This is a genomic window from Pseudomonas sp. RL_5y_Pfl2_69 (assembly GCF_963970465.1).
Taxonomy (GTDB): Bacteria; Pseudomonadota; Gammaproteobacteria; order Pseudomonadales; family Pseudomonadaceae; genus Aquipseudomonas.
Window position 1 is genome coordinate 115343 of the sequence record NZ_CAXAOU010000005.1, and the last position, 57671, is coordinate 173013.

A 57671-nucleotide genomic window follows, 5' to 3' on the forward strand; every position below is an offset into this window, starting at 1 on the left:
TGAAGTAAAAGTCGGCGAGGTCACTTGCCTGCTGGGCCGCAATGGCGTGGGCAAAACCACATTGCTCAAATGCCTGATGGGCTTGCTGCCGGTCAAGGAAGGCGATGTGCAGTGGGAAGGTAAAACCATCACCACGCTCAAAACCCACCAGCGGGTCCACTCCGGTATCGCTTACGTGCCCCAGGGCCGGGAGATTTTCGGGCGCCTGACGGTCGAGGAAAACCTGCTCATGGGCCTCTCGCGATTCCCCGGTTCCGAGGCCGGGGAGGTTCCGGCGTTTATCTACGAGCTGTTCCCGGTATTGCTGCAAATGAAGCATCGACGCGGCGGCGATTTGTCCGGTGGCCAGCAGCAACAATTGGCCATTGGCCGCGCGCTGGCCAGCCGTCCGCGCTTGCTGATCCTCGATGAGCCGACTGAAGGCATCCAGCCTTCGGTGATCAAGGAGATCGGGGCCGTGATCAAAATGCTCGCCGCACGGGGGGATATGGCGATTTTGCTGGTGGAGCAGTTTTATGATTTTGCCGAGGAACTGGCTGACCAGTATCTGGTGATGTCACGGGGCGAAATCGTGCAGCAAGGTCGTGGCGAAAATATGCAAACAGAAGGTGTACGCGGGCTGGTAACGATTTAATCTGCGTCTCTATTTAGTGAAAAGTCCTACATATGAACCTGCCTGCCAACGCTCCATTGTTCACCCCCAGCTGGCACGCCGAGCTGGAGCTGGGCTATGGCCGTTTTGGCGATAGCACGCGCCCTACCCTGCGTCGTCATGTCGGCCCGTTGCGGGTGCAAAAGCACCTGTACGCCGAAGGGCCGCAGGTTTGCCAGCACATCATCGTCCATCCACCGGGCGGGATTGCCGGTGGCGATCAACTCAACATCAGTGCCAGCGTCGGCCCGGATGCCTGGGCACAACTGACCAGCCCCGGTGCGGCCAAATGGTATCGCGCTGCCGGGCCGGCCTGTCAGAACCTGACCTTGAAGGTCGCACCCGGCGCGACCCTGGAATGGCTGCCACAAGAAACCATCGTCTTCAGCGCGGCCCAGGCCGAACTCTCGACCCGTATCGAACTTGAGGGCGACGCCCGGTTGTTTTACTGGGACATGGTGGCGCTGGGTCGACTGGCCAGTGGCGAGCGTTTCGAGCACGGGCACTTCCAGTCGCGGCTGGATCTGCGCCGCGACGGTCAACTGCTCTGGCATGAGCGCCAGCGCATTGTGGGCGGCGACGGGCTGCTGGATTCGCCCATTGGCCTGGACGGCAACCCGGTGTTTGCCACGTTGCTGGTGACGGGCGAGATCAGCGCCCAATTACTGGAAACCTGTCGCTCGCTGCCCAACCCGGTGCGCGGCGACTTGACCCAGTTACCGGGCTTGCTGGTAGCCCGCTGCCTGGCGGGTGAAGCCTTGCAGGCACGGGCCTGGCTGATTGATTTATGGCGTCTGTTGCGTCCGGCGCTGCTGGGGCGAGAAGCGCTGGCACCCAGAATCTGGAGTACTTGAATAACCCTGTGAGAGCGGGCTTGCTCGCGATGCAGACGCCCCGGTCTGCCAGTGAGTTCGCGGTGATGCCATCGCGAGCAAGCCCGCTCCCACACTCAACATTTTTAAACTGCCGAACACGGACCCGATCATGGACCTGACCCCTCGCGAAAAAGACAAGATGCTGATCTTCACCGCCGGCCTGCTGGCGGAACGTCGACTGGCCCGCGGTGTGATGCTCAATTACCCGGAAACCATCGCCTATATCTCGGCCGCCCTGCTCGAAGGCGCCCGCGATGGCCGCACCGTGGCCGAACTGATGCACTACGGCACCACCCTGCTGACCCGCGATCAGGTGATGGAAGGCATCCCGGAAATGATCCCCGACATCCAGGTCGAGGCCACCTTCCCGGATGGCACCAAACTGGTCACTGTCCACCAACCCATCGCCTGAGGCCGCGCCATGTCTTACGTCATTCGTGATGCTGTCGCGGCGGACCTGCCGGCGATTCGCGATATCTACAACGATGCGGTGCTCAACACGCTCGCCATCTGGAATGAGCAGACGGTCGATCTGGACAACCGCCAGCAATGGTTCAACGCCCGCCAGGCCCAGGGCTATCCGATTCTGGTGATCGTCGACGACGCCAACATCGCCCTGGGCTATGCCTCGTTTGGCGACTGGCGTCCGTTTGAAGGGTTCCGCCACACGGTGGAGCATTCGGTGTATGTCCATCCAGAGCAACGGGGCAAACGCCTGGGCCCGCAGTTGCTGGCGGAATTGATCAAACGTGCCCGGGCCTGCGACAAGCACGTCATGGTGGCGGCCATCGAAAGCGCCAATGCGGCTTCGATCCACGTGCACAAACAACTGGGTTTTGTCACCAGCGGGCGCATGCCGCAGGTGGGGATTAAGTTCGGCCGCTGGCTCGACCTGACGTTTATGCAACTGATGCTCAACCCCGGCGCACTGCCCCCCAAGGAACCCGCACAATGAAGACCGAACAACTGGTGCGCGTCACGGCGCAGAATTTTGCCCACTACCGTGAAGACTTGATTGTGCTGCTGCTCGACGCCGTCAAACACGGCGCATCGGTGGGGTTCATGAACGACCTCGACCTGCCCCAGGCCAGCCGCTACTTCAATGAAGTTCACGCCCAACTGGAGCAAGGCAATCTGCTGTTGTGGGTACTGGTTGAAGACCAGCGCGTGCTGGCCAGCGTGCAACTGATCCTGTGCCAAAAGGCCAACGGCCTGAACCGCGCCGAAGTCCAAAAGTTGCTGGTGCTCAACGAAGTTCGGCGCCGCGGGCTGGGCCAGGTGCTGATCCACGCGCTGGAACAAGGCGCACGGGAACTCAAGCGTGGCTTGCTGCACCTGGACACCGAAGCGGGCTCACCGGCCGAGAACTTCTACAGTGCCCTGGGTTATACCCGCGTGGGCGAACTGCCCAACTACTGCCAAAGCCCCAGCGGCCATTACAGCCCGACGGCCATCTACTTCAAAACCTTGAGTGAGCCGCAATGATTCCGGGCCAATACCACATCGAGGCGGGCGAGATCGAACTGAACGTGGGTCGGCGCACCCTGAGCCTGAGCGTGTCAAACCGTGGCGACCGGCCGATCCAGGTGGGTTCGCACTATCACTTTTTCGAAACCAACGACGCCCTGATCTTTGACCGGGGTGACAGCCGCGGCATGCGCCTGAACATCCCGGCGGGCACGGCGGTGCGATTCGAGCCGGGGCAAACCCGTGAAGTGGAACTGGTGGAACTGGCCGGGCTGCGCCGGGTGTTCGGCTTTGCCGGGCGGGTGATGGGCAATCTGGACAACGCCACGCTGTAGTCGCTGCCGCAGGCTGCGAAGGGTTGCACCGCAACCCGTTTCCCCGACCCCTTACATATCTGCTCGCAGCCTTCGGCAGCGACTACAAAGTGAATCACACACAGGAACCGACCATGAAAATATCCCGTCAGGCCTACGCCGACATGTTCGGCCCCACCGTGGGTGACAAGGTTCGTTTGGCCGATACCGAGCTGTGGGTCGAGGTCGAGCAGGACTTCACCACCTATGGCGAAGAAGTGAAGTTTGGCGGCGGCAAAGTGATTCGCGACGGTATGGGCCAAAGCCAGTTGCTCGCCAGCGAGGTGGTCGACACCCTGATCACCAACGCACTGATCATCGATCACTGGGGCATCGTCAAGGCCGATGTCGGCCTCAAGAACGGTCGCATCCACGCCATCGGCAAAGCCGGCAACCCGGATATCCAGCCCAATGTGACCATTGCCATCGGCGCCAGCACCGAAGTGATCGCGGGCGAAGGCATGATCCTCACCGCAGGCGGTATCGACACCCATATCCACTTCATCTGCCCGCAGCAGATCGAAGAAGCGCTCAACAGCGGCGTCACCACCATGATCGGCGGCGGCACCGGCCCGGCCACCGGCACCAATGCCACCACCTGCACCCCGGGCCCCTGGCATATGGCGCGCATGCTCCAGGCCGCCGATTCGTTCCCGATGAACATGGGCTTTACCGGCAAGGGCAACGCCAGCCTGCCGCAACCGCTGATCGAACAGGTCGAGGCCGGGGCCATCGGCCTCAAGCTGCACGAAGACTGGGGCACCACCCCCGCGTCCATCGACAACTGCCTGAATGTCGCCGACCTGTATGACGTGCAAGTGGCGATTCACAGCGACACCCTGAACGAGTCGGGCTTTGTCGAAACCACCCTCGCCGCCTTCAAGGGCCGCACCATCCACACCTATCACACCGAAGGGGCCGGTGGCGGCCATGCGCCGGACATCATCAAGGCCTGCGGCCTGGTCAATGTGCTGCCCAGCTCCACCAACCCGACCCGGCCCTTTACCCGCAACACCATCGACGAACACCTCGACATGTTGATGGTGTGCCATCACCTCGACCCGAGCATCGCCGAGGACGTGGCTTTCGCCGAAAGCCGTATTCGCCGCGAAACCATTGCCGCCGAGGACATCCTCCATGACCTGGGCGCGTTCTCGATGATCAGCTCCGACAGCCAGGCGATGGGCCGGGTGGGCGAAGTCATCACGCGCACCTGGCAGACCGCCGACAAAATGAAGAAGCAGCGCGGCCCATTGCCCGAAGATGCCGTGGGCAACGATAACTTCCGCGCCAAACGCTACATCGCCAAGTACACCATCAACCCGGCCATCACCCACGGCGTGAGCCATGAAGTGGGGTCGATCGAGGTGGGCAAGTGGGCTGATCTGGTGCTGTGGCGCCCGGCGTTTTTTGGGGTCAAGCCCACGCTGATCCTCAAGGGTGGCGCCATTGCCGCAAGCCTGATGGGTGATCCCAACGCCTCCATCCCCACCCCGCAACCCGTGCATTACCGCCCGATGTTCGCCAGCTACGGCGGCTCGCGCCATGCCACCTGCCTGACCTTTATCAGCCAGGCCGCGTTCGACGCAGGCGTACCCGCCGCGCTGGGTTTGCAAAAGCAAATCGCGGTGGTCAAGGGCTGCCGTGATGTGCAAAAAACCGACCTGATTCACAACGGTTATTTGCCCAACATCGAAGTCGACCCCCAGACCTATCAGGTCAAGGCCGACGGTGTGTTGCTGTGGTGTGAACCGGCTGATGTGTTGCCGATGGCACAGCGCTACTTTCTGTTCTGATGCCCTGCGTTTGCAGGGGATTGGCGGTTGTATTGAAAAGCTGCTTTTGGCGTTAAGATGCGTCACCTTTCAATACAGCCGCTCTTGCAGCAAGGTTTGTGGCCATGCGCCTATCTGAATTCATCGTCCACAATGTTGATCGTATCGTCGATGAATGGGAGCAATTTGCCGAAACCATCACACCGGCTGCCGACTCCATGACCAGCCTGGCGTTGCGCGACCATGCCAAAGAGATCCTGCTGGCCGCATCCCGGGACATGAACACTGCGCAAACGGCCAGCGAACAGCAGGCCAAGGCCGAGGGCGAAGGCCCCGAGACCAGCCCTGCCCTGGATGAAGCCGCCGCCAGCCACGGCGAACTGCGCCATACCGTGGGGTTTGATCTGGTACAGATGACCTCGGAGTTCCGCCATTTGCGCGCCTGCGTGATCCGCCTGTGGGTCGCCAGCATCGACGCTCCGGCCCTTTCACACATGCAGGACATGATCCGTTTCAACGAGGCCATCGATCAGGCCCTGGCCGAGTCAACGGCGGCCTACGCCGAACAGGTCAGTCGTTCGCGGGATATCTTCCTCGCCATCCTCGGCCATGACCTGCGCGCACCGTTGCAGGCGGTGAGCATGTCCACTGAAATGCTGGAGCGCAAAGCCCGGCTCGACGCCGATGCGTTGACGTATGTGCTGGCCATCAAGAATGGTGCCCGCCATATGGGGACGATGGTCAATGACCTGCTGGAGTTTGTGCGCAGCCGACTGGGCAGCAACCTGCCGATCGAACCCAAGCCCATGGATCTGGCCGTCGCCTGCCAGGCAGCGCTGGACGAAGCCTGTGCCGGGCAACCCGACCGCGCCCCGAGCCTGCAGGTTGAAGGCGATGTGCAAGGCCATTGGGATCCGCGCAGGCTGGGGCAGCTGCTTCAGAACCTGATCGGCAATGCGCTGCAGCACGGCGCCCGCAAAGGCCAAGTGACGTTGAGCCTGAGCGGGGACGCGAGCGACGTGACCTTGCGCGTCCACAACCTTGGCCTGCCCATTGCCCAGGACGCCATTGCCACCCTGTTCGACCCGCTGGTACGCAGCCCGAGCGAAGACATCACCCAGCCGGGCACGTCGACCAGCCTGGGGCTTGGCCTGTTTATCATCAAGGAAGTGGTGGACGCCCATAAGGGCAGCATCGACGTGACCTCGACCGAAGCCGAGGGCACGACGTTTACCGTGGTGTTGCCTAGAAACACCTGAGCCCTCTGTGGGAGCGGGCTTGCTCGCGATTCAGTCGCCGCGGTTCAACAGGAACATCGCGCCGATACCATCGCAGGCAAGCCAGCGCCCACAAAGCCTGTGGGCATGCTTCTATTGCGTCACAAAGCGCCCCAACTGCTGCTTGAGCCGCTGGTTTTCGGCCCGCAACTGCTGCACTTCTTCGAGCAGGTCCAGCGCCAGGGCGACGCCTTCCCACTCTATTTGCAGATCATCACGCAGCTTGGCCGCACGCCTGGCGATGACCAATTCGTAGTCTTCAAAACGCCACACGTCAGGCGTGCGGCCCTGAGGTTCGATAATTCCGTGTTCGACAATCTCTATCACGTAAGTGGCCGGGATATTGGCCTCTTCGCAGAACCTTTCCATGTCCAGCTGAACGATCAGGGTGCTGCTCATGATCAGTTACTCCATTGTTCTCTCGGGTCAAATGCAGCTTTGTCGGCGAGTTCTTGCCACAGTGCTTTGGTGGCCTCGTCGGTCTGTTTGGGCATGACCACTTTCAATTGGGCATACAAGTCACCGCGCTGGCCTTGCTTGTCCGCCAGGCCGTGGCCCTTGATGCGCATGCGCTGACCGCTCTGGCTGTCAGGGCGAATGGTCATCATCACCTTGCTGGTCAGGGTCGGTATCGCCACCTTGGTGCCCAGCGCAGCTTCCCACGGGGCCAATGGCACCGTGATGACCAGGTCGTGGCCTTCGACATCGAATTTAGGGTGCGGCGCAAAACGGATGATCAGGTACAGATCACCGTTGGCTCCGCCGCCCATGCCCGGTGCGCCCTGCCCTTTAAGGCGGATGCGCTCGCCGTCGGTCACACCGGCAGGAATTTTCACGCTCAGGGTCTTGCTGGTATCGCCGATCTGGAAGCTGATCTGCTTCGACTCACCAGACAGGGTTTCTTCAAGAAAAATCGGCAATTCCATTTCTACATCCTGCCCGCGACGGCCCGCACTGCGGCCCGATTGCCCACCAAATCCATTACCGCGCGAACCGAAGATCGAGCTGAAAAAGTCTGAAAAATCGCCGTTGTTCTCGAAACCACCACTGGAATGACCCTGCCAGCCCGGCGGCCCCTGGAAGGGCTGGCCATGCTGGCCGTACTTACGAATCTCATCGTATTCGGCGCGTTTTTCGGCACTTTTCAGTGCTTCATACGCTTCGTTGACGTCCTTGAACTTGCTCTCGGCGTCCTTTTCCTTGCTGACATCCGGGTGATATTTGCGCGCCAGCTTGCGATAGGCGGTCTTGATCGCCTTGTCGTCAGCCGTGGGCTCGACACCCAGGATCTTGTAATAGTCTTTGAAGTCCATGTAAGGATCACCATCCGTTATCAATATCGCGCCGTTCCAGGTCACCCAGAATGCTCTGGCTGACCGGCCTGTCGATTGACCGGTCTCAATCATGTGACGGAACGCCGCTGCAAAAGTTTATCGGCAGCCTACGGGCTTCACTCAATCGCCTGACAACTACCAAGCCAATGTCTGGAAGTTTGGGGGTGAAGGATAGTCTTTCAAGTGGATTAAAACCTACGAATTAGCGAATCGTCGCCCTTCGATTCTTCAGCGGTCTGACATACACTGCGCGGCCGTTTTTTAACCGGAACATGAAAGACATGAAAAGCGCCTCTCCAGCACGTGCCTGCGGTATCGACTTCGGCACGTCCAACTCCACCGTCGGCTGGCTTCGCCCAGGCGTGGAAACCCTCATCGCGCTGGAGGACGACAAGATCACCCTGCCCTCAGTGGTGTTCTTCAATATTGAAGAACGCCGCCCGGTGTATGGCCGTCTGGCGCTGCATGAGTACCTGGAAGGCTACGAAGGCCGCCTGATGCGCTCGCTCAAGAGCCTGCTGGGTTCCAAGCTGATCAAGCACGACACCAGCGTTCTGGGCACGGCGATGCCGTTCAAGGACTTGCTGGGGCTGTTTATCGCCCAGCTTAAAAAACGCGCCGAAGCGACCGCCGGTCGAGAATTTGAAGAAGTGGTGTTGGGACGCCCGGTTTTTTTCGTCGATGACGATCCCCTGGCCGACCAGGAAGCCGAAAACACCCTGACCGACGTGGCCCGTGCCATCGGGTTCAAGGAAGTGTCCTTCCAGTACGAACCGATCGCGGCGGCATTCGACTATGAGTCCACTATCGAACGCGAAGAGCTGGTACTGATCGTCGACATCGGTGGCGGTACTTCCGACTTCTCGCTGGTGCGTCTGTCGCCCGAGCGTCGTGGCATGGACAACCGCCAGGACGATATCCTCGCCACCGGCGGTGTTCACGTGGGCGGGACCGACTTCGACAAACAACTGAGCCTGCAAGGCGTGATGCCGTTGTTCGGCTACGGCAGCCGCATGAAAAGCGGGGCCTACATGCCCACCAGCCACCACATGAACCTGGCGACCTGGCACACCATCAACTCGGTGTACTCGCAAAAATCCCAGTTGGCCCTGGGCAGCATGCGCTACGACATTGAAGACACCGGTGGCATCGACCGTCTGTTCAAGCTGATCGAGCAGCGTGCCGGTCACTGGCTGGCGATGGAAATCGAAGAAACCAAGATCCAGTTGACCCACAACGACAGCCGTCACTTGCCGCTGGATCGGGTTGAAGCGGGACTGAGCGTGGACTTGAGCCGCGGGATGTTCGAAGCCGCCATCGACAATCAGCTGGAGCGCATCCGCAACAGCGTGACCAACCTGCTCACCAGTGCAGGCGTGGGTGTCGAGCAGGTGGATACAGTGTTCTTCACCGGGGGTTCGAGTGGCATTCCGGCATTGCGCCAGAGCGTAGCGGCCATGCTGCCCAATGCCCGACACGTTGAAGGCAACATCTTCGGCAGCATCGGCAGCGGTTTGGCGATTGAAGCTAAAAAGCGTTACGGCTAATACCCTCACCCCAACCCTCTCCCACCGGGAGAGGGTCAGGGTAAGCTGTTAAACCAGCCCCACCTGCTTCAACTCACTCTTCAGGTACGCATAATAAATCGGCCCGGCTACCACTCCCGGCAGGCCGAAGGCTGCCTCGAATACCAGCATCGCCAGCAGCAATTCCCACGATTTGGCGCTGATCTGCCCGCCCACAATTCTGGCGTTGAGAAAGTACTCCAGCTTGTGGATAACAATCAGGTAGCCCAACGCACCCACCGCCACCCAGATCGACAGCGACAAGCCGACTATGGTGATCAGCGTGTTGGAGATCAGGTTGCCGATCACCGGCAGCAAGCCCAGCAGGAAGGTCAGCACGATCAGGGTTTTGGTCAGCGGCAAGTGAACGCCAAGCAGCGGCAGGATCACGGCCAGAAAGACCCCGGTAAACGCGGTGTTGAGCAGCGCAATCTTGATCTGCGCGAACACGATATTGCGAAACGCCTGTACCAGCAGGTGCAGACGCTCGAACAGCGCGGCAGACAGCGGCTTGCGACGGCTGATATCGGGAATGGTCTGCAAGGCCATGATGGCCCCCAGCACCATGCCGATCAGCAGGGTCACGAACATGTGTGCCGCGTCTTTGCCCACCAGTTGCAGATCGCTGAGGTGCTTGTTCATCCACTGCCCGATGGCAATCCGAAACTCGGCAGCGCTGGCAGGCAGGTAACTGTCCAGAAACGGCGGCAATTGACCCCGAGCCCGGTCAACCACGACCATGAATTTGTTGAGTGAGGCCCCAGGGTTTTCGGCTTCATGCAGCAAAAAGCTGATGGCCCCGGCAAAAATCAGCGCCAGCACACTGACAATCAGCGTGCCCAGCAACGCCACTGCCAGCCACCGCGCACGACGCCCGGCAATCAGGCGCTGCAGTTGGGGGGTGAGCATGTTGACCAGTTCGAACACCAACAACCCTGCCAGCAGGCTGGGCAACAAACGCAACGGAAAGACCAGTAGCAGGCCGCCAGCAATGATGATGTAGCTGGCCAACACGATGTGACGCTGAGAAAACGATGGCATACAGCCTCAAAACTGACAGCGTGAAAGGAAAGGCAGTCTGCCAGCCTTCGGCGGGGAGCACTAGAATTTACACACCCCTTGTAGCCGCTGAGGAGCGGAGCGAGGCTGCGATCGGCGACGTAGTCGTCGTAAATGCAGCCACTCTGCTTTTCTGACTTGCCGAGTTTTCCGGGTTTACGAGGACTACGTCCTCGATCGCAGCCTCGCTCCGCTCCTCAGCGACTACACAGGCAGGCTTTATTTTTTCTTCAGGCAATCGCTCATGAAGGCTTTGCGCGCATCGCCCTTGAGGTCCTGGGTACCGGCGGTGGCGTTGCAGGTTTTCATTTTGTCTTGCTGCGTGGCCGGTTTGGCTTTGAGGCAGGTGCTCATGAAGGCTTTGCGCTCATCCCCCTTGAGGGCTTTGGCACTGGCGTCAGCGTTACAGGTGGTCATTTTGTTCTGCTGGGCAGTGGCCGCAAAACCCTGGGAGCACAGCAGCAGACCGATCAGCAGCAGAGGAACACGCAACATCTTCATGGAGTTTTCTCCTTGTTGACGCGCCAAGTGGCAGCGCAATTCTCTGAAGTGTAGACAAACTCTGTTACATCGTTATCCGTTGCACCCTCTGGCGCTCAAACATCGCGACTTGCTGGCTGACAGTGGATAATCGCCACTTATTAATCGTGTGGTTGTCCTGATGCAATACGCTTACCCGCTACTGGCCATTTTTATCTGGGCCGGCAATACCGTGATTAACAAGTTGGCAGTGGGCGCAATCTTCCCCTCCGAAATCGGCTTTTACCGCTGGCTGCTGGCCGGCCTGCTGTTCACGCCCTTTATGCTCAAACCGGTCATGGCCAACTGGCCTGTCATCCGTGCGAACCTGGGCAAGATCTTCGTACTCGGCGTGCTTGGCATGGCGATTTACCAAAGCCTGGCCTACTACGCGGCAGCCCGGACCTCGGCCACCAATATGGGCATTATCCTGTCGCTGATGCCATTGATGGTGCTTGCGATGTCGATCATCAGCCTGGGCCAGCGCCTGACGGCCGGAGCATTGGTGGGCGCCATTGTGTCGTTTGTCGGGGTACTGGTGGTGGTGTCGAGCGGCAGTCTCGCGGCCTTGCTCGATCATGGCCTGAACCTGGGCGACGCGATGATGCTGGTCGCCACCCTGGCCTACGCGATTTACAGCACGCTGCTGAAAAAATGGCAGCTGCGCCTGCCACCACTGCAAATGCTGTACATGCAGGTGCTCGTGGCGATTGTCGTGCTGTTCCCGCTGTACCTGGCCTCCCCCAAGGTCGGCCCGACCGTTCACAACATGGGACTGGTGCTCTACGCCTGTGTGCTGGCGTCGATGATCGCACCCTTGGCCTGGATGAAAGCCGTCGCCACCCTGGGCCCGAGTCGCACCACGCTGTTTTTCAATCTGTTGCCGTTGATTACGGCACTGATTGCTGCCGTGGTGTTGAAAGAGCAATTGCATGCCTACCACCTGATTGGCGGCGCACTGACCCTGGGCGGTGTGATTCTGTCGGAACGGTGGACTACGCCACTTCGCAAAGCCTGACCGCTCTGTCTCAACCTGTGGCCGCTGCCGCAGGCTGCGATGGGCAGCGCAGCGGCCCTCTTTGGCATTCAAGGCAAAGGCCTTGCGGTGGCAGCGGCTACATCCGTTCTGCAGGGCTTATTTCACCGTTTTCGGCACTTTGCCCTGCTGCATTTGCTGCAGCAGTGGCGCGCACTGGTTGGGTTCGCCGCCACTTGGCGCAACCAATGCCAGCAACCCTGCCGCCGGGCCTGCAATCACGCCCAGCGCCACCATGCCGGCACCGCGCAACAGCAACGGTACGGCTTGCACACCCGCCGAAGGGTTGGCGAAGGTGCCGCGCACATACAGCGGTGAACGCAGCGAAAACAAGCGCAGGCCCTTGGACTCAGGGGTGATTTTCAAGTCGAGCTGTTCGGTGGCGAAGTTGACCGTACCGTCGATGTAGATAATCGCGTTCTCGGTATCGAACACAAACAGCCGGGAGCTGGCCAGACCGCTCTTGATCCCGAAGTCCGCTGCCGCGCAGTTGATTTTGACGTCTTCGTCGCCAAAAATCTTGCCCACCACGTAGTTGCCCACGTTCAAGCCAGCTATCTCCATCAGGCTGCGACTGATGGCGCCATCATTGATGATCATTTTCAAATCACCATTGGCAGTGCCCAACAACTTGGCCACCGAGTTGCCGGTCCCGGCAATCGTGGCATCGCCATTGAGTTCACCGAAGCTGGTTTTCATCGGTTCAAACGTGGGAAACAGCTGCTTGAGCTTGAAGTTGCGCGCCGTCAATTTGGCGCTGCCTTTCAACGGCGTCGCACGACCATTGAGGCGGATCTGCGCATCCAGTTTGCCGCCCGCCACGCCAAAGCGCAGCGGCTCAAGGCTCAGCTCACCGTCATTGAGTACCAGATGGGTGAACAGGTCGGTAAACGGCAACTCGGCGCTCTGCACGATGCGCTTGCCGGTGAGTTCAACGTCGGCGTCCATGTCGCGCCAGCGCTCGGTGCGGAACTCTTCGACCGGTAGCACTTTACCCGCTGGCTGCTTGCTTTCACCGCCCCGGGCCTTTTGCTGGGTGTTGGAGTCGGCGCCGATCAAAGGGGCCAGGTCAGCCATCAGCAGTTGGTTGGACACCAGCTTGCCAGACAGCTTTGGCCGCGGCTGGCTGGCCACGTATTTCAGGTCGCCGTGAATATCACTGCTACCGATTTTGCCGTTGAAGTTTTCATAGCTGAAGGTGGCTCCACCGGGCTCACGCAATTGGGCGATCAAATGCCCGTCGGTCGAGTAAGGCGGTGAATCCGGCAAGGTCACGCCGGTCAACGGATAGAGGTTGCTCAGGCTGGTACCGGCCAGCTTCAGGCGCAGGTTCAGCGCCCCCAGATTCAGCGGATCGGTCAAGGTCCCGGCCAGCGCCACCTGTGTATCGGCAATGCTGACCTGGGCTTGCAGCGGGAAAGGCCTGGTCGCGTCCTGCAAGGCCAGCAGGCCGCCAATCTTGCCCGTACCGTTGAGTTTCTGGTCGTGGTACTGGCCTTTGACCTTGAGAGCGAAGGCATAGTCTTGCGCCTGGCCACCTTTCTCCAGGGCCTTTTTCGCGTCCGCTTCGCCGACGATTTCCCTGAAGGGAATAGGCTTGCCCAGTGGGTCGATCAGCACATCCAGTCGGGCTTTGAGGGTTTGGTCATTTAACGTGACGTGGCCCTTGTCGAAGCCGATGGCGCCTATATCAACGGTCCACGCTGACGGCTCGGCGTTCGGGTCCTTGGGGTCGAACGTGAAGTTCCAGTTCGCCCGGCCACCGGCCAGACGCTCAAGGTTGGCGCTGGGCTCGGTCAGGTTGATGCGCGGGATATCCACCGTTTGGGTCAGCAGTGCCAGCGGCGACAGGCGCAGCTCGACTTTCTTGAGGCTGGCCATTTGCGCCGTTTTCGACCATTCGGGGTTGCCCAGGGTCAGGTCTTGGGCAATCACATGGGGCCAGGGCACCCAGGCGCGCCACCCGCCCTCGTCCTCTTCGCGCTGCCAGCGCACGGCCAGATCACCGTTGATGGCAAACGGGCGATGAAGGATTTCGGACACTTTGGTGTTGAGGGTCGGCTTGATGCGGTTCCAGTCGAAGGTAGCGAGGATCACCACCAGCACAGCCACCAACAGCACGAGAATACCGCCTGTCCAGGCAAGGGTTTTACGGGTGCGCGTCATGTCGCGGCTCCTTGAATTCGACTCAACGTCCCAGTTACGACGCCTCTGAATGTACGACTGGCAAAGACGTCTGAAGGTTTAACCCCGGTACGACTTTCGTGTAAAAAACCTCGGAAGCCTCAGGCTAGAGCCCCCGAATCTGAACAATCAATTCTGTCGATTATCACCATTGCCCGTATGAACTTTGATATCCGGTAGCCAAGCGTAGCATTGCCTCAACACCTACTTAGTTGCACTGCTACGGAGCACACACCATGAAACGCCCATTACTGCTTGGCCTTACCCTTTCACTTTTTGCCGTCAACGCTTTTGCCCTGCCAGCCGACGACGAGCCAACCCCAATGGTACAACCTGCATCGAGCACGTTGAGCCAACCCCTCAACCCGGTGGCTGAAGATGGCGCGCAACGTACCCTGGATCAGCAAAATCGCGTCGCTGAAGATGGCTACGATCGCACCCCAAGCAATCAGTTTGTCGCCGAAGGTGGCGCTGATCGTCTGGCCGAGCGCAATCAACGTGCGAGCTAAGCCTTTCGTAGCAGTTGCCGCAGGCTGCGTTCGGTTGCGTAGCAATCGTAAATCCTGAGAAACGGGTTTACCTGAAACACCGTAGAACCTGATTTTGCGACGGCTACGCCATCGAACGCAGCTTGCGGCAGCTGCTAAGAGAAGATTGAAGCCTTCACCGTTCGACGCCATCAAAGCCGATTTGCTAGAGTGCGCCGCTGTACTTGTCTGGAATACCAGCCCCGATGCTGCCCCGCGCCGAACAGAAGCAACAAACCCGCCTTGCGCTGATGGATGCTGCCCGCCACTTGATGGAATCGGGTCGCGGCTTTGGCAGCCTGAGCCTGCGCGAAGTCGCAAAAACGGCGGGCATCGTGCCTACCGGTTTTTATCGTCACTTCAGCGACATGGACCAGTTGGGCCTGGCACTGGTCAGTGAAGTCGGCCAGACCTTTCGCGAAACCATTCGCCTGGTGCGCCACAACGAACTGTTCATGGGCGGCGTGATCAACGCGTCGGTGCGCATCTTTCTCGACGTGGTGGAGGCCAATCGCTCGCAGTTTCTGTTTTTGGCCCGCGAGCAGTACGGCGGTTCCCAACCGGTTCGCCAGGCCATTGGCGCACTGCGTGAAGACATCACGTCGGACCTGGCAGCAGACCTTGGCTCCAAACCCAAGTTGCAGCACCTGGACCATGCCGGCCTGACCGTGATCGCCGATCTGGTGGTCAAAAGCGTGTTTGCCGCCCTGCCCGACGTGATTGATCCGCCTGCGGACACCCTGCCCGATCACCTGCAACCCCAGGCCAAAATCAGCCAGCAGCTGCGATTTATCTTCATCGGGCTCAAGCACTGGAAAGGTTTGGGCAGCACGGAGTAATCGTAGGCGCACTGTGTTGGTGCGCCTTCGTACCCCCTGCGCACCCGTTTGGAACACCCTCATCGTCCTGCACCCTTTTTGGGCCTGTATTTGCACCCGTCACCCGGGTTGGCAAGCCCCTTGCTCTGGCTTGGGTAATGTCAATTGCAGGATGCCTTCCGATGTTGGTGATTCATCGCAGAATCCAGCCCCACCCCGTGTGGAGCGCCGAGCTACACCTCAACTTCGAAGCCCGGAGCAAAAGCCGCCTGCGCTGTTTCAGCAGCAGTGGCGAAGACGTGGGACTGTTCCTTGACCGCGGCCAGGCGCCCTTGAATGACGGCGAATTTCTCCAGGCCCAGGACGGACGAATCGTACGCGTGTGCGCCAGCCCGGAAAAACTGCTGCATGTCACCTGCCGCGATGCCTTTGAACTGACCCGTGCGGCTTATCACCTGGGCAACCGCCATGTTGCCCTGCAAGTGGGTGATGGCTGGTTGCGCCTGCTCGATGACTATGTGCTCAAGGCCATGCTGGAGCAATTGGGTGCACACACCGAGGCCATTGAAGCGCCATTTCAACCGGAACACGGCGCCTATGGCGGCGGCCATCATCACTCCCGTGCGGGTGAAGAAGACTTCAACTACGCGCCGCGCCTGCATCAATTTGGCGTTCGCCTGTGAATCCGGCCTGGGCGCTGTTGCGCTTGGCCAGCCCGCAACTGCCCATCGGTGGCTACAGCTATTCCCAGGGGCTGGAAATGGCCGTCGAGAATGGCCGTGTCACTGATCCTGTGACGGCCGCGCGCTGGATCAGCGATCAATTGCTGCTCAATCTGGCCCGCTTCGAAGCGCCGTTGCTGCTCGCCCATTGCCAGGCGGCGGCCGACCAGGACTGGAACACCTTGCAGCGGCTGTGCGATGAACAGCGCGCCAGCCGTGAAACCCGCGAACTGCATCAGGAAAGCCGGCAAATGGGCTATTCCTTGCAACAGTTGCTCACCGGTTTGCCGGAACTGGACGAGCCCGCACGGTTGTTTCTCGCACAACAGCGTGAGCCACATCTGGCCCTTGGCTGGGCATTGGCTGCACGCGCCTGGGGCATCAGTCCTGCAGACGCGCTGGCCGCCTGGCTCTGGAGCTGGCTGGAAAACCAACTGGCGGTACTGATGAAAACCCTGCCACTGGGCCAGCAAGCGGCCCAACGCATGACCAGTGAGTTGTCGCCCGCCCTGCAACAGGCACAGCAACACGCCAGCACCCTCGACTCATCCCACTTGGGCAGCGCCGCTTTCGGCCTGTCGTTGGCGAGCATGGCCCACGAGCGCCAGTACAGCCGCCTGTTTCGTTCCTAGGAGAATGTAATGAACACACAGCCTTTGCGTGTTGGCATCGGTGGCCCGGTGGGCTCCGGCAAAACCGCGCTCACCCTGGCCCTGTGCCTGGCGTTGCGTGAAAAGTACAACCTGGCCGTCGTCACCAACGATATCTATACCCGTGAAGATGCCGACTTTCTGGTGCGCAATGAGGCGCTGGCCCCGGAGCGCATTATCGGGGTTGAAACCGGTGGCTGCCCGCACACGGCGATTCGTGAAGATGCGTCGATCAACCTGGAAGCCGTGGATCAGTTGAACCGCCGTTTTCCGGGGCTGGACCTGATTCTGGTGGAATCGGGTGGGGATAACTTGTCGGCCACCTTCAGCCCGGAACTGTCCGACCTGACGATCTACGTGATCGACGTGTCCGCCGGGGACAAATTGCCACGCAAGGGGGGACCGGGGATCTGTAAATCCGACTTGCTGGTGATTAACAAGATCGACCTGGCGCCGCTGGTGGGCGCCTCGCTGGAACTGATGGACAGCGACACGCGGCGCATGCGCGGCGAAAAGCCGTTTGTGTTCAGCAACCAAAAGACCGGGCTTGGCCTGGATGCCATCGTGGCGTTTATCGAGCGTCAGGGTTTATTGGTTTGACTCGTGGGAGCGGGCTTACTCGCGATGGCATCGCGAGCAAGCCCGCTCCCACATTTACACTCGCGTATTCAGAGTTGAGATCATCCAGGGAATCACGGTGTATCATGTCGCGCAAACGCCCCAGCCGTGACGACGCCCGCCGATGCCTGATGTAGCCAGCTCCGACTTCCCGCTAGAACTGACCGCCACGTTTGCGGCCGTTCAGCAGCATTTTCGCCAGGTCATTGTGCCGCTCTGGCAAGGCCCCGGCTGGAATGCCGAACTAGCGCTGCCCTACGAGGCACTCAGCCCTGAACATCGGCCGCTGCCCCCCCAGCGCTATCGCGCCATGGCCTGTGCGCGGCAACTGTACCTGTTCGCCAGCCTGATCGATGACCCGGCGTTCCCCGACGCCACTGAGCGCGCCGCGGCGCTGTTCCGCTCGCTGCACCAGCATTTTCACGACGCCGAACACGGTGGCTGGTTCTACAGCATCGACCCTGACGGCGCGCCGCTGGATCAACGCAAAGACCTCTACACCCACGCCTTTATCATCTTCGCGTGCGCCCATTACTGGGCCAAAGTACGCGAGCCGCTGGTGGAGTCGGCGCTCAATGGGGCGCTGGAGGTGGTGGCCGAACGCTTCAGTGATGGCAACGGCCTGTACGAAGCCAGCCTGGATCGCGACTGGACTTCACTGAACACCGGCCCCCTGCAAAACCCGTTGATGCACTTGGCTGAAGCCTTTCTGGCCACCCTGTCGGTGCGCGAGGATGCGCCGGTGCATGGCGCACTGCTCGCACTGGCCGAGGCCATGCAGCAGCGCTTTATCGAGCCTGTGCATAACGTCATGCTCGAAAAACCGCGCGGGGCTGTGGATAACTGGTTTGAGCCGGGCCATCAGTTTGAGTGGTTCTTTTTGCTGCAGTCTTCACCACTGCTACGCCAGACACCGCTGCACGGGTCACTGGATCGTGCTTTCGGCTTTGCCGAGCAGGTGGGCGTCGACCCACAGAGTGGCGCGGTCTGCGGCATGCTGGCCCCCGATGGCAGCCTGCGTGATGGCACCCAGCGCATCTGGGCGCAAGCCGAATACCTGCGTGCCCTGACCTTGCGCTCCGACAGCCAGCCACGTCTGCAACGCCAGTTGCTGGCGCTGCAACAGCACTTTTTACATGCCGGTGGCTGGTACGAATGCCGGGATGGCGCAGGGCATGTCAGCCGCGAAGACATGCCGTCGACCACGCCGTATCACCTGGCGACGTGCTACAGCGGGTTGGCGCAGTACTTTAATAACTGACGCCTCCCACAAAAAGTCACTGGCCTTGGGTTACGCAATCCACTTGCGATCCCCGGTAAAGCTGATGGTCAGCCAGCGGGCACTGTCAGCAGCCCCCAGTAGTTCGGATATTTCTTCGCGCAACGCATCGAGTGTCTTCACGCTGGTCAGTGGATAACCCGCTGGCAGCACGATATGAATCTCGATAAATCGCGCCCGTCCATGCTTCTGCACGTAGGTTTTGTAGCCTTCAAACCCATGGCGTGCCGACATGTCTTCGAGCACGTCGCGTACCTTGTCGTCGAGTCTGTCCGGGGCTATCCCCAGGACGTCACGCAAGGCCGGCTTGAGGATCTTGAACGCCGGGGCCAGCATGCTCAGGGCCAGCAAAATCAGGATCGCCGGGTCAACGTAGGCCGCCCACTGTGCATAACCCTGCTGCTTGAGCACCAGCGCCGTGACGAAACTTATCAACAGCCCCACCGACAGCATGGCGTCCACCAGCCAGCTGATGTTGTCGAACTGGATCAGGGTGGACTTGAGCTTGCGGTTTTTGCGCCGCACCCAGAAGTAGTACGCAAATTCGATCACGGTAAACACCGCTGCGTAGACAATCACCATCCCCAGCTCGATGTCGCGCCCGCCATTGATGATGCCGAACACACCGTTCAGAAAGGCATAGATCGCAATCAACAGCAGGAAGCTGCCTTCGATCAGCAGCACCATGGGCTCCAGGTGCCAGAAGCCGAACTGGAAACGCTGGTTGCTTTCCTTGGCGATCAGCTGCGCCGTAATCAGCATCAGTACTTTGATAAAGGTGGCGATCAAAGAGAAGAATCCATCGAACATGATGGATTCAGAACCCGAAATAAAACCCGTCGCAATGCCCGCAATGGCCACCGCGAACATTAATACAGTCGATTGTTTGAGCAGTTTCTGCTCACCACGGTTACTCACAAAAACTCCTTTTCAGCCCGATTGAATGCGACCCCCTCAGGAGGTCGCAGGTGGGCTGCCAGGCGTGAGTTTACTACTTGGCGTGGCGCTCGATGGCAAAACCGCTCCAGGACTGCGTGACGGGCATCAGCTCAAGGCGGTTGATGTTGATGTGGGCCGGGGTGTTGAGCACCCAGAAAATGGTCTCGGCGATGTCTTGGGGCTGAATCGGCTCAGCACCCTGGTAGGTCGCATCGTAACGTTCCTTGTCGCCACCGAAGCGCACCATGGAGAACTCGCTCTCGCACAGGCCTGGCTCTACGTTGCTGACCCGCACACCCGTGCCCTGCAAGTCGCAACGCAGGTTCAGGGAGAACTGTTTGACGAAGGCCTTAGTGCCGCCATACACGTGGCTGCCAGGGTACGGATAGCTGCCGGCGATGGAACCCAGGTTGACGATCCCGGCACCGCGGCCGTAGGCGATCAGTCGTGGCAGCAGCAGGCGGGTGGTGTAGAGCAGGCCCTTGATGTTGGTGTCGACCATGGTTTCCCAGTCGTCGAGGTCACACTTGGGCGCCGGGTCAGTGCCCAGGGCCAGGCCCGCATTGTTGATAAGCCCGCGCAACTTGCTGAACGAAGGCGGCAGACCGGCAATCGCGGCCTCCATCGCGACACGGTCACGCACGTCCACCACCAGGCCGTGGACCTCGGTCTGCTTGGACAACTCTTCGCACAGGGCTTTCAATCGATCTTCGCGCCGACCCGTCAGCACCAGTTTCCAGCCTGCTTGTGCAAACTTGCGCGCACACGCCTCACCAAATCCGGAAGTCGCGCCCGTAATAAACAGGGTGGAAGTCATCGTGTTCTCCTTGGCTGGCGGGCATCGGCCGCCGTTGAATTGGACGTTGAGCAGAATGCCCCGGCTGACGTTCAGCGGCAACCCGTCGTGCATCCAGGTCGAAGCTGTACAAAAAACGATCAGCCGCCGGTAAGCCACTGTGCATAAGGGCTGGAGCCATATGCACTCACCTTATCCACAGGCCCGTCCACAGTCTTTGGGTGTAAGTCGAAAATACTCAAAGCCACAGTCCACAAGGGATAGAGCACAGGAAAAGGTGTTTTTGACTTGACCTGGACACGCCCCACATGCAGGCGCCCCAAAAAGGTGCAACCCAGGGAAACCCTGCAGATAGCCAGAGGCCAGTAATTACACCGCCTAGCGCATTCTTTCCAGAGTTTAACCACAGACTTATCCACAGGTTAGTCATTATTTCCGGTCGCTCTTTATAACCAAACAAACCTGTTGACAAATCACCTGGGGAGCCAGGTAAAAAGCACTGATCAAAAAACAACCACATCTCCACAGGCCTTGTAAATAAAGGCCTGCAGCCAACTACTCCCACGTTACCCACAGCCACCTCCACAGCAAACGGGGACAAGTCAAAATGATGACAAAACAGGGGATTACAGCGGCTTTATGTCGCGGTTTCACAGAGTTGAAATATTGTTTTCCACAATTTGGGGCGGGGGTTGTGCGGGAAGAAAATTGTCTGACAAAAGACATGTGGGAGCGGGCTTGCTCGCGATGGCCTCGACGCGGTACTTCAGAAAAACCGCAGCGCTACCATCGCGGGCAAGCCCGCTCCCACAGAGAGGTGTGAAATGCCTGTTAATGCCCGCCCAAATAAGCGTTACGCACCTCCTCGTTACTCAGCAGCTCCTTGCCGGTGCCGGTCAGGCGGATTTCACCGTTGACCATTACATAGGCGCGATCGGACAAACGCAAAGCGTGGTTGGCGTTCTGCTCGACCAGGAAGATGGTCATACCCGTTGTGGCCAGTTCGCGCAGGGTGGCAAAAATCTGTTTCACCACGATGGGCGCCAACCCCAGGCTGGGCTCATCCAGTAATAACAACTTGGGACGGCTCATCAATGCCCGGGCGATCGCAAGCATTTGCTGCTCGCCGCCCGACATGGTCATGGCCCGCTGGTTACGCCGCTCCTTGAGCCTGGGAAACAACTCGAACATGCGCTGCATGTCTTCGTCGGCATGCTTGTCGCCAATGGGGATGGTGCCCATCAGCAGGTTTTCTTCCACAGACATGTCCGGAAACACGCGACGGCCTTCGGGCGACTGGGCGATGCCGTTGGAGGCAATGTAGTGCGAGGACTTGTGAGTGATGTCCACGCCCTGGTAGATGATTTGCCCGCCGCTGGCACGGGGCTGGCCAAAAATCGACATCAGCAGCGTGGATTTGCCCGCGCCGTTGGAGCCAATCAGGCTCACGGTCTCGCCCTCTTCAATATGCATCGACACTTTTTTCAACGCCTGGATCGGCCCGTAGTGAACATCCAGTTCCTTGAGTTCGAGGATCGTGCTCGTCATATCAGCTCCTCTTCGTCTGCGCCGAGGTAGGCAGCAATCACTTTCGGGTCGTTACGAATAGCGTCAGGCCCGCCCTCGGCAATCACGTTCCCGTGGTCGAGCACCACGATGTGATCGGAAATACTCATGACCATGCCCATGTCGTGCTCGATCAGCACCACGGTCAGGTCGTGTTCGTCGCGCAACAGGCGAATCATCGCGCTCAACGCTTCGGTTTCCTGCGGGTTGAGGCCAGCCGCCGGTTCATCGAGACAGATGATTTGCGGGCGGGTACACATGGCCCGCGCAATCTCCAGCCGCCGCTGCTGACCGTAGGACAACTCGCCAGCCAAACGGTTGGCGCAGTCCACCAGATCGACCACCTCCAGCCAGTAGAACGCGTGGTCCAGCGCATCGCTTTCGGCCTTGCGGTAGCCCTTGGTGTTGAGGATACCGGCGAGCATGTTGCGGTTGACCCACATGTGCTGGGCCACCAGCAGGTTTTCCAGCACCGACATTTCCTTGAACAGGCGAATGTTCTGAAAGGTGCGGGCCAGGCCTGAGCGGTTGACCAGATGAGTACCACCGAACATTTTGTAGTACAGACGACTGGCGAACGCCTTGGGCGATACGAAGTCAGTCAACTTGAACGGCTCGCCCAACAACTTGATGACGTTGGTGCGTGTGCCTCGCGCATTGAGTTCGATCTTGCCGCCACTGGCCTTGTAGAACCCGGTCAGGCAGTTGAACACGGTGGTTTTACCGGCACCGTTGGGGCCAATCAGGGCAAAGATCGAGTTGCGTTTGACCTTGAGGCTGACATCGCTCAGGGCCTTGATCCCGCCAAAGTGCATCATCAGTTTATCGACCGAGAGCACCACGTCGTCATTCAGAGTGGGTTCGTTCATGGCGCAACCCCCTTGCGTGGTGTGACCCCGACACGGCTGATGCGGATCAGGCCCCGCGGTCGCCAGATCATCATCAACACCATCAATACACCAAACAGCAGCACCCTGTATTCGGCAAAGCTGCGCAGCAGTTCAGGGGCCACGGTCAGCACGAACGCAGCGATCACCACGCCCACCGTCGAACCCATGCCGCCGAGCACCACAATGGCGAGGATCAGTGCCGACTCGAAAAAGGTAAACGAGGACGGGTTTACAAAACCCTGATAACTGGCAAAGAACACCCCGGCCAGACCTGCAGTGGAAGCACCGATGGTGAACGCCGAGAGTTTGACCAGCACGTGGTTCAGGCCCATGGAGCGACAGGCGATTTCGTCTTCGCGCAGCGCTTCCCAGGCGCGGCCAATCGGCATGCGTGTCAGGCGGTGCTTGATGTACAGCACCAGCAGCACCACCAGAAACAGCACGATGTAGATAAACAGGAATTTGATATTGGGGTTGTAGTCCAGGCCGAAAAACTGGTGGAACGGCACCCCGCCCTCTTTGGCTACGCGGCCAAATTCCAGCCCGAGAAACGTCGGTGAAGGCACCGGCATGCCGTTGGGCCCACCGGTAAACGACAGCCAGTTATTGAGGATCAGACGAATGATTTCACCAAAGCCCAAGGTCACGATGGCCAGGTAATCCCCATGCATTCGCAATACCGGAAACCCGAGAATGCACCCCGCCATCGCCGCCGCAATGGCCGCCAGCGGCAGCACCGACCAGAAACCCAGCCCAAGGTACTGATAACCCAGCGCCAGGCCATAAGCACCGATGGCGTAGAAGGCCACGTACCCCAGGTCAAGCAAGCCCGCCAACCCGACCACGATGTTCAGCCCAAGGCCGAGCAGCACGTAGATCAGGCCGAGGATGACCACGGTCAGGATGTACTTGTTGGCAAAAAACGGGAACACGATGGCAATCACGATCAGCAGTGGCACGATCCAGCGCAGCCGCGATTTGTAATCGGGAGGCAGCACGTGTACACCAGAACCGCTGGACTCAAAGCTCTGAAGGATCTTCAAACCCTTGGACGTTTGCAGGAACAGGCTCAGGACAAACCGCCCCACCATCACAATCGCCACCAGCCAGCCAACACGCGCTGGCTGCAGGTTAAAGCTATAGCCGTCGAGCACAACCCCCACGATCGGCCCGAACACAATCAATGAAATCAACCCGGCAAGGATCGAATCGATAACGCTTTTTTTGATATCAATCGGTTTGTTAATGGCTGCAGACATACTTACACCTTCGCCACGAGAGGACGACCCAGCAGGCCTTGGGGACGGAAAATCAGAATCAGCACCAGCAGTGAGAAACTGAACACGTCCTTGTAATCCGAGTTAACCAACCCGGCAAAAAGTGACTCGGAAATACCCAGGATGATCCCGCCGAGCATGGCGCCAGGCAATGATCCAATCCCGCCGAGCACGGCAGCGGTAAACGCCTTGATGCCGATAATGAAGCCGGCATAAAAGTCGAACGTGCCGTAGTTCATGGTGATCAGCACACCGGCCAGCGCGGCCATGGCAGCACCGATCACAAACACGTAGGAAATCACCCGGTCGGTGTTAATCCCCAGGATCGACGCCATCTTGCGGTCTTGCTGGGTGGCGCGGCACATGCGGCCCAGCTTGGTGTACTTGATGATGTAGGTCAGCAGGCCCATCCCCACGAAGGCCGCGATCAGAATGAAGACTTTGGTGTAGGTGAGTTGTACAAAACCGGTGCCAATGTCCACGCGCCAGGAGCCGCTCAGCAGGGTTGGAACCCCTTGTTGGCGTGAACCCTGGGCAATTTGCACGTAGTTTTGCAGGATCAGGGAAATACCGATGGCGCTGATCAGCGGCGCCAGCCGTGTGGAGTTTCTCAGAGGTTTGTAAGCCACGCGTTCGATGACCCAGCCATACACGCCAGTCACCACAACGGTGAAAATCAAGGTACCCAACATCAGCAGCGGGAAGGATTCAATACCGAAGTATGCCAACAGAGCCAGACTGATCGCCGCGAGGTAAGCAGAGATCATGTACACCTCGCCGTGGGCGAAGTTGATCATGCCGATGATGCCGTAGACCATTGTGTAGCCGATGGCGATCAGGCCGTACACAGACCCGAGGGTCAGGCCGTTCAGCAGTTGCTGTAGGAAAATACCATCCATAACGCAATCTCACGCACTGGAGCCTTTGCGCAGACGCAAGCCATCCACGCCGTCAGAGGACAGCTTGGGTGGCAGGGTGTGTGCGACTCCTGGAAAAGAAGACAGGTGGTGCAGATACATTCCCACCTGATGCCCGCCGAAGCTGACATCAGGTGAGTGATTCATCTCACTTCTGTTTTTCCAGCTGGTGATATTTGCCGTCTTTGTCCCACTGATAAACCACGTAGTCAGAGACTTTCAGGTCGCCTTTACCGTCCCAGGTTTTTTCACCCATCACGGTTTTAACCGGGTTGGCCTTGAGCCACTTGGCGGCGTCTTCGCCTTTGTTGGATTTGGCGCCATTGAAGGCGTCAGCCAGGGCCTGGATCGAAGCGTAGGCATACAGGGTGTAGCCTTCAGGCTCGGTGCCCGCTTTGCGGAACTCTTCAACGACCGCCTTGCTGTCCGGCAGCAGGCGCGGGTCGGCGCCGAAGGTCATGTACACGCCATCGACATACTGCGGGCCACCGGCAGTGGCAACCAGTTCGTCGGTCACGATGCCATCGTCCGACATGAATTTCACATCCTTGAGACCCGCTTCACGCAGTTGGCGGACCAGAGGACCGGCTTCTGGATGCAGACCGCCGAAGTACACGACATCGGCACCGGCGCCGCGGATTTTTGTGACCAGCGCGCTGAAGTCTTTTTCACCCCGGGTCAGGCCTTCTTCCAGGATGGGTTTCACGCCGCGCTTGGTCAGCTGTGCACTGGTGGCATCGGCCAGACCTTTACCGTAGGTGTCCTTGTCGTTGATGACCGCTACTTTCTTGCCCTTGAGCACGTCGACAATGTAGTCGCCTGCAACGATGCCTTGCTGGTCATCTCGTCCGCACATACGGAACACCGCATCCAGCCCGCGCTCAGTGACCTGCGGGTTGGTCGAGCCTGGGGTGATCATGATCACACCCGCATCGGCATACACCTCGGAAGCAGGAATCGTATTCGAGGAGCAGAAGTGACCGACCACACCGATCACTTTGTCCTGATCGACCAGGCGGTTGGCCACGGCTACGGCCTGCTTGGGTTCGCAGGCATCGTCGCCGGCAACCAGCTTGATCTTCTCGCCGTTGATCCCGCCCGCCTTGTTGATTGCATCCGCAGCCGCCTGCGCACCCTTCATGTACTGCTCGCCAAATGCCGCGTTAGCGCCCGTCATGGGGCCCGCCACACCGATTTTAAGATCCGCCTGAACAAACGAAGAGACACCCAGCGCTGCTGCCACGGCGAGGGCCAGAAAACCTTTTTTGTAGAACGTCTGCGACATGAGGTGGTGCTCCTGAGGTTTTATTAGATGGCACTTCGACTTCACTTAAAGCTCAGAGCAAGCCGCGTGCCATTGGCTTTTTATTCTTGGAAAAGTCGTTCTTTTGTTGTTTTATCGACTGTTTCGAGCCCATTTTCATTGGGCGTGCAACCGTCTAAACCGAGGAAGGTGAAACCGTTAAGTTTTTGCAGGCGCAACCATTCACGACAAACGTTGCAACCGGGTTGCCCTGCATTGTGCAACCGACCTGTAACCACTTGCGTCACCGAACTGCACACTCTCGGTGCATGACTGCTACAGGCCGCACCACTAAAGGCTAGCTGCTGCGCGGCGAAACGTTGTGCCGTCCGAAAAAAAACCCGTCAGATCACAATTCTCAAACATTGGCCCGCGTGATACAGCGAGAAACCCGCTTCGTACAAACAGCTGCGCAACCCCGTTCCAGAGAGCGGCCGCATCGGCGCAAAAGGAATCGGCAAGGCCTTCGCATCGCCATTGCACAGGTAGTCGGCAAACGCTTTTCCCACCACGCTGCCCGTGGTCACGCCACGGCCGTTGTAACCCGTGACTGCCACCAAACCGGGCGCGGGCTCGAATAAACGCATCAGGTGATCGGGAGTAAACGCGATACACCCGGTCCAGGTGCACTCCCACTCCACACCCTTGAGGTACGGAAAGTAATGCTGTTGAACGCGGTCGGCCCAGGCTTTGAGAAACCACGCAGGCTTTTGATTGCCATTACCCAGGCTGCCCAACAATAAACGGCCGTCAGCATCGCGGCGGATGCTGCTCAATACCTGGCGGGTGTCCCACGAGCCCTGGCCGCCGGGCAGGATGCGTTCGGCGGTGGCATCGGTCAGCGGTTTGGAGGCGACTTGATAGTAATAACCAGGGAAAAAGTTACGTCGCAGGTCAGTCCATTCGCCTTCGGTGTAGGCATTGGACGCCAGGACCACCTGCTCAGCATTGACCGCACCCTGAGCCGTCTGCACTGACCAGCGTGTGCCCTGGCGCTCTAACCCGGTGACTGGAGAATGGTCAAACAGGCGCCCGCCCAGATCACTCGCAGCCTTGGCCAGGCCCGAGGTGTAAGCCATCGGGTTGAGTGTCCCAGCGCGCCGGTCGAGCAAGGCAGCGGCGATTTTCGGGGTGCCGGTAGCGGCTTCACAAGCAGCCCCGGTGAGCAGTTCAACCGGGGCTCCACGACGCTTCCATTGCGCTTCGCGGCTGCGCAGATCGGCTTCGCCCCGAGCGTTATGGGCCATGTGCAACGTGCCTTCGCGCCGCAGTTGGCAGTCGATCCGGTACTTGTCGATAAGGCTGAACACCAGCGCGGGCGCAGCACCGAGCATTCGATTGAGCTGACTGCCCACGGCTTCGCCGAAACCGGCTTCGATATCATCCGGAGGGATCCACATCCCGGCGTTAACCAGCCCCACGTTGCGCCCCGAACCACCGTGCCCGGTGCGATGCGCTTCGAGTACACAGACGCTTTTGCCTTGTTCAAGCAAATGGATGGCGGCGGACAGTCCGGTGATGCCAGCCCCGATCACACACACATCAACATTCAGTTCGCCCTTGAAAGTGGGCGCCTGGGGACGTTGTGGGGTGAGGTTTTCCCACAAACACTGTTCGAGTAAAGGCATTGCCAAGCTCCAGAAATGAAACCTAACGGTGATGCAATCATGGGCGCAACGGGTGTGGGAGCGGGCTTGCTCGCGATGCAGACAACCCGGTCTGGCTGGCAGACCGTAGCGATGCTATCGCGAGCAAGCCCGCTCCCACCGTATCCTCCCACCACAGGTGACTCAGGGCTTACCTCAATCGAAGGTAATCCCCTGCGCCAACGGCAGTTCCAGCGAGTAATTCACGGTATTGGTCTGGCGCCGCATGTAGCCGCGCCACGCATCCGAGCCCGACTCCCGGCCGCCACCGGTTTCTTTCTCGCCACCAAAGGCACCGCCAATCTCCGCACCGCTTGGGCCAATGTTGACGTTGGCAATCCCGCAGTCACTGCCAGTGGCCGACATGAATTGCTCGGCTTCACGCACATCGGTGGTGAAAATGCATGACGACAGGCCCTGAGGCACGGCGTTGTTCAGGCGCAAAGCCTCGGCAAAGTCGCTGTAACCGACGACGTACAGAATCGGGGCGAAGGTTTCGTCACATACCACATCGCTCTGCTCCGGCATTTCAACAATCGCCGGGGCCACGTAATAAGCACCGGGATACTGGCCAGCCAGCTGACGCTCACCCCCAAACACCCGCCCGCCTTCGCTCAAGGCCTGCTCCAGTGCGTCCTGCATGTTTTCAAAGCTGTGCTTGTCGATCAGCGGCCCCACCAGGTTGCCTTGCAGCGGGTGGCCGATTCGGACTTTGGAATAGGCGGCCTTGAGCCGGGTGACGATTTCTTCCTTGACCGATTCATGGGCGATCAGCCGGCGCAGGCTGGTGCAACGCTGACCGGCGGTGCCGACGGCGCTGAACAAAATGGCGCGTACGGCCATGTCCAGATCGGCGCTCGGGGCCAGGATCATTGCGTTGTTGCCGCCCAGCTCCAGAATGCTGCGGGCAAAGCGGGCTGCGACTACGGGTGCCACTTCACGCCCCATGCGCGTGCTGCCAGTAGCGCTGATCAGTGCTACGCGCGGGTCTTCAACCAGTGCCTGGCCCGCATCACGACCGCCGATAATCACTTGGGCCAGGTACTTGGGGGCGTCGGTAAATGAATTCAGGACCCGATCAAACAACGCCTGGCAAGCCAGCGCGGTGAGCGGGGTTTTCTCGGACGGCTTCCAGATCACGGCGTTGCCGCACACCAGCGCCAGCGTGGTATTCCACGCCCAGACGGCCACCGGGAAGTTGAATGCGCTGATCACCCCAACCACACCCAACGGATGCCAGGACTCACGCATATGGTGGCCCGGACGCTCGGAGGCGATGGTCAAACCGTACAGCTGGCGCGACAGACCGACGGCGAAGTCGCAGATGTCGATCATTTCCTGCACTTCGCCCAGGCCTTCCTGGGTGATTTTGCCCGCTTCCCACGACACCAGCTCGCCGAGGTCAGCCTTGTACTCACGCAGCAAATCGCCGAACTGGCGCACCAGCTCACCACGGCGCGGGGCCGGCACCTTGCGCCAGGCCTCGAAGGCGTGCTCGGCGCGGGTCACGTGCTGCTCGGTTTCGGCACCACCTTCCCAGTGAACGGCACCTATCTGGCTGCCATCAATCGGCGTGTAAACCGGCTGATTGCCCTGTTGGTACAGCGCGGGGTTTACACCCAGACGATCCAGTAATGCAGCGACCATTGAAGGCACTCCTTGAACGTGAAAAAGATAATTCGCAGGCCAGTAGTTGTAGCTGGGTCCCATGAAGGCAACAAACGACCTTTAAGCGAGATATCATTCCGAAAATTCATGCTGGGTTGGTAACCTTGCCTGACAACAAGAATTAGGGGCCTTTCATGCTCAACAAGCGCCATCTACCCTCGATCACGGCCTTGCAGTGTTTTGAGGCCGTCACGCGCCATCTGAGCTTCACCCGCGCCGCCGAAGAACTGAACCTGACCCAGAGCGCGGTCAGCAAGCAGGTCGCGCAGTTGGAGGAGCTGCTGCAGCACCTGCTGTTTCGCCGGGTGCGACGCCGTTTGCAACTGACGCCCGCAGGTGATTTGTATCTGGTAGAAGTCCGAAAAATCCTGACCCAGATCGAAATGTCGACCCATACCCTGCGCTCCTATGGTGGCGAAACGGAGGTCTTGCGGGTCTCGACGCCATCAACCTTTGGTGCCCGCTGGCTGGTGCCACGACTCAAGGGCTGGGGCATACGCCATCCGCACATCCATCTGGACCTGTGCAACGAGCAGCAAGGCGACGATCTGCTTCAAGGGCGCAGCGATCTGGCGTTTTATTTCGGCCAGGGTTCACGGCCTGGCACCGAAAGCCTGAAGCTGTTTGGTGAAGAACTGGTCGCCGTGTGTGCGCCCGCGAGCCTGCCGAGCACTGCCCTCACCGATCCGACCCAACTGACCGATCTGGTGCTGCTGCAGAACGCCTCTCGGCCCCAGGCCTGGCACGAATGGTTTGAGCATCAGGGCTTTTGCACCGACCACAGCTATCACGGGCCGCGCTTTGACACCTTTTATATGTGCATCCGTGCGGCGCAAGTAGGGTGTGGCGTAGCCTTGCTACCCAGATTTCTGGTGGAAGAGGAATTGGCCGACGGCAAACTGGTCATCGCCTGGCAGCACCTGATGCCGAGTCGCGACTCGTATTACCTGGCGTATCCTGAGCATTCGGCAGGCGTGCCCAAGGTGCGCGAGTTTGTGAGCTGGATGATGGAGCAACTGAATGACCCGTAATCCTGTAGTCGCTGCCGCAGGCTGCGATAATGGCTGCAAGCCCTTTAAAAACCAGGGTAGCTGCGCAACCCATCGCAGCCTGCGGCAGCGACTACAGAGATCCACCTCGTTTCATTCTTAAAAACCGCTGGCAAAACCGCCCGCGGATATGCGCCACTAGCGCCATTCATTGAAAAAGCTGAACACCGTGGCAAAAAGGCACGGGCAGCATGGAGATTGCCGCTATGAGCGAGAGTGTATTTGCCGATCGCATCGTGCAGAACCTGCTCGACACCGACTTCTACAAATTGACCATGATGCAGGCGGTGCTGCACAACTACCCCAACGTTGAAGTCGAATGGGAATTCCGCTGCCGCAACAGTGAGGATTTACGCCCGTACCTCAACGAAATTCGCCACCAGATCGAACGCCTGGGCGAGCTGAGCATGACTCAGGACCAGTTGGGGTTCCTGGAGCGAATCACGTTTATGAAGCCCGACTTCATACGCTTTCTGGGCCTGTTTCGCTTCAATATGCGCTACGTACACACCGGCATCGAAAACGGCGAGCTGGTTATCCGCCTGCGTGGGCCGTGGCTGCATGTGATTTTGTTTGAAGTGCCGATGCTGGCGATTGTCAGTGAAGTCCGTAACCGCTCGCGTTATGCAGGCACCGTGCTGTCCCAGGCTCGCGAGCAGCTGTATCGCAAGTTCGACTGGCTGCAGGCCAACGCCAGTACCGAAGAATTGTCTGAGTTGCAGGTCGCCGATTTCGGTACTCGTCGACGTTTCTCGTACCGAGTGCAGGAAGAAGTCGTCAACGTGCTCAAGCATGACTTCCCCGGGCGCTTTGTTGGTACCAGCAACGTCAACTTGTCCCGCGAGCTGGGCATGAAGCCCCTGGGCACCATGGCCCACGAGTGGATCATGGCCCATCAGCAACTGGGTCCACGGCTGATCGACAGCCAAAGCGCAGCGCTCGATTGCTGGGTGCGCGAGTACCGCGGGCTACTGGGCATTGCCCTGACGGACTGCATCACCACCGATGCCTTTCTGAAAGATTTTGATCTGTACTTCGCCAAGCTGTTCGACGGCTTGCGCCACGACTCGGGCGACCCGGTGGTGTGGGCCGAAAAATGCATAGCCCACTACCACAAGCTGGGCATTGATCCGATGAGCAAGACCCTGGTGTTCTCCGACAGCCTGACCCTGCCCCGCGCGCTGGAGATTTTCCGGGCACTGCGCGGCAGGATCAACGTCAGCTTCGGTATCGGCACCAACCTGACCTGCGACATTCCGGGTGTTGAGCCGATGAGCATCGTGCTTAAAATGACCGCCTGTAATGGCTCGCCAGTGGCCAAGATCTCGGATGAGCCGGGCAAGACCCATTGCTCGGACCCAAACTTCGCCGCCTATTTGCGCCACGTTTTCCAAGTTCCTGAACAGTCTTCCAAGGAGTGAATCATGCAGGCCGTACAGCGTCAGATTGCTGAAGACCTCAAGGTCCAGCCGCCGTTTAAAGACCTCTCGGCCCTTGAGGCCGAGGTCGCCCGACGCATCACTTTTATTCAGTGCTGCCTGCACAATGCCAGGCTCAAGACCCTGGTGCTGGGCATCAGCGGCGGGGTCGATTCACTGACCGCAGGGCTGATGGCACAACGGGCAGTCCAGCAGTTGCGCGAGCAGACCGGCGACCCGTCCTATCGATTCATTGCCGTGCGCTTGCCTTACGGCGTGCAGCACGACGAAGTCGACGCCACGGCGGCTGTGGACTTCATCAATCCGGACGAGCGCCAGACCGTCAACATCGGCCCTGCGGTCAAAGCCCTGGCGGCTGAAGTCACGGCCTTTGAAGGCAAGCCCCCGGCCACCGTTGATTTTGTGCTGGGCAATACCAAGGCGCGGATGCGCATGGTGGCGCAGTACACCATCGCCGGCGCAACGGGCGGGCTGGTGATCGGCACTGACCATGCAGCGGAAGCGGTGATGGGTTTCTTCACCAAATTCGGTGATGGTTCCTGCGATCTGGCGCCGCTCAGCGGGCTGGTCAAGCATCAGGTGCGGGCTATTGCCCGGCATTTTGGAGCCCCGGAATCGCTGGTCGAAAAAGTCCCGACTGCCGACCTTGAAGACCTGGAGCCGGGCAAGCCTGATGAAGCCTCCCACGGCGTGACCTATGCCGAGATCGATGCCTTTTTGCATGGTCAACCGGTGAGCGAAGAGGCGTTCAGGATCATCAGCAGTACGTACGAAAAAACCCATCACAAGCGTGAGATGCCGTTCGCACCTTAAACGCTGCAGGAGCAGGCTTGCTCGCGACAGGATCACCTCGGTTTGCCTGACAAATCGCGGCGCCTGCATCGCGAGCAAGCCCGCTCCCACCGGGTTTCATCAAAGGCAGTACGAAAAAACGGAATGAACCCCGCATTTTTTTTCGCTTGTGGCTCCCGCACTCAAAGGCTTTGATAAGCGTCTATTTCGTCGCCAGAGCCCTGCCCCATGTCTTCTTTCGATGGTTTGTTCTCACTTGTCGATTCTTTGCTCGGTCAACCGGCATCCGGTTGGCTGCGCAAGCATGTCGAGGTGCCCGAAGGCCTGCTGCGCTTCAGTTGGCATGAGCAGGCGCTGCACCGGGCCTGGCTTGCCGAAGCGCTGAACCTGTGCCTGCTGCACAAGCTGGTAGAGGCCGTGCCGGATGGCCGACGCTATGTGGAAGAACAGGCCCGGCAAGGTCGCAAAGTGGTGTTCGACCACGGCGCCATTCGCACGGTGGACTGGCCCGAAAACGGAGAGTTACCTCGTGGTCGTCAGGCATTTTCGCGTTTGCTGGAGCCGCTAGGCTTTACTGACGTGCGAACTTATCCACTGACCAAACTGAACATGACCGGCTGGGGCTACAGACAAATGGACCTGCCCGAGGACATCGCCCAGTTCTTTGTCTCGGAACTGCACCCCGGCCGTTTTAGCGAGGCGTTTCAACAGGCCGTTACACGGGTGGTCGGCGCAAGCCTCGATCCGCTGCAAGCCGAACACCAAAGCATCCTCAAACGCCTTAGCCTCACCCGCCATTGCAGCCTGAGTGAAGCGCACACGTTATTGCCGGCGCTGTATGAGGCATTCGGTCGCCAACATGGGGTGGTGCATGAAGGGGATTACCAGTGCCTGCTCAATGAAAGTGCCGAAATGGCCTGGATTGCCACTGAGGGCAACAGTTTCAACCACCTGACCGACCGGGTTGTGGATCTGCAAGCCTGCGTCGCGCAACAACGCGACCTGCAACGCCCCATGAAAGACAGCATTGAAGTGTCGGCCTCGGGGCGAGTGATGCAAACCGCGTATCGCGCCTGTACGGTCAGTCGCGGCCTGGTCGATGCAACAGGGGTTTACCGCGAGCACGCAGTGCCTGGCTCGTTTGTGGAGTTTATCCAGCGCGAAGTCGACCCTGACACTGGCCGGATCGACCTGAACTTCGACAGCAGCAACGCCCAGGGCATTTTCAAGATGACCGACTCAAAGGCCTGAATGCAAACAGCCCTGACGGCGCATGGCACGTCAGGGCTGTTAGTGGGCTCGCGGAGTCTTATTTAAGAACCACAGCGCCTTTCATCATCGAGTTGTGGCCCGGGAAGGTGCAGAAGAATTCATATTCTTCGCCTGCCTTGAGCTTGGCCACGTCGAAGGTCACAGAGTCTTTCTCGCCGGCGCCGATCACTTTGGTGTGGGCGATTACGCGCTCGTCACCGTCCTTGAGGTAGTTTTTATCCAGACCGGCAGCAATACCGTCGGTGGAAACTGCCTGCATGTCTGCCTTTTTGCTCAAGACCCAGTTATGGCCCATGACGTTTTTCGGCAAGTTGCCGGAGTGCGTCAGGTTAACGGTGAACGTCTTGCAGGACTTGTCGATGACGATCTCTTTCGTGTTGTAAGACATTTGGTCAGTCGAATCGACAGTCACAGCGCACTCAGCCGCCAGCAAATGGCCGCTGGCCAGCGTCAAAAGGGATACCGCAACAACTTTGGCAAACATGGTCTATCTCCAAGGCAGGGTATGAAAAACTAAAATCTGTATACAGATTGCCTGAAAATTGTCTCGATTCATATGATCTGCGTCATGGTCTATCGCCGCGATCGAGAGAATCCATCCCAAAATGGACTTCAGGCCTATAACCTTAGGTCATCATTTTGAATATTGGGGAATAAGTAATGGGACTTCCTGCATTGATAACCAGCTTGCTCGCCACGTACGCCTGTGGCGCTTGCGGCCATGACCGCCTCTGCTCCGAGATTTAATCCACAACAGGCTTTTGGGTGGGTGTAGAGTCGTATTTTTAGCGCAAAGTACAACCTTGCAAAAACCCAGCTAACGGCTAAGCACTAATACAGGGCAGAATACGCGCCGCTTAACCTCACCTTCGACCCCAAGAGGATCGCCCATGGCCAAACCAAACTATAACTTCGCTAAGCGTCAAAGAGACTTGGCTAAAGAGCAGAAGAAAGAGGAAAAGGCTGCACGCAAGAAAGCGGCGGCTGAAGGCGGCATCGTAGACACCGAGCTGGACCAGGACGTCGACACCGAAAATGAAGGCGCCGCAGAAGATACCGGCGCTACAGAAGATAAAGCTCCAACCGCTTGAGCCCTACCTAGGCCCGGTTATCCACAACCCGGCCCACAGGATCTGTGATCAGGATCAGCAGCCCGGCTGTTGATCCTCGCAGTTAGCCTGCTGCCCTCTCAGACGCTTCAAACCTCATCCCCTTACTCTGCGACAGCGAACAGCCTACAAACCCGTGGCAGGCTTCTCAGCGCGCAGAAAGCACAACGCCAGCCCGAAGGCTGGCGTTGGCACTTTGTGGGAGCGGGCTTGCTCGCGATGCAGCCAACTCGGTCTGTCTGTCAGAGAGAGGTGGTGCAATCGCGAGCAAGCCCGCTCCCACAAGGGGTTACGTTAATGCCGTCAGATACTTAGCGCGGCACTACGGGCTTGCGGGTCGGCTTTTGGCTTTTTCCGCCCTTGGCTGCTTCGTGACGCTCTTTGGCAGCCTGTTTGTTACGGGCGAATGCGGCGGCCTTGGCCTGTTCACGCTTGTCCCACGGGTTGCCGCCATCGCTGGCACGCGGCGGCAGGCCGGTATGCTGGGTCAGGATCTTGGTGGTCTTTTCCCCGGCAACCTTGTGGCTGCCAGCGGGCGTCGAGTTTTTGCGGCGCGCACTCTGGTAGCTGTCAGTCGCAGGCTGGTGCAACGGGATCAGTTGATCCTTGCCCGAACCGATCAGGTCGGCGCGCCCCATACGGGTCAACGCTTCACGCAACATCGGCCAGCCTTTCGGGTCGTGGTAACGCAAGAACGCCTTGTGCAGACGGCGCTGCTCTTCGCTCTTGACGATGGTCACCGAGTCGCTCTTGTACGTGACCTTGCGCAACGGGTTCTTGCCCGAGTGATACATCGCGGTGGCAGTGGCCATCGGCGACGGGTAGAACGCCTGGACCTGGTCGGCACGGAAACCGTTGGTCTTGAGCCAGATGGCCAGGTTCATCATGTCTTCGTCTTTGGTGCCCGGGTGGGCAGCAATGAAGTACGGAATCAGGTACTGCTCTTTACCGGCTTCCTTGGTGTACTTCTCGAACATGCGCTTGAACTTGTCATAGCTGCCAATGCCCGGCTTCATCATCTGGTTGAGCGGACCTTCCTCGGTGTGTTCCGGGGCGATCTTCAGATAACCACCCACGTGGTGGGTGACCAGTTCTTTGACGTATTCCGGCGATTCGACCGCCAGGTCGTAGCGCAGGCCCGATGCGATCAGGATCTTCTTCACGCCCGGCAAGGCACGGGCACTGCGATACAGCTGGATCAGCGACGAGTGGTCAGTGTTCAGGTTCGGGCAGATGCCCGGGAACACGCAAGACGGCTTGCGGCACGCGGATTCGATTTCCGGCGTTTTGCAGGCGATGCGGTACATGTTCGCCGTCGGGCCGCCGAGGTCGGAAATAACACCGGTAAAGCCAGGCACCTTGTCGCGGATCTCTTCGATCTCACGAATGATCGACTCTTCGGAGCGGTTCTGGATGATCCGGCCTTCGTGCTCGGTAATCGAGCAGAAGGTACAGCCGCCGAAGCAGCCACGCATGATGTTGACCGAGAAACGAATCATGTCGTAGGCAGGGATTTTTTCCTTGCCGTACGCAGGGTGCGGAATACGTGCGTAAGGCATGCCAAACACGTAGTCCATTTCTTCGGTAGTCATCGGGATCGGTGGCGGGTTGAACCACACGTCCACTTCGCCGTGCTTTTGTACCAGCGCACGGGCGTTACCCGGGTTGGTTTCAAGGTGCAAGACGCGGTTGGCGTGAGCATAAAGCACCGCATCGCCACGCACTTTCTCGACCGATGGCAAGCGGATGACCGTCTTGTCGCGGGTCATGCGCGGGCTGGCCAGGATCTGTACGACCTTGGCTTCGTTCGGGTCTTCAACCGGACCTTTTTCCTGCTCGATCGCGCAGGCCTGGGTGTCCTGGGTATTGACGTACGGGTTGATGATCTTGTCGACCTTGCCCGGACGATCGATACGCGTTGAATCGACTTCATACCAGTCTTTAGGCGTATCGCGGCGAATGAACGCGGTGCCGCGCACATCGGTAATGTCTTCAATCTTGTGGCCATAGGACAGACGCTGGGCCACTTCAACAATGGCGCGCTCGGCGTTGCCGTACAGCAGGATGTCGGCGCAGGCGTCGATCAGGATCGAGTTGCGGACACGGTCCTGCCAGTAGTCGTAGTGCGCGATACGGCGCAGGGAAGCCTCGATGCCGCCGAGGACGATCGGCACATTCTTGTAGGCTTCTTTACAACGCTGGCTGTACACCAGGCTGGCGCGATCCGGACGTTTGCCAGCCATGCCACCAGGGGTGTAGGCGTCATCGGAACGGATCTTTTTGTCAGCGGTGTAACGGTTGATCATCGAGTCCATGTTGCCGGCCGCGACGCCGAAGAACAGGTTGGGCTCGCCCAGCTTCATGAAATCGTCTTTGGACTGCCAGTTCGGCTGGGCAATGATGCCCACGCGAAAGCCCTGGGACTCCAGCAGGCGACCAATGATGGCCATGCCGAACGAGGGATGATCGACATAGGCATCACCGGTCACGATGATGATGTCGCATGAATCCCAGCCAAGCTGATCCATCTCCTCCCTGCTCATTGGCAGGAATGGTGCTGGGCCGAAACATTCGGCCCAGTACTTCGGATAGTCAAATAGAGGCTTGGCTGCTTGCATGTCGATGACCGGTGTTGAGTACAGAAAATGGGGGCGCGGCATTTACTAAGAAATTCGCGGGCGCGGAATATAGCACAAAAAGTGATCAATTCCGACGGCGATGGTCGGAATTGATCACTCACCTGTGGGAGCGGGGTTGCTCGCGATGGAATCGCTGCGGCTGGACAGAGATACCGAGCCGCTTGAATCGCGGGCAAGCCCGCCCCCACAGAGAAGCGCCGGGCGCTTAATCGTCGTCGAAGTTGTAACTGCCCGGCGCCAGGTTTTCGAAGCGCGTGTACTTACCGATAAACGCCAGGCGCGTCGTCCCGATAGGGCCGTTACGCTGCTTGCCGATGATGATCTCGGCAATGCCCTTGTGCTCGGTTTCGGGGTGGTACACCTCGTCCCGGTACACGAACATGATGACGTCGGCATCCTGCTCGATGGCTCCGGATTCACGCAAGTCGGAGTTGATCGGGCGCTTGTTGGGCCGTTGCTCAAGGGAACGGTTGAGCTGCGACAACGCCACTACCGGGCAGTTGAATTCCTTGGCCAGCGCCTTGAGGGATCGCGAGATCTCGGAAATCTCGTTGGTACGGTTGTCACCGCCCGAACCCGGGATTTGCATCAATTGCAGGTAGTCGATCATGATCAGGCCGATATCGCCGTGCTCACGTACCAGTCGTCGGGTACGGGCGCGCATTTCCGATGGGCTGATGCCCGCCGTGTCGTCGATAAACAGCTTGCGGTCATTGAGCAGATTGACCGCCGAAGTCAGGCGCGGCCAATCGTCGTCTTCGAGGCGACCGGCCCGGACCTTGGTCTGGTCGATACGCCCAAGGGACGACAGCATACGCATGATCAGCGATTCGCCTGGCATCTCGAGGGAGTAAACCAGTACCGCTTTTTCGCTGCGTAGCACTGCGTTTTCAACGAGGTTCATCGCAAAGGTGGTTTTACCCATCGATGGACGACCCGCGACGATGATCAAGTCGGCAGGCTGCAGGCCGCTGGTCATGCCGTCCAGGTCGGTGTAGCCGGTGGACAGGCCGGTGATGGCGTTGTCGGTATTGAACAGCGTGTCGATACGGTCGATGGCTTTGGTCAACAGATCGTTGACGCTGACCGGGCCGCCGGTTTTTGGCCGGGCCTCGGCAATCGCAAAGATCTGGCGCTCGGCCTCGTCGAGAATTTCGGCAGCATTACGGCCTTCGGGGTTGAAGGCACTGTCGGCGATCTCGGTGCTGATGCCGATCAACTGGCGCAAGGTGGCGCGCTCGCGAACGATCTGCGCATAGGCCTTGATGTTGGCGACCGACGGCGTGTTTTTTGCCAGCTCTCCGAGATAACCAAGACCGCCGACTTGCGAGGTCTGACCTTCCTTGTCCAATTGCTCGGCAAGGGTCACGACGTCGATCGGGGAGTTCTGGTCCGCCAGCTTGGCGATGGCACGGAAGATCAGGCGGTGGTCATGCCGATAGAAATCACCGTCCGAGACCTGATCCAGCACGCGTTCCCAGGCGTTGTTATCCAGCATCAAACCACCGAGCACAGCCTGTTCGGCCTCGATGGAATGCGGAGGCACCTTCAGGGCTGCGGTTTGTAGATCGTATTGCTCAGGAGCGGAGATATCGTTCATGGCCACTTGGAATAAGTATGAAAATCAGAAACTGCAGAAAGACAAAGGGCACGACCTGTAAACAGGATCGTGCCCGATGTTAACCGTCCGGCACACAAGGTGCCAGTCAGTTAAGACTGCTTAAGCAGCTACCACAACAACGCGTACGGTTGCTTCAACTTCGGCGTGCAGGTGCACAGCCACGTCGAATTCGCCAACGTTGCGGATAGTGCCGTTCGGCAGACGAACTTCGCTTTTAGCAACTTCAACGCCGGAGGCGGTCAGTGCATCAGCGATGTCGTGAGTGCCGATCGAACCGAACAGCTTGCCTTCGTCGCCAGCAGTGGCAGTGATAGTCACTTCCAGCTCAGCCAGTTGGGCAGCGCGTGTTTCAGCCGAAGCTTTCTTGTCTGCAGCAGCTTGTTCCAGCTCAGCACGACGCTCTTCAAACGCAGCCAGGTTGGCAGCGGTTGCAGCGGTAGCTTTGCCGTACGGCAGCAGATAGTTACGACCGTAACCGGCCTTAACATTTACTTTGTCGCCCAGGTTGCCCAGGTTCGCGACTTTTTCCAGAAGGATCAGTTGCATGTGAAAATCCTCTTAACTTTTAACCTTCACCGTCCGCAGAGTCTTTATCGGCACTTTTCGGTGCCAGACGTCCGCGAAAATCAATCAGGCTGTCGACAATGGCCAAAACCACGAGCAACGGATAGATCAGCTGCATAAACAGCAACAGCGTGACGTACAACCCCACCAGCCAGAACCTGGCCAGTCGCTTTTGCGCCACCAGCCCATGAATCAGGGCTAGCCCGGCGAAGAACAGCGCTACGCTGCACAACGGCGTAAGCATGGCCATTTCAGGACCGAAGTTCGGTCCTACAAGCATGCACGCCAGCAATACGAGCGCTGGTCCCAGCGGTAGGCGGATGCTGCGAAATTCGCTGGCAAAACCGCCCGGGTTGTACAACAACGCCTGCCAATAACGCCCAAGCATCAGGCTAAGCACGCTGACGACCTGCATCAAAGCTGCAATCAATCCGGTGAGGACGGGTGCAATCAGTGCTCCAAGGCGCGCTCGCTCTACGTCAGATAACTTGTCGTAGAGACCATTGAGGACCTGCGGCAGAAGTTTTTCCAACTCCTGCGCCATCGCACCAATGGGTTCGCGGAAAACCGTACCCAGGATCACGCCATACACCACACCCAACGCTACGCTGACCAGCAGCACGCGGTTCCAGGACTGTTCGGCGCGCAACATCAACGCCAACCCCAGAGTTCCAAGCAGCACCATAAGGGTGCGAGGCTCTCCGAGAAACCACCAGACCAAGGCCGGCAGTAAAGCCCATGAGAGGATGCTCAAGGCATCTCTCGGACCGCGCCGCAGGAGCACAAGGCTACCTGCAGCAGCACTCAACCAGAACAAGAACGGCAATGCCGCACATCCGGCCACGATTAACGTGGCCTGCACACGGCCTCGCATGATGAACTCAGCTAAGGCGCGCATGCTTTCAATCCTTTACTACTTGTCGACTGCCCGGTCTCAGCGGCCGTGGCTGTCGGTGTAGGCCAGCAGGGCCAGGAAGCGGGCGCGCTTGATAGCGGTGGCCAGCTGACGCTGATAACGAGCTTTAGTACCGGTGATGCGGCTTGGAACAATTTTGCCGGTCTCGGATACGTAAGCTTTCAGAGTGTTGAGATCCTTGTAATCGATCTCTTTCACTTCTTCTGCTGTGAAGCGGCAGAATTTACGACGACGGAAGAAACGTGCCATGTAATTGGCTCCTCAAAAGGTCCGTGGATTACTCGTCAGCGTTATCGCTGGCGTCGCTGTTATCGCTGTCATCGCCATCGGCGCTGTCAGAATGCTCAGGACGGTCACGACGCTCACGGCGCTCACTGCGGTTTTCTTCAGCCTTGAGCATCTCGGACTGGCCAGTTACGGCTTCGTCGCGACGGATGACCAGGTTACGGATCACAGCATCGTTGTAACGGAAGTTGTCTTCCAGCTCAGCCAGGGCTTTGCCAGTGCACTCAACGTTCAGCATCACGTAGTGAGCCTTGTGAACATTGTTGATTGCGTAGGCCAGTTGACGACGGCCCCAATCTTCCAGACGGTGGATTTTGCCGCCGTCTTCTTCGATCAGCTTGGTGTAACGCTCTACCATGCCGCCGACTTGTTCGCTTTGATCCGGGTGGACCAAAAAGATGATTTCGTAATGACGCATGAATGCTCCTTACGGGTTGTAGCCTGCCGCTAACTAAAAAGCGGTCAGACAAGGAGTGAATGACACTTGTGTGTCTTGCCTAGAGAGGCACATATGCGCCCGCCATGACGGCAAGGGGCGCAATTGTAGAGAAGGGACAACAGGGGCGCAAGGCAATTGGTGATTATTTGAACAATATTGCATTGCAAACACCTCAAACAACGATGGGAGCGGACTGGGTCGCGATGGCATCGACGCGGTCATCCAGACACACCGCGTGATACGCATCGCGAGCAAGCCCGCTCCCACCGTTAAATCCGTCTGCGGTTACTTCTTTTTCGCAGGGGACTTGGCTTTGACGCTGCGCTGACGCAAGGCTTCGAACAGGCAAACGCCTGTCGCTACCGAAACGTTCAGGCTGCTGACACTGCCCGCCATCGGCAGGCGTACCAGGTAATCGCAATGCTCACGCGTCAGACGACGCATGCCTTTGCCTTCGGCACCCATGATCAGGATGGTAGGCCCTGTCAGGTCTTGCTCGTACAGCTCCTGCTCGGCTTCGCCGGCAGTACCGACGATCCACAGACCGCGCTGCTGAAGCTTCTTCAACGTGGCCGCAAGGTTGGTAACTGCAACCAACGGAATCACTTCCGCTGCACCACAGGCTACTTTTCGCACAGTAGGGGTCAACGTTGCAGACTTGTCCTTAGGCACGATAACCGCCAAGGCGCCGGCGGCATCAGCCGTACGCAGGCAAGCACCCAGGTTGTGCGGATCGGTCACACCGTCCAGCACCAGAATCAGCGGAGCACCTTCGGTGCGATCCAGCAATTCGTTGAGCATGGCCTCGCCCCACACCTGGCTCGGGCTCACATCAGCCACAACACCCTGGTGTACGCCCTCAACCCAAACGTCCATCTCGCGACGTTCGGCATTACCTACCGGCACCCGGCTTTCATCAGCCAGCGCGATCAGGGTCTGAACGCGCGGATCGCTACGACCCTCGGCCAACCACACTTGCTTTACGCGCTTGGGATGATGACGAAGCAACGCTTCTACGGCGTGGATGCCGTAGATTTTTTCCAACTGACTCATGACTTGGCCTTAGGTTTGCGCGACCCACCGCTTTTGGCAGCAGGAGCGGCGCCCGATTTTGGCGGGCCTTTACGATGTTTACTCGGTTTTGAAGGCTTGCCTGCATCTTTAGCAGGTGCTGCCCTACCCGACTTTCCCGGCTCCGATGTCCGACCGCCGCTTTTAGCTTCGGCCAACAGCGCCTGTTTCAATTCGCGACTCTTGCGCAGCTCGGCGTTTTTTGCGGCGGCATCACCAGGGCGATAGGCGTCGTCGGTCGTCTTTTTCACGGCCTTGGCTGGCGCGCTGCGTCGTGCTGCAGGTGCTGGCTCGACTGGCTTTTCAGTGGCCTTGGTGCCCGACTTGCCGGCATTTTTGGCCTTGGGCGCATCAGTGGTGCGATTTTTACGACCAATCGGTGCACTGAGGGTTTTTTCCGCCATTTCGAAGTCGATCTTGCGTTCGTCGAGATCGACGCGCATCACCCGCACTTCAACGGTGTCGCCCAAGCGGAAACTACGACCGGTGCGTTCGCCCGCCAGGCGGTGATGCACAGGGTCGAAGTGATAGTAGTCACCCGGCAAGGCGGTTACATGAACCAGACCTTCGACATAGATATCGGTCAGTTCCACAAACAGACCAAAACCGGTCACCGCCGTCACCACACCCGGGAACGACTCGCCGACGCGATCCTTCATGAACTCGCATTTGAGCCAGTTGGTCACGTCACGCGTAGCTTCGTCAGCACGGCGCTCGCTCATCGAGCACTGCTCGCCGAGCTGCTCCAGAATCGCTTCGTCGTACGGATAGATACGCGCTTTCGGAATGGTCATCGCGCCAGCACGGCGAACGTGCGGGGTGTCCATTTTGGAATGGATCACGCTGCGAATTGCACGGTGCGTCAACAGATCCGGGTAGCGACGAATCGGCGAAGTGAAGTGGGTATAGGCTTCATAGTTCAGGCCGAAGTGGCCCTGGTTATCAGCGCTGTACACCGCCTGACTCAACGAACGCAGCATCACGGTCTGGATCAGGTGGAAATCCGGGCGATCCTTGATGGTTTCAAGCAGCGCCTGGTAGTCCTTCGGCGACGGACCATCCTTGCCTTTGTGCAGGCTCAGGCCCAGCTCACCCAGAAAGGCGCGCAGTTTTTCCAGACGCTCCGGTGGCGGACCATCGTGAACGCGATACAACGCAGGAATTTCGTGCTTCTTGAGGAATTCAGCGGTGGCCACGTTGGCTGCCAGCATGCACTCTTCAATCAGCTTGTGCGCGTCGTTACGGGTGGTTGGGCGAATTTCAGCGATTTTGCGCTCGGTACCGAAGATGATCCGGGTTTCCTGCGTTTCAAAATCAATCGCGCCACGGGTATGACGAGCGGCCAGCAGCACTTTGTACAGCGAGTAAAGCTGCTTGAGGTGCGGCACGACATCAGCGTATTCGCTGCGCAGTTGCTTGGCCTCAGTGGTTTTTGGCTGTTCCAGGATGGTGCTGACCTTGTTGTAGGTCAGACGTGCCTGGGAGTGAATCACCGCTTCATAGAACTGATAATCAGTCATTTCGCCGGTTTTGGAGATGGTCATCTCGCAAACCATGGCCAAACGGTCGACTTTCGGGTTCAGGGAGCACAGACCATTGGACAGCTGCTCAGGCAGCATCGGGATCACGCGCTCAGGGAAGTACACCGAGTTACCGCGAACCTGCGCTTCGGCATCCAGAGCGGAACCGATTTTCACATAGCTGGAAACGTCGGCAATCGCCACGTACAACTTCCAGCCACCGGAGAACAGGCGCAGCTTGCCAGGCTTGGCTTCACAGAAAACCGCATCATCGAAGTCGCGGGCATCTTCGCCGTCAATGGTGACAAACGGCAGATGACGCAGATCGATGCGCTTCTCTTTGTCTTTTTCTTCGACTTCCGGCTTCAACCGGGCCGCTTCCTTAAGGACAGCTTCCGGCCAGACGTGGGGAATGTCGTACGTGCGCAGGGCAATATCGATTTCCATGCCTGGGGCCATGTAGTTTCCTACGACCTCAAGCACATCACCTTGCGGCTGGAAGCGCGGCGTCGGCCAGTGAGTGATCTTCACTTCGACGAACTGGCCAATTTTTGCGCCAGCGTTGCGACCCGGCGTAACCAGCACTTCCTGCTGGATCTTCGGGTTATCGGCCACTACGAAGCCAATGCCGCCTTCTTCGAAGTAGCGACCCACGATGGTTTCGTGAGCACGCGAGACCACTTCCACGATCACGCCTTCACGACGACCACGGCGGTCCAGCCCCGAAACACGGGCCAGCGCACGGTCGCCATCGAACACCAGACGCATTTGCGACGGGCTCATGAACAGATCGTCACTGCCATCATCCGGGATCAGGAAGCCGAAGCCATCGCGGTGACCACTGATGCGGCCGAGAATCAGGTCGAGCTTGTCCACCGGCGCATAAGTGCCACGGCGCGTGTAAATCAGTTGGGCATCACGTTCCATCGCTCGCAGGCGACGGCGCAAGGCCTCGATTTGGTCTTCTGTAGTCAGACCGAACTCTTCCACCAACTGTTCGCGAGCAGCAGGCGAGCCACGCTCGGCCAGATGCTGAAGGATCAGTTCGCGGCTAGGGATAGGGTTTTCGTATTTTTCCGCTTCACGTGCGGCCTCGGGATCGAGGGTCTGCCAATCGGCCATTAGATAGTTTTCACCTTGTCTATATGCGGGTTAGTTTGGCATACGCGTATTGAAACGGGAAATTTCAGGGCCACACTGGGCCTTAATAGTCCTTAATGACGCGCTTTGACGCTACCAGCCAACCGTTCGCGAAAAATTTTCAATATTTTTAATCACAACGCTTTACAGGTCAAAGGGTCATCCGTATAGTGCGCGCCATCGACAACGGCAACGTTGAAGATGTTGCCCAGATGGTGAAATTGGTAGACACGCCAGCTTCAGGTGCTGGTGATCGCAAGGTCGTGGAAGTTCGAGTCTTCTTCTGGGCACCAATTCAGAGAGTCAGAGTAGTACAACTCTGGCCCTCACACAAAAACCCGCGAAAGCGGGTTTTTGCATTTCAGATATTCATAAGCCCCTGATTTAATAAAATTAAAACAGGGGTTTACAGATTCAAAAGCTCTCCGTATAGTGCGCCACATCAACAGCGGCAACGTTGCTGATACTGCCCAGATGGTGAAATTGGTAGACACGCCAGCTTCAGGTGCTGGTGACCGCAAGGTCGTGGAAGTTCGAGTCTTCTTCTGGGCACCAATTCAGGTTTACAGATTCACGCTGTATAACCACTCTAAAAGCCCGCGAAAGCGGGCTTTTTAGTTTCCGCAATTGCTTACCCTCCCCCAAGATTTCTTTATCAGCGATCCCAAAGTCGCATTTGATAATCCATCTCATCCGCATTAATATCCGGCCACCTTCAGATCGCTAGCGCGCCCACCCGGATTCTCGTGCCCGACAACAACGACAGGCTCCAGCTTTACCTCACGCATCGCCTTGCCCTGGTCGATTACGCCGCACCTATCGTGGGCTGTCGGGCCAAGGCAGAAGACGTGGTTCAAGAAGCCTGGCTTCGTTTCAGCCAAGGTGCGGACAACCTGATCCCGCTGACGCAGCCGGTCGGCTACCTTTATCGCATCGTGCGCAACCTGGCCTTCGACCTCAATCGCCGGGCAACCTTGGAAAACCGCCACACCACACGCAGTGAATCACTGGACGAACATATTTCCAGCACCCCGTCCCCCGAGCAGCAAGCCCTGCATCTGGACGAACTGCGCAAATTGCAACATGCTCTGTCGCGCCTGCCAGAGCGTACGCGACAGGCCTTTGTACTGCATCGACTGAACGGCCTGACGTTTCAACAAATCGGCACACAACTTGGAATCTCCGTGAGCCTGGCCCACCAATTGGTCCGCGACGCCCTGACCTACTGCGCGGAACAACTGAGTGATGACTGACAATCCGAACCCGATCTGGGAAACCGCACTGGACTGGCTGCTGCTGATCCAGGAGAACCCCCACGACCACGAACTGGCCGAACGCTTGAGTCTTTGGCGAGCCAGCGCCCCCGAACATGACGCGGCGTATCGCAAGGCCCTGAAAGTCTGGCGCTTGAGCGGTGAAGCCTTGAGTTCGCCGATTGCCGTAGCGCCCGCGCCGGTGACTCTACGCCCTCCCACACCCCTGAGCCGACGCAAGCGCGCACTGGTCGGCGCTGCCGTGGCCGCGAGCGCCCTGCTGATGTGGGGCCCCGACTGGCAAGCGATGCAGGCCGACTACCGCAGCCCAATCGCTGAACACCGCACCATCGCGCTGAGTGATGGCAGCCAGATGCTTCTGGACAGCAATACCCTCGCTGACGCGCAGTTCAACCCTGAGCAGCGAGAGATCACGCTGGTGCGCGGACAGGCTTTTTTCTCGGTGACACACGATGCCAACCGCGCCTTCTACGTAAACGCCGGCGACGTGCGGGTTCGCGTGACCGGCACTGCGTTTGCGGTCAATCTGGGCGACAACGGCGTCGATGTCAGCGTCGAGAGCGGCACGGTTGTCGTGCAAACACCGCAATCCTCGACCTCGTCCACACACCTGCTGGGCCAGGGCGATCAACTGCACTTCACTGCAAGCGATCAGCACACCCGCATCGCGCAATTGCCCCCGGAGCAAATCGCCCCGTGGCGGCGCTGGCAGCTGGTGGCTGTTGATCAATCGATCGATGACGTGATCATGCAGTTGCGCCGCTATCAGCCCGGCCTGATTGTGCTGACCGACAAGGCACTGGGCCAACGCCGCATCACCGCCGCCCTGAACTTGCGCAATCCAAAAAGCGCATTGCAGGCCGCAATCGCCCCATTGGGTGGGCGCCTGCAAGACAGCGTGCCGTATACCCTGATCGTCTCGACCAAGCCTTAGTCATCTCAGAACAGCTGCACCTCACTCCGGCAGTCTTTTAAAACTATTTTCATTTATTTCTGGAAATCCTGCGGTACCAAGAGTCTTTACCTACGAACGTCACTGATAAAGATTCGCATTAGTGACTATGGCGTTTCATTTCGTAGGTCACTTCATGCCCTCTTTGCGTTTGCAATGCGTCAGCCTCCTGCGCTGCCGATCGCTGTCCATGGCCCTGCTGCTTGGGTTGCCTGCGCTGGCCATTGGCGCCAGTCCTGTGTCCAACGCGCAAACAAAACAACAGCAGTTGCCGTTGCACTTCCAGATCCCGGCCCAGCCATTGGCCAGCGCCCTGATTGCGTTTTCCCAGCAGTCGGGCTGGCAGGTCAGCGCGGAAAGTGCATTGCTCACCGGCCTGAGCGGTTCATCCGTCGATGGCAGCATGAGCCCCGAGAAAGCCCTGGCCCGCCTGCTACGCGGCAGCGGCCTGCAATGGGAGCTCACCTCCGCCGACAGCGCCTCCATCCTGCCGCCTGCTGAAAACGATGTGCTGCAGATCAAAAGCACGCCAATCACGGCCATAGACTCGGTGTTCCAAGGCGAGCAGGTCATTGACCGGCATATGATCGAAAGCTTGCCTTCAGGCAATGGCGATATCACCAGCCTGCTGCGCACCAACCCCAACGTACAGTTCGATAACAACCAACTGAGCAGTAAGACCCCGGGGGAAATTGCCCCTGCCGATATCAGCATCAACGGCGCTAGGCCCTGGCAAAACCTGTTTATCGTTGACGGCATGAGCATGAACAACGACCTGGATCCCGGTGGCACCAACGATGACTTCGATGAAATGCCGGGCCGCAGTCAGGGGCTGGCACTGGATACCGATCTGCTCCAGGACATCAAGGTCTACGACAGCAACGTACCCGTGGAATTTGGCGGCTTTAACGGCGGCGTGGTCCAGGCCAATACCCGCGACCCCAAGGCCGACTTTCACGGCAAGCTCTCGGTACAGATGTCACGCTCCGAATGGACCCGCTATCACCTGAATGAAGATGACCCGGACCTCGACAATTTCGAGGCCGGCTTTGGCAACAACAGCCAACCCGACTTTAAAAAAATCATCACCCGCGCCACCCTCGAAGGGCACTTGAGCGACAACTTCGGCTTGCTGGGCAGTTTTTCGCGCAAGGACTCGACCATGCCCACCCGCGTGTTTGCCGTGTCCAACCAGACCGATACCGCCAATGCGGCTGAAGTACAGACCCGACGTATCGACAATTACTTTCTCAAGGCTGTCTGGCAGGTCAACGAGGACTGGAAGCTGGACGTGAGCCTGACCCACGCCCCGGAAACCGCCAAGACATTTGGCCCCAGCGCAATCTTCTCCGCTCGTGAAATGGAGGCTGGCGGCGATAGCCTCAGCGCACGGCTGGTGTGGAATGCTGCGCTGGCCCGAGTAGAACAAAACCTGAGCTGGAGCAAACTGAACACCTCCCGCTACTCCGACAGCGACTACATGGTGTTTTGGCGCACCTCCACGACCAAAAACTGGAGCACCTCAGGAGCGGCTACCGAGGGCGGTTTTGGTGATATTGAAGAAACCCAGAGAAGCCTGGCTTACAAGCTCAAGGCCGACTGGAACAGCTTCAGTTGGCTGGGTGTGAACCACGCCTTGCAAACTGGCATGGAACTGTCGCAAAACACCGCCAGTTATGAGCGCAACACGCCATACAACAGCTACACCGTCGCCGCCACAAGCGCTTGCGTGGGCAATGACCCCTACTGTTCGATGGGCACCACCCTCACCGATGGATGGGACGGCCAGTACGCTAAAAAGAAAACACTGAGCCAGGGCAAAACCAGCCTCGACACCCGCACCTGGGCGTTGTACCTGCAAGACGAGATGCGCTACAAACGCCTGACCGTAAGGCCCGGCGTGCGGATCGACGGCGATGACTACATGAACCAGACCACCGTGGCACCGCGCCTGGCGATTGAACTGGACGTCTTCGGCGACAGCTTGACCCGCATCACCGGCGGCGCCAACCGCTACTACGGACGCAACCTGTACACCTACCGCCTGCGTGACGGCGTCGCCGCCATGGGCACCGAATACACCCGTGCCAGCCAGACCTCCGACTGGGTACTGACCAAGCGAGTGGCCAACGACAGCAAATTCAACCAGCTCAAAGTACCTTACGATGACGAACTGACCCTGGGCCTGAGCCATGTGCAATGGAACACCGAGTTCGCCGTCAAATACGTAAAACGCATGGGCCGGGAGCAAGTCAGCCGCGCCTGGGGCTCGCAAATCGGCGAGCCCTCCGATGACACGGCCACCCTGGCAGCCAACTACTACACCTACTACAACGGCGGTAAAAGCGACGCCGACATCTACACCCTGACCATCACCCCGCTACAAGCCTTTACCCTGGGCAGCACCCGCACTTCAGGGCAGTTCGCCATGGACTGGAGCAAAATCCACAACACCGGACTGTCCAGCTACACCGCCAATATTGGTGCCACCTACGTCGAAGACCCGACCATCCAGTACGACGGCAAGTTCATGAAGTACTCCGACATGCCAGCGGCCAACTACAACCGTCCGTGGACTGCGCGCCTGACCACCCTCACTGAAATCGAGCCACTGCATCTCACCTGGAGCAATTTCTTGCGTTATCGGGACGGCTATCGCCGCATCGCCGCTACGGGCAAGAAAGTCCAGCACGAGGGAAAGGACGCTTATGTCTGGGCACAGACACCCTTTTCCGGAGCGCTGACCTGGGACACCCGCCTGGCCTGGGAGATGCCCACCGCCAAGGAACAGACGGTGTTCGTCAACCTCGACGTGACCAACCTGCTGGACAAGAAAATCGTCGGCGCCACCGAGACCAGCGGCCTGGCCACCTATGAAGTCGGCCGTCAATTCATGCTCGAAGTGGGGTACACGTTTTGAAAACTGCAGCCCTTTTCGTCGGCCTGACCCTGGGCAGCCTGGCCCTGAATGCAAGCGCCTGCGATGAACAGGCCGCCAACTACAAGGCGTGCATCGCCCAACAGTACCGGCAGCCCGTCGCCCAATGGCCCGCGCCCCAGGTGGATACCGATGTGGACTGGCAGGAAATGGCCGCCTTGCCTGCACACGCTCCCGCACCTCCCGAAAACCCCTTCAGCGAACCCAAGGCCGCACTGGGCAAAAAACTGTTCAACGACCCCACGTTGTCGCGCTCCGGACAGATTGCCTGCGCGTCGTGCCATGAGGCCGATATGGCCTTTGCCGATGGCCGCCGCGTGTCGTTCGGTCATGACCGCCAGAGCGGTCGGCGCAATGCTCCCAGCCTGGTAATGAGCGGCTACAGCACGGCGCTGTTCTGGGACGGGCGAGGCGGCAACCTCGAACAACAGGCCATGCACCCCATCGTCGATCCGGTGGAAATGGCATTCGACATCCCGCAACTGCTGCAACGACTCAATACCGACACCGCCTACCGCGAGCAGTTTGCACAGGTCTTCGGACCCGGGCCGATCACCACGCAGCAAACCGCCCAGGCCCTGGCCACCTTTCAGCGCACACTGGTGAGCGCTACGCGCAATACCCCCTTCGAACAACTGCTACGCGGGCGCCCGCAACGCATGAGCGACGAGCAGCTCTACGGCCTGCACCTGTTTCGCACCAAGGCGCGCTGCATGAACTGTCATTTTGGTCCGGCCCTGAGCGACGAGCAGTTTCATAACGTCGGCCTGAGCTACTACGGGCGTAAATACGAAGACTTGGGGCGCTACGAGGTGACGCGCAAACCTGAGGACGTGGGCGCATTCCGCACCCCGTCGTTGCGACTGCTGATGAAAACCGGGCCGTGGATGCACAACGGTCTGTTCGTGAACATGGAAGGCACCCTGGCGTTCTACAACATGGGCATGCCCCGCCCGCGCCCAAACGCGCAACAGGTCGATGACCCGCTGTTTCCGCGCACAAGCGACCGGCTCAAGGCGCTGAACATGGATAAGGACGAACTGCGAGCCTTGCGCAGCTTTCTGGACACGCTGTAGACAGCACCCTGCTTTGTGGGAGCAGGTTTGTTCGCGATGCAGACGACGCGACCTACCCGTAAAACTGGCAGCGAACCCATCGCGAGCAAGCCCGCTCCCACAAAAGCAGAACGGGTCGCCAGCATCACATTTCGTCGCGCTGGCACAATTGGACGCTGGGTCAAGCGCACTTGAGAAACGATATCGTTTATTATTGTTACAAGTTTTGTAGTACCCAAGCGAGGAACCCAGCGAATGATGCTCCGAAATACCCGGCTTGCGACATCCCTACTGCGCGGTCTGACTCTCTCCATTCTTGGTCTTGCACTGACCTCTCCCGCCCACGCTGGCGAACCTGTGTCGCTGACGCTGTACAACGGCCAGCACAAGGAAGTCGGCGACAACCTCGCCAAGGCCTTCGAGGCCAAGACCGGTATCCACGTCAACGTGCGCAAGGGCAGCAGCAACCAGCTGGCCAGCCAGATCATGGAAGAAGGCGACCGCTCGCCTGCGGACGTGTTCTACGCAGAAGAATCGCCGCCGCTGAACAACCTGGGTGAGCAAGGCTTTCTGGCCAAGGCCGATGACAGCACGCTGCAAGCACTGCCCAAGGAATATGTAGCGGCCAACGGCACCTGGATCGGCGTCACTGCGCGTACCCGCGTCGTCGCGTTCAACCCGAAGAAGATCAGTGAAGACCAGTTGCCCAAGTCGGTACTGGATTTCGCCGATCCGCAATGGCAAGGCAAGATCGGCTTTGTCCCCACCAGCGGCGCTTTCCAGGAACAGGCCGTTGCAATCATCAAACTGCACGGACGCGAAGCCGCCGAAGAATGGCTGACCGGCCTGCGCGCTTTCGGCAAGACCTACACCAACAACATGGTGGCGCTCAAAGCAGTAGAGAATGGTGAAGTGGCCGCGGTTCTGGTCAACAACTACTACTGGTTTGCCTTGCAGCGCGAGAAGGGCCAACTGGACTCCAAGCTTTATTACTTCACCGATGGCGATGCGGGCGGTTTGGTGACCGTGTCCAGCGCTGGCGTGCTGAAGGCCAGCAAACACCCCAAGGAAGCCCAGCAATTGCTGGCTTACATGGCCAGTGAAGAAGGCCAGCGCGTCATCACCAACACCACCGCTGAATACCCGATGCGCAAAGGCATGGTGTCCGAGCGCGGCCTTAAGCCATTTGAAGAGCTGCAACCGCCAAAAGTGACCCCGGCCGACCTGGGCAACGCGGAAGAAGCGCTGGACCTCGAACGTGATGTAGGCCTGCTCTGATGCTGTCTGGCGCCCAACCTGCACGCTTTACGCCCACCCGCAAAAAGCCTTCGATCTGGCTGTTGTTGCCCGTCCTGCTACTGGTGGGCCTGAGCCTGTTGCCGCTGCTGTATGTCGGCACCAAGGCCTGGCAAGCCGGATGGTCTGAAGCACTGCACCTGTTGTGGCGACCCTACGTTTTTGGCCTGATGCGCAACACCCTGATGTTGATGGTCGGCGTCACCGTGACGTGCGCGCTGATCGGCCTGTCCCTGGCCTGGCTGCTTGAACGCAGCAACCTGCCAGGACGGCGCTTGTGGGGTGTGATCCTGTGCCTGCCGTTTGCGGTGCCGGCGTTCGTCAGCAGCTTTACCTGGGTCTCCCTGAGCGCCAGCTTTGAAGGCCTGGGCGGAGCGATCCTGGTGATGAGCCTGTCCAAGTACCCGCTGATTTTCCTGCCGGTCGCGGCCACCCTGCGCAACCTTGACCCGGCCCTGGAAGAGTCGGCCCGTACCTTGGGACAGAACCGCTGGGGGGTGTTTTTCAACATCACCCTGCCACTGCTCTGGCCCTCGCTGCTGGCCGGTTCATTGTTGATTGCCCTGCATATGCTGGTGGAGTTCGGCGCACTGTCGATCATTGGGCTGCAAACTTTCACGACGGCGATTTATCAGCAGTTCGAGCTGGAGTTCAGCAACGCCAATGCGGCGATGCTGTCTGCGGTGCTGCTGGTGATGTGCCTGAGCCTGCTATGGCTGGAGTTGAAAGTGCGCGGCAAGGGTCGCCATATTCGCATCGGCCAGGGTGCGGCACGCCACGCCGAACAAGTACGCCTGGGCAAGTGGTCGGTGCCGGGGCAACTGTATTGCCTGGCGCTGGCAGTGGTTGGCAGCGGCATCCCGCTGGGCATGCTGGTGTACTGGCTGGTCAAGGGCAGCTCGGCCGCTTTTCCGATGGCCGAGATTGGCGAGGCATTGCTCTCGTCGCTGTCACTGGCTTTGGGCGGCGCGGCGCTGTGCCTGGTCCTGGCCGTGCCGGTTGGATTACTGGTGGTGCGCTACAAAGGCCCGCTGGCGATCTGGGCGGAACGTTTGCCGTACCTGCTGCACGCCCTGCCGGGGCTGGTCATTGCTCTGGCGCTGGTGTACTTCGCCCTGCACTTCGTGCCGGCGCTGTACCAGACTTCAGCGTTGCTGCTGATTGCCTATGCCCTGCTGTTTTTGCCGTTGGCGCAGGCACCGATCCGCACAGCCCTGAACAAGGCAGCACCGCAACTGGAAGAAGCGGCCCGCACGTTGGGTGCCACATCGTTTTCGGCATTTTGCCGGGTAACGCTGCCGATCATCTTCCCGGCCCTGGGGGCAGCGTTTGCCCTGGTGTTTCTGGATGCCATGAAGGAACTGACCGCCACCTTGCTGCTGAGCCCCACCGGGCTTAACACCTTGGCGACGCAGGTTTGGTCCCACACCTCGAATATAGAATTTGCAGCGGCGGCGCCTTATGCGGCGTTGTTGATTCTAGTGTCGGGGCTACCGGTGTACTTGCTCACTACGAGAATGTATTTGAGCCGCTAAACGCCAAGAGGCTCGTAGCAGTTGCCGAGCCTGCGAGGCTACGTCCGATTGCGAAGCGATCGTAAAACCTGAGCACACGGTTTAACAGTTACACCGAGCACTCTGACTTTACGACGGCTGCGCCGCCGAACGCAGCCGTCGTCCCTCGGCAGCTGCTACGGGATCATGTTGCTTCTTTACGCCCTGAACTGCCCCAGGCTCGCCTTGAGCTGCGCCGCCAACCCGTCCAGCACCTTGCCGCTGGCCGTGGTCTGGGTCACGGCCTCGGCCGCACGCTCGGCCTGGGCGTGGATCACCTCAACCCGCCCGCGCACCGCATACGCACCTTGTGCCTGATGCTCTGCCGCCTTGGTGGCCTCGCCAATGGCCGTGTGCACCTGTTCGACCGAGGTCTGTACGGTTTGCTGCAACTGAACGCTGCCACGCAGCACAGCCAACCCCTCATTGGCCTGACGCCCTGCCAGACCAATCGCCGCAACAGCCTCTTTCGCGCCCTGCTGCAATGCCACGATATGGGCCTGTATATCCCCTGTGGAGCTTTGGGTTTTGCTGGCCAGCGCCCGCACCTCATCTGCCACCACCGCAAAACCGCGCCCGGTCTCACCCGCCCGCGCCGCCTCGATGGCCGCGTTAAGTGCCAACAAGTTGGTTTGCTCGGCAATGCCGTGAATCACCGTCAGGACGACTTCGATCTGCTCGCTTTGTTGGGCCAGGCGCTCAATGACCTTGGCGCCCTCGCCTACCTGCCCTGCCAGCGCCTCGATCAGGCCGCCCACCTTGGCCGAGGTGCGAGTGTTTTCATCCGTGGCCTGACGGATATCGACCACCTGCTTGAGCGCGGCCTGCATTGCCTGGCTTTCGGACTGCGCCGCATCCGCCATGGTCGACAGCGCGTGCAGGCTTTGCGCGACTTCATCACGCTGTAGTTTCGCGGCAGCATCCGCGCCCGCGTTGCGCAGGGTCATCACGCCGATCTCGATGCCGGTGCGCTGCGCCACATCCCCCGCCTCACGCACGATGGGCTGCAGCTTGTCGACAAAGCGATTGACCGCCGCCGCCATATCGCCGATTTCATCCTTGCTGTTCAGGCCCACACGCTTGGTCAAATCACCTTCGCCTGCGGCCAGATCATCCAGGGCCGCAATCAGCAACAGCAACTTGTTGACCACACGCCGCCCCAGCACCACGGCCAGCAACAGCAACACCCCAAGGCCCACAACCGCCAGCCCCATGCCAATGCGCCAGCGCAAAGTGTCAGCCGCCTCGCGCACGGTTTGCGCAGTGTTGGCCTGCATCTGTGCCGCAGCAGCCTGCGCCGACTCCAGCCGTGCCCCCAGTGCCGCCGAACTGTCGCTGGCAGCGCCTTGCAGGCTCTCACCGACCAACTGCTCGCTGTTGACGATCAGGGTCGCAAAACGTTTATCGAGTGCGGCCAGATCCTGTTCAACCGAGGCAGTGGAAACCCCCATCAGTACTTTGCCGATTTCGACCCCATTCGGGTTGATGGACGCTTCGAGGTAATACACCGACGGATCGTGACGGGCCGCATCGAGAACTTTATCCAGCGCCCGCTCCCCCTTGCCCTTGGCCAGGAGGGCCTGGTTGATCGGGATATCGCGATTGAGGTATCGAGTCAGATGTTGACCTGTGGCGTCGTCATACACCACGAACAACACATTGGGATTGCGCTGAGCGCGACGGGCGAAATCGGACAGCGTGGGCACGTCATTGTCCCAGATGGCACGGGGCGCCACGGCGGCCAGCAATTGCGCCATGTCGTTGGCCGAATCCTGCAGGTTCTTCTCCAGCGCTTGCTTGAGTTGCATTTGCTCGTCTTTCAAGCGCGGCTCCAGGCCCGCGGTGAGACGCTGACGGGTACTGGCAGACAGCGCTTCAAGGCTGCTTTTGACTTCACGGCCGGCCTGCTCCAGTTCGGCCGTCAGCTTTTGACTGTCAGCCCCCAGACGGGTGTCCAGATCGGACTCCAGGGCCGTCACCGTGCTGCGCGTCAGTGCGACAGCCACCAGCACTTGCACCAAAAGAGCGATACCCAGGGTAACGAATACAGGCCGAAGCAGACGGCTTTGTAACAGTGAGAGAACGGCAGACACAGAAAACCCTCCACTTAGGTGCCATTATTTTGATAGCACGCTTATTGACGGTTATCACAGCAAGGGTCGTGCCGCACAACAGGCAGAAACAACAAAAGGCCCCGAAGGGCCTTTTGTTTTACATCTACAGCGACTTAAGCGAACGGGTGACGCAAAACGATGGTTTCGTTGCGGTCCGGGCCAGTCGAGATAATGTCGATCGGTGCGCCGATCAGTGCCTCAACGCGCTTGATGTAAGCACGTGCGTTCTCTGGCAGCTCTTCCAGGGTTTTGGCACCCACGGTCGATTCAGTCCAGCCCGGCACTTCTTCGTACACAGGCTGAAGGCCTACGTAGCTGTCAGCATCGGTCGGAGCAATTTCAACACCATTTGCGTCTGTGTAGCCTACGCAGATGTTGATGGTTTCCAGACCGTCGAGTACGTCCAGCTTGGTCAGGCAGATGCCCGAAATGCTGTTCACATCGATAGCGCGACGCAGGATGACGGCGTCGAACCAGCCACAACGACGAGCACGGCCGGTGGTAGCGCCGAACTCGTGACCTTGCTTGGCCAGGTGAGCGCCGACGTCGTCGAACAGCTCAGTCGGGAACGGACCCGAACCTACACGAGTGGTGTAAGCCTTGGTGATGCCCAGGATGTAGTCCAGGAACATCGGGCCAACGCCCGAACCGGTGGCAACGCCGCCAGCAGTGGTGTTGGAGCTGGTCACGTACGGATAGGTACCGTGGTCGATGTCCAGCAGCGAACCCTGGGCGCCTTCGAACATGATGTCTTTGCCAGCACGACGCAGGTCATGCAGCTCGGCAGTCACGTCCAGCATCAGCGGCTTGAGCAGTTCGGCGTATTCCTTGCACTCGGCCAGGGTCTTGTCGAAATCGATGGCTGGCTCTTTGTAGAAACCCACCAGCATGAAGTTGTGGTAGTCCACCAGTTCACGCAGC

53 protein-coding genes and 2 tRNA genes (2 of these 55 running past the window's edge) are annotated in these 57671 nt (G+C 59.0%); 29 read left to right on the top strand and 26 right to left on the bottom strand.

Annotated features, from left to right (window positions below):
* From urtE to AACY07_RS10765, 8 genes are all read left to right on the top strand, one after another.
* On the top strand, window positions 1-634 hold the 3' portion of the coding sequence (gene urtE / locus AACY07_RS10730) for an urea ABC transporter ATP-binding subunit UrtE (RefSeq protein ID WP_339474768.1). 65 nt of this gene lie to the left of the window's left edge; the window shows 634 of its 699 coding nt (coding positions 66-699); its start codon lies off the left edge, out of view; it ends in the stop codon at window positions 632-634.
* A 32-nt stretch (window positions 635-666) separates the two neighbouring features.
* Window positions 667-1506, top strand: coding sequence for an urease accessory protein UreD (locus AACY07_RS10735; RefSeq protein WP_133078743.1), 840 nt, complete (start codon window positions 667-669; stop codon window positions 1504-1506).
* A gap of 130 nt (window positions 1507-1636) precedes the next feature.
* Window positions 1637-1939: an urease subunit gamma gene (gene ureA / locus AACY07_RS10740; RefSeq protein ID WP_133078742.1), complete on the top strand. Its 303-nt coding sequence runs from the start codon at window positions 1637-1639 to the stop codon at window positions 1937-1939.
* Between the two features lie 9 nt (window positions 1940-1948).
* Window positions 1949-2482 carry a GNAT family N-acetyltransferase gene (locus AACY07_RS10745; protein WP_339474770.1) on the top strand — a complete coding sequence of 178 codons (534 nt, stop codon included), beginning with the start codon at window positions 1949-1951 and terminating at the stop codon, window positions 2480-2482.
* Entirely contained in the window at window positions 2479-3012 is a 534-nt protein-coding gene (locus AACY07_RS10750; protein ID WP_133078740.1) for a GNAT family N-acetyltransferase, read from the top strand. Before AACY07_RS10745 ends, AACY07_RS10750 begins: the two co-directional genes overlap by 4 nt.
* Complete coding sequence (locus AACY07_RS10755; protein ID WP_133078739.1) at window positions 3009-3329, top strand: urease subunit beta; 321 nt, start codon at window positions 3009-3011, stop codon at window positions 3327-3329. The genes AACY07_RS10750 and AACY07_RS10755 overlap by 4 nt, the downstream gene beginning before the upstream one ends.
* 113 nt (window positions 3330-3442) lie before the next feature.
* Entirely contained in the window at window positions 3443-5143 is a 1701-nt protein-coding gene (gene ureC / locus AACY07_RS10760) for an urease subunit alpha (protein WP_339474773.1), read from the top strand.
* A gap of 104 nt (window positions 5144-5247) precedes the next feature.
* Window positions 5248-6381 (top strand): sensor histidine kinase, encoded by a 1134-nt coding sequence (locus tag AACY07_RS10765; RefSeq protein ID WP_339474775.1) that lies wholly within the window; start codon window positions 5248-5250, stop codon window positions 6379-6381.
* 111 nt (window positions 6382-6492) lie between these two features.
* Here the strand turns inward: AACY07_RS10765 and AACY07_RS10770 are convergent, their stop codons facing one another.
* Window positions 6493-6798 carry a chaperone modulator CbpM gene (locus AACY07_RS10770; RefSeq protein WP_339474776.1) on the bottom strand — a complete coding sequence of 102 codons (306 nt, stop codon included), beginning with the start codon at window positions 6796-6798 and terminating at the stop codon, window positions 6493-6495.
* A gap of 2 nt (window positions 6799-6800) precedes the next feature.
* Window positions 6801-7712, bottom strand: a complete 912-nt coding sequence (gene cbpA / locus AACY07_RS10775; protein WP_339474777.1) for a curved DNA-binding protein — start codon at window positions 7710-7712, stop codon at window positions 6801-6803.
* Window positions 7713-8014: 302 nt separating this feature from the next.
* Between cbpA and AACY07_RS10780 the strand changes: the two genes are divergently transcribed.
* Window positions 8015-9280: an Hsp70 family protein gene (locus AACY07_RS10780; protein ID WP_133078734.1), complete on the top strand. Its 1266-nt coding sequence runs from the start codon at window positions 8015-8017 to the stop codon at window positions 9278-9280.
* A gap of 48 nt (window positions 9281-9328) precedes the next feature.
* Here AACY07_RS10780 and AACY07_RS10785 read toward each other — a convergent pair whose 3' ends face one another.
* Window positions 9329-10339, bottom strand: coding sequence for an AI-2E family transporter (locus AACY07_RS10785; protein ID WP_339474778.1), 1011 nt, complete (start codon window positions 10337-10339; stop codon window positions 9329-9331).
* Between the two features lie 237 nt (window positions 10340-10576).
* Window positions 10577-10858, bottom strand: coding sequence for a PsiF family protein (locus AACY07_RS10790; RefSeq protein WP_133078732.1), 282 nt, complete (start codon window positions 10856-10858; stop codon window positions 10577-10579).
* 160 nt (window positions 10859-11018) lie between these two features.
* On the opposite strand from AACY07_RS10790, the gene AACY07_RS10795 reads away from it, so the two are divergent.
* The gene (locus AACY07_RS10795) at window positions 11019-11894 is read left to right on the top strand and encodes a DMT family transporter (protein ID WP_133078731.1); all 876 of its coding nucleotides are present in this window, start codon (window positions 11019-11021) and stop codon (window positions 11892-11894) included.
* A 117-nt stretch (window positions 11895-12011) separates the two neighbouring features.
* Here the strand turns inward: AACY07_RS10795 and AACY07_RS10800 are convergent, their stop codons facing one another.
* Window positions 12012-14078: an AsmA family protein gene (locus AACY07_RS10800; protein ID WP_339474779.1), complete on the bottom strand. Its 2067-nt coding sequence runs from the start codon at window positions 14076-14078 to the stop codon at window positions 12012-12014.
* A 254-nt stretch (window positions 14079-14332) separates the two neighbouring features.
* On the opposite strand from AACY07_RS10800, the gene AACY07_RS10805 reads away from it, so the two are divergent.
* From AACY07_RS10805 to AACY07_RS10830, 6 genes are all read left to right on the top strand, one after another.
* The gene (locus AACY07_RS10805; protein WP_133078729.1) at window positions 14333-14605 is read left to right on the top strand and encodes a hypothetical protein; all 273 of its coding nucleotides are present in this window, start codon (window positions 14333-14335) and stop codon (window positions 14603-14605) included.
* Between the two features lie 224 nt (window positions 14606-14829).
* The gene (locus AACY07_RS10810; RefSeq protein ID WP_046809184.1) at window positions 14830-15462 is read left to right on the top strand and encodes a TetR family transcriptional regulator; all 633 of its coding nucleotides are present in this window, start codon (window positions 14830-14832) and stop codon (window positions 15460-15462) included.
* A 161-nt stretch (window positions 15463-15623) separates the two neighbouring features.
* Window positions 15624-16124, top strand: a complete 501-nt coding sequence (gene ureE / locus AACY07_RS10815) for an urease accessory protein UreE (RefSeq protein ID WP_133078728.1) — start codon at window positions 15624-15626, stop codon at window positions 16122-16124.
* The gene (locus tag AACY07_RS10820) at window positions 16121-16795 is read left to right on the top strand and encodes an urease accessory protein UreF (protein WP_219262781.1); all 675 of its coding nucleotides are present in this window, start codon (window positions 16121-16123) and stop codon (window positions 16793-16795) included. The genes ureE and AACY07_RS10820 overlap by 4 nt, the downstream gene beginning before the upstream one ends.
* 9 nt (window positions 16796-16804) lie before the next feature.
* Complete coding sequence (ureG, locus tag AACY07_RS10825; RefSeq protein WP_339474782.1) at window positions 16805-17413, top strand: urease accessory protein UreG; 609 nt, start codon at window positions 16805-16807, stop codon at window positions 17411-17413.
* Between the two features lie 142 nt (window positions 17414-17555).
* Window positions 17556-18692 carry an AGE family epimerase/isomerase gene (locus tag AACY07_RS10830; RefSeq protein WP_339474784.1) on the top strand — a complete coding sequence of 379 codons (1137 nt, stop codon included), beginning with the start codon at window positions 17556-17558 and terminating at the stop codon, window positions 18690-18692.
* A 30-nt stretch (window positions 18693-18722) separates the two neighbouring features.
* On the opposite strand, the gene AACY07_RS10835 is transcribed toward AACY07_RS10830, so the two are convergent.
* The 10 genes from AACY07_RS10835 to amaB form a co-directional block, all read right to left on the bottom strand.
* Window positions 18723-19628: a cation diffusion facilitator family transporter gene (locus tag AACY07_RS10835; RefSeq protein WP_326427486.1), complete on the bottom strand. Its 906-nt coding sequence runs from the start codon at window positions 19626-19628 to the stop codon at window positions 18723-18725.
* Window positions 19629-19701: 73 nt separating this feature from the next.
* Window positions 19702-20466, bottom strand: coding sequence for an SDR family oxidoreductase (locus tag AACY07_RS10840; protein WP_339474786.1), 765 nt, complete (start codon window positions 20464-20466; stop codon window positions 19702-19704).
* An 810-nt stretch (window positions 20467-21276) separates the two neighbouring features.
* The gene (locus tag AACY07_RS10845; RefSeq protein ID WP_019826195.1) at window positions 21277-21993 is read right to left on the bottom strand and encodes an ABC transporter ATP-binding protein; all 717 of its coding nucleotides are present in this window, start codon (window positions 21991-21993) and stop codon (window positions 21277-21279) included.
* Window positions 21990-22880 (bottom strand): ABC transporter ATP-binding protein, encoded by an 891-nt coding sequence (locus AACY07_RS10850; RefSeq protein WP_339474788.1) that lies wholly within the window; start codon window positions 22878-22880, stop codon window positions 21990-21992. Before AACY07_RS10850 ends, AACY07_RS10845 begins: the two co-directional genes overlap by 4 nt.
* The gene (gene livM, locus AACY07_RS10855) at window positions 22877-24160 is read right to left on the bottom strand and encodes a high-affinity branched-chain amino acid ABC transporter permease LivM (RefSeq protein WP_133076619.1); all 1284 of its coding nucleotides are present in this window, start codon (window positions 24158-24160) and stop codon (window positions 22877-22879) included. Before livM ends, AACY07_RS10850 begins: the two co-directional genes overlap by 4 nt.
* Window positions 24161-24162: 2 nt before the next feature.
* Complete coding sequence (locus AACY07_RS10860; RefSeq protein ID WP_048360308.1) at window positions 24163-25077, bottom strand: ABC transporter permease subunit; 915 nt, start codon at window positions 25075-25077, stop codon at window positions 24163-24165.
* A gap of 9 nt (window positions 25078-25086) precedes the next feature.
* Entirely contained in the window at window positions 25087-25242 is a 156-nt protein-coding gene (locus AACY07_RS10865; RefSeq protein WP_339474790.1) for a hypothetical protein, read from the bottom strand.
* 1 nt (window position 25243) lies between these two features.
* Window positions 25244-26380: a branched-chain amino acid ABC transporter substrate-binding protein gene (locus AACY07_RS10870; RefSeq protein ID WP_339474791.1), complete on the bottom strand. Its 1137-nt coding sequence runs from the start codon at window positions 26378-26380 to the stop codon at window positions 25244-25246.
* Between the two features lie 362 nt (window positions 26381-26742).
* The gene (gene amaA, locus AACY07_RS10875) at window positions 26743-28026 is read right to left on the bottom strand and encodes an L-pipecolate oxidase (RefSeq protein WP_326427488.1); all 1284 of its coding nucleotides are present in this window, start codon (window positions 28024-28026) and stop codon (window positions 26743-26745) included.
* Window positions 28027-28200: 174 nt separating this feature from the next.
* The gene (gene amaB / locus AACY07_RS10880; RefSeq protein WP_339474792.1) at window positions 28201-29691 is read right to left on the bottom strand and encodes an L-piperidine-6-carboxylate dehydrogenase; all 1491 of its coding nucleotides are present in this window, start codon (window positions 29689-29691) and stop codon (window positions 28201-28203) included.
* 155 nt (window positions 29692-29846) lie between these two features.
* Between amaB and AACY07_RS10885 the strand changes: the two genes are divergently transcribed.
* The 4 genes from AACY07_RS10885 (at window position 29847) to AACY07_RS10900 (ending at window position 34243) form a co-directional block, all read left to right on the top strand.
* On the top strand, window positions 29847-30743 hold the full coding sequence (locus tag AACY07_RS10885; RefSeq protein WP_339474793.1) for a LysR family transcriptional regulator: 897 nt from the start codon (window positions 29847-29849) through the stop codon (window positions 30741-30743).
* A 224-nt stretch (window positions 30744-30967) separates the two neighbouring features.
* Window positions 30968-32182: a nicotinate phosphoribosyltransferase gene (pncB, locus tag AACY07_RS10890; protein WP_339474794.1), complete on the top strand. Its 1215-nt coding sequence runs from the start codon at window positions 30968-30970 to the stop codon at window positions 32180-32182.
* A 3-nt stretch (window positions 32183-32185) separates the two neighbouring features.
* A complete protein-coding gene (nadE, locus tag AACY07_RS10895) occupies window positions 32186-33013 on the top strand; it encodes an ammonia-dependent NAD(+) synthetase (protein WP_019826210.1) in 828 nt (275 codons plus the stop codon).
* 207 nt (window positions 33014-33220) lie between these two features.
* Window positions 33221-34243 (top strand): DUF1338 domain-containing protein, encoded by a 1023-nt coding sequence (locus AACY07_RS10900; RefSeq protein ID WP_339474796.1) that lies wholly within the window; start codon window positions 33221-33223, stop codon window positions 34241-34243.
* A 58-nt stretch (window positions 34244-34301) separates the two neighbouring features.
* Here AACY07_RS10900 and azu read toward each other — a convergent pair whose 3' ends face one another.
* Window positions 34302-34748 carry an azurin gene (azu, locus tag AACY07_RS10905; protein ID WP_016783322.1) on the bottom strand — a complete coding sequence of 149 codons (447 nt, stop codon included), beginning with the start codon at window positions 34746-34748 and terminating at the stop codon, window positions 34302-34304.
* Between the two features lie 406 nt (window positions 34749-35154).
* Here azu and AACY07_RS10910 point away from each other — a divergent pair, with 406 nt between their 5' ends.
* On the top strand, window positions 35155-35355 hold the full coding sequence (locus tag AACY07_RS10910) for a hypothetical protein (RefSeq protein ID WP_133076627.1): 201 nt from the start codon (window positions 35155-35157) through the stop codon (window positions 35353-35355).
* Between the two features lie 329 nt (window positions 35356-35684).
* Here the strand turns inward: AACY07_RS10910 and AACY07_RS10915 are convergent, their stop codons facing one another.
* From AACY07_RS10915 to rnr, 8 genes are all read right to left on the bottom strand, one after another.
* Window positions 35685-37991, bottom strand: coding sequence for a YgiQ family radical SAM protein (locus tag AACY07_RS10915; RefSeq protein ID WP_133076628.1), 2307 nt, complete (start codon window positions 37989-37991; stop codon window positions 35685-35687).
* A 226-nt stretch (window positions 37992-38217) separates the two neighbouring features.
* Entirely contained in the window at window positions 38218-39612 is a 1395-nt protein-coding gene (dnaB, locus tag AACY07_RS10920) for a replicative DNA helicase (protein WP_095035110.1), read from the bottom strand.
* A 120-nt stretch (window positions 39613-39732) separates the two neighbouring features.
* The gene (gene rplI / locus AACY07_RS10925) at window positions 39733-40179 is read right to left on the bottom strand and encodes a 50S ribosomal protein L9 (RefSeq protein WP_003439047.1); all 447 of its coding nucleotides are present in this window, start codon (window positions 40177-40179) and stop codon (window positions 39733-39735) included.
* A 19-nt stretch (window positions 40180-40198) separates the two neighbouring features.
* Complete coding sequence (locus tag AACY07_RS10930; RefSeq protein ID WP_133076630.1) at window positions 40199-41095, bottom strand: hypothetical protein; 897 nt, start codon at window positions 41093-41095, stop codon at window positions 40199-40201.
* Window positions 41096-41131: 36 nt separating this feature from the next.
* Complete coding sequence (gene rpsR, locus AACY07_RS10935) at window positions 41132-41362, bottom strand: 30S ribosomal protein S18 (protein WP_003171373.1); 231 nt, start codon at window positions 41360-41362, stop codon at window positions 41132-41134.
* 28 nt (window positions 41363-41390) lie between these two features.
* A complete protein-coding gene (rpsF, locus tag AACY07_RS10940) occupies window positions 41391-41816 on the bottom strand; it encodes a 30S ribosomal protein S6 (RefSeq protein WP_003439045.1) in 426 nt (141 codons plus the stop codon).
* Between the two features lie 306 nt (window positions 41817-42122).
* Window positions 42123-42890, bottom strand: coding sequence for a 23S rRNA (guanosine(2251)-2'-O)-methyltransferase RlmB (gene rlmB / locus AACY07_RS10945; RefSeq protein ID WP_133076631.1), 768 nt, complete (start codon window positions 42888-42890; stop codon window positions 42123-42125).
* Window positions 42887-45550, bottom strand: a complete 2664-nt coding sequence (gene rnr / locus AACY07_RS10950; RefSeq protein ID WP_133076632.1) for a ribonuclease R — start codon at window positions 45548-45550, stop codon at window positions 42887-42889. The genes rlmB and rnr overlap by 4 nt, the downstream gene beginning before the upstream one ends.
* A gap of 224 nt (window positions 45551-45774) precedes the next feature.
* Between rnr and AACY07_RS10955 the strand changes: the two genes are divergently transcribed.
* From AACY07_RS10955 to AACY07_RS10990, 8 genes are all read left to right on the top strand, one after another.
* Window positions 45775-45861, top strand: a tRNA-Leu gene (locus tag AACY07_RS10955).
* Window positions 45862-46036: 175 nt separating this feature from the next.
* Window positions 46037-46123: transfer RNA gene (locus AACY07_RS10960), tRNA-Leu, on the top strand.
* Between the two features lie 191 nt (window positions 46124-46314).
* A complete protein-coding gene (locus AACY07_RS10965; protein WP_133076633.1) occupies window positions 46315-46821 on the top strand; it encodes a sigma-70 family RNA polymerase sigma factor in 507 nt (168 codons plus the stop codon).
* Window positions 46814-47776 carry a FecR family protein gene (locus tag AACY07_RS10970; RefSeq protein ID WP_339474797.1) on the top strand — a complete coding sequence of 321 codons (963 nt, stop codon included), beginning with the start codon at window positions 46814-46816 and terminating at the stop codon, window positions 47774-47776. The genes AACY07_RS10965 and AACY07_RS10970 overlap by 8 nt, the downstream gene beginning before the upstream one ends.
* Before the next feature lie 208 nt (window positions 47777-47984).
* Window positions 47985-50714, top strand: coding sequence for a TonB-dependent receptor plug domain-containing protein (locus AACY07_RS10975; RefSeq protein ID WP_339474799.1), 2730 nt, complete (start codon window positions 47985-47987; stop codon window positions 50712-50714).
* The gene (locus tag AACY07_RS10980) at window positions 50711-51808 is read left to right on the top strand and encodes a cytochrome-c peroxidase (RefSeq protein WP_339474800.1); all 1098 of its coding nucleotides are present in this window, start codon (window positions 50711-50713) and stop codon (window positions 51806-51808) included. Before AACY07_RS10975 ends, AACY07_RS10980 begins: the two co-directional genes overlap by 4 nt.
* 234 nt (window positions 51809-52042) lie before the next feature.
* Window positions 52043-53065, top strand: a complete 1023-nt coding sequence (locus AACY07_RS10985; protein ID WP_133076636.1) for an iron ABC transporter substrate-binding protein — start codon at window positions 52043-52045, stop codon at window positions 53063-53065.
* The gene (locus tag AACY07_RS10990; RefSeq protein ID WP_219262130.1) at window positions 53065-54618 is read left to right on the top strand and encodes an ABC transporter permease; all 1554 of its coding nucleotides are present in this window, start codon (window positions 53065-53067) and stop codon (window positions 54616-54618) included. The genes AACY07_RS10985 and AACY07_RS10990 overlap by 1 nt, the downstream gene beginning before the upstream one ends.
* A gap of 176 nt (window positions 54619-54794) precedes the next feature.
* On the opposite strand, the gene AACY07_RS10995 is transcribed toward AACY07_RS10990, so the two are convergent.
* Window positions 54795-56729, bottom strand: coding sequence for a methyl-accepting chemotaxis protein (locus AACY07_RS10995; RefSeq protein ID WP_339474801.1), 1935 nt, complete (start codon window positions 56727-56729; stop codon window positions 54795-54797).
* Window positions 56730-56863: 134 nt separating this feature from the next.
* Window positions 56864-57671, bottom strand: partial view of an adenylosuccinate synthase gene (locus AACY07_RS11000; RefSeq protein ID WP_019826237.1) — the 3' portion only. The gene runs 482 nt beyond the window's last position; the window shows 808 of its 1290 coding nt (coding positions 483-1290); its start codon lies beyond the right edge, outside the window — the gene reads right to left on this strand; the stop codon is at window positions 56864-56866.

Coding starts and splice junctions, on each gene's coding strand:
- AACY07_RS10735 (WP_133078743.1), top strand. CDS start 667: ATGAACCTGCCTGCCAACGCTCCATTGTTCACCCCCAGCTGGCACGCC.
- ureA (WP_133078742.1), top strand. CDS start 1,637: ATGGACCTGACCCCTCGCGAAAAAGACAAGATGCTGATCTTCACCGCC.
- AACY07_RS10745 (WP_339474770.1), top strand. CDS start 1,949: ATGTCTTACGTCATTCGTGATGCTGTCGCGGCGGACCTGCCGGCGATT.
- AACY07_RS10750 (WP_133078740.1), top strand. CDS start 2,479: ATGAAGACCGAACAACTGGTGCGCGTCACGGCGCAGAATTTTGCCCAC.
- AACY07_RS10755 (WP_133078739.1), top strand. CDS start 3,009: ATGATTCCGGGCCAATACCACATCGAGGCGGGCGAGATCGAACTGAAC.
- ureC (WP_339474773.1), top strand. CDS start 3,443: ATGAAAATATCCCGTCAGGCCTACGCCGACATGTTCGGCCCCACCGTG.
- AACY07_RS10765 (WP_339474775.1), top strand. CDS start 5,248: ATGCGCCTATCTGAATTCATCGTCCACAATGTTGATCGTATCGTCGAT.
- AACY07_RS10770 (WP_339474776.1), bottom strand. CDS start 6,798: ATGAGCAGCACCCTGATCGTTCAGCTGGACATGGAAAGGTTCTGCGAA.
- cbpA (WP_339474777.1), bottom strand. CDS start 7,712: ATGGACTTCAAAGACTATTACAAGATCCTGGGTGTCGAGCCCACGGCT.
- AACY07_RS10780 (WP_133078734.1), top strand. CDS start 8,015: ATGAAAAGCGCCTCTCCAGCACGTGCCTGCGGTATCGACTTCGGCACG.
- AACY07_RS10785 (WP_339474778.1), bottom strand. CDS start 10,339: ATGCCATCGTTTTCTCAGCGTCACATCGTGTTGGCCAGCTACATCATC.
- AACY07_RS10790 (WP_133078732.1), bottom strand. CDS start 10,858: ATGAAGATGTTGCGTGTTCCTCTGCTGCTGATCGGTCTGCTGCTGTGC.
- AACY07_RS10795 (WP_133078731.1), top strand. CDS start 11,019: ATGCAATACGCTTACCCGCTACTGGCCATTTTTATCTGGGCCGGCAAT.
- AACY07_RS10800 (WP_339474779.1), bottom strand. CDS start 14,078: ATGACGCGCACCCGTAAAACCCTTGCCTGGACAGGCGGTATTCTCGTG.
- AACY07_RS10805 (WP_133078729.1), top strand. CDS start 14,333: ATGAAACGCCCATTACTGCTTGGCCTTACCCTTTCACTTTTTGCCGTC.
- AACY07_RS10810 (WP_046809184.1), top strand. CDS start 14,830: ATGCTGCCCCGCGCCGAACAGAAGCAACAAACCCGCCTTGCGCTGATG.
- ureE (WP_133078728.1), top strand. CDS start 15,624: ATGTTGGTGATTCATCGCAGAATCCAGCCCCACCCCGTGTGGAGCGCC.
- ureG (WP_339474782.1), top strand. CDS start 16,805: ATGAACACACAGCCTTTGCGTGTTGGCATCGGTGGCCCGGTGGGCTCC.
- AACY07_RS10830 (WP_339474784.1), top strand. CDS start 17,556: ATGCCTGATGTAGCCAGCTCCGACTTCCCGCTAGAACTGACCGCCACG.
- AACY07_RS10840 (WP_339474786.1), bottom strand. CDS start 20,466: ATGACTTCCACCCTGTTTATTACGGGCGCGACTTCCGGATTTGGTGAG.
- AACY07_RS10845 (WP_019826195.1), bottom strand. CDS start 21,993: ATGACGAGCACGATCCTCGAACTCAAGGAACTGGATGTTCACTACGGG.
- AACY07_RS10850 (WP_339474788.1), bottom strand. CDS start 22,880: ATGAACGAACCCACTCTGAATGACGACGTGGTGCTCTCGGTCGATAAA.
- livM (WP_133076619.1), bottom strand. CDS start 24,160: ATGTCTGCAGCCATTAACAAACCGATTGATATCAAAAAAAGCGTTATC.
- AACY07_RS10860 (WP_048360308.1), bottom strand. CDS start 25,077: ATGGATGGTATTTTCCTACAGCAACTGCTGAACGGCCTGACCCTCGGG.
- AACY07_RS10865 (WP_339474790.1), bottom strand. CDS start 25,242: ATGAATCACTCACCTGATGTCAGCTTCGGCGGGCATCAGGTGGGAATG.
- AACY07_RS10870 (WP_339474791.1), bottom strand. CDS start 26,380: ATGTCGCAGACGTTCTACAAAAAAGGTTTTCTGGCCCTCGCCGTGGCA.
- amaA (WP_326427488.1), bottom strand. CDS start 28,026: ATGCCTTTACTCGAACAGTGTTTGTGGGAAAACCTCACCCCACAACGT.
- amaB (WP_339474792.1), bottom strand. CDS start 29,691: ATGGTCGCTGCATTACTGGATCGTCTGGGTGTAAACCCCGCGCTGTAC.
- AACY07_RS10885 (WP_339474793.1), top strand. CDS start 29,847: ATGCTCAACAAGCGCCATCTACCCTCGATCACGGCCTTGCAGTGTTTT.
- pncB (WP_339474794.1), top strand. CDS start 30,968: ATGAGCGAGAGTGTATTTGCCGATCGCATCGTGCAGAACCTGCTCGAC.
- nadE (WP_019826210.1), top strand. CDS start 32,186: ATGCAGGCCGTACAGCGTCAGATTGCTGAAGACCTCAAGGTCCAGCCG.
- AACY07_RS10900 (WP_339474796.1), top strand. CDS start 33,221: ATGTCTTCTTTCGATGGTTTGTTCTCACTTGTCGATTCTTTGCTCGGT.
- azu (WP_016783322.1), bottom strand. CDS start 34,748: ATGTTTGCCAAAGTTGTTGCGGTATCCCTTTTGACGCTGGCCAGCGGC.
- AACY07_RS10910 (WP_133076627.1), top strand. CDS start 35,155: ATGGCCAAACCAAACTATAACTTCGCTAAGCGTCAAAGAGACTTGGCT.
- AACY07_RS10915 (WP_133076628.1), bottom strand. CDS start 37,991: ATGCAAGCAGCCAAGCCTCTATTTGACTATCCGAAGTACTGGGCCGAA.
- dnaB (WP_095035110.1), bottom strand. CDS start 39,612: ATGAACGATATCTCCGCTCCTGAGCAATACGATCTACAAACCGCAGCC.
- rplI (WP_003439047.1), bottom strand. CDS start 40,179: ATGCAACTGATCCTTCTGGAAAAAGTCGCGAACCTGGGCAACCTGGGC.
- AACY07_RS10930 (WP_133076630.1), bottom strand. CDS start 41,095: ATGCGCGCCTTAGCTGAGTTCATCATGCGAGGCCGTGTGCAGGCCACG.
- rpsR (WP_003171373.1), bottom strand. CDS start 41,362: ATGGCACGTTTCTTCCGTCGTCGTAAATTCTGCCGCTTCACAGCAGAA.
- rpsF (WP_003439045.1), bottom strand. CDS start 41,816: ATGCGTCATTACGAAATCATCTTTTTGGTCCACCCGGATCAAAGCGAA.
- rlmB (WP_133076631.1), bottom strand. CDS start 42,890: ATGAGTCAGTTGGAAAAAATCTACGGCATCCACGCCGTAGAAGCGTTG.
- rnr (WP_133076632.1), bottom strand. CDS start 45,550: ATGGCCGATTGGCAGACCCTCGATCCCGAGGCCGCACGTGAAGCGGAA.
- AACY07_RS10970 (WP_339474797.1), top strand. CDS start 46,814: ATGACTGACAATCCGAACCCGATCTGGGAAACCGCACTGGACTGGCTG.
- AACY07_RS10975 (WP_339474799.1), top strand. CDS start 47,985: ATGGCCCTGCTGCTTGGGTTGCCTGCGCTGGCCATTGGCGCCAGTCCT.
- AACY07_RS10985 (WP_133076636.1), top strand. CDS start 52,043: ATGATGCTCCGAAATACCCGGCTTGCGACATCCCTACTGCGCGGTCTG.
- AACY07_RS10990 (WP_219262130.1), top strand. CDS start 53,065: ATGCTGTCTGGCGCCCAACCTGCACGCTTTACGCCCACCCGCAAAAAG.